Source organism: Cryobacterium sp. W22_MBD10_FK3, from assembly GCF_052113745.1.
Lineage (GTDB): Bacteria > Actinomycetota > Actinomycetes > Actinomycetales > Microbacteriaceae > Cryobacterium.
The window spans coordinates 115,344-172,155 of the sequence record NZ_JBGQOH010000003.1 but is presented as its reverse complement, the minus strand read 5'-3'; the positions used below and the strand labels follow the sequence as shown (position 1 = coordinate 172,155).

General features: G+C 67.6%; 52 protein-coding genes (2 of these 52 only partly in view). 32 read left to right on the top strand and 20 right to left on the bottom strand.

Annotation, left to right across the window (positions count from 1 at the left end; translation table 11 throughout):
- The 3 genes from mmsA to ACEN2M_RS05400 all read left to right on the top strand — a co-directional run.
- Positions 1-1,405, top strand: partial view of a multiple monosaccharide ABC transporter ATP-binding protein gene (gene mmsA, locus ACEN2M_RS05410; protein ID WP_441647113.1) — the 3' portion only. It extends 125 nt beyond the left edge of the window; 1,405 of the gene's 1,530 nt are visible here — the last part of the coding sequence; its start codon lies beyond the left edge, outside the window; the stop codon is at positions 1,403-1,405.
- 33 nt (positions 1,406-1,438) lie between these two features.
- Entirely contained in the window at positions 1,439-2,680 is a 1,242-nt protein-coding gene (gene mmsB / locus ACEN2M_RS05405) for a multiple monosaccharide ABC transporter permease (protein WP_441647112.1), read from the top strand.
- Positions 2,681-3,065: 385 nt separating this feature from the next.
- Positions 3,066-4,157: a type IV toxin-antitoxin system AbiEi family antitoxin domain-containing protein gene (locus ACEN2M_RS05400; RefSeq protein ID WP_441647111.1), complete on the top strand. Its 1,092-nt coding sequence runs from the start codon at positions 3,066-3,068 to the stop codon at positions 4,155-4,157.
- A 109-nt stretch (positions 4,158-4,266) separates the two neighbouring features.
- Here the strand turns inward: ACEN2M_RS05400 and ACEN2M_RS05395 are convergent, their stop codons facing one another.
- On the bottom strand, positions 4,267-5,280 hold the full coding sequence (locus ACEN2M_RS05395) for a LacI family DNA-binding transcriptional regulator (protein ID WP_441647110.1): 1,014 nt from the start codon (positions 5,278-5,280) through the stop codon (positions 4,267-4,269).
- Between the two features lie 145 nt (positions 5,281-5,425).
- A complete protein-coding gene (locus ACEN2M_RS05390) occupies positions 5,426-6,952 on the bottom strand; it encodes a sugar ABC transporter ATP-binding protein (protein ID WP_441647109.1) in 1,527 nt (508 codons plus the stop codon).
- A gap of 392 nt (positions 6,953-7,344) precedes the next feature.
- Here ACEN2M_RS05390 and ACEN2M_RS05385 point away from each other — a divergent pair, with 392 nt between their 5' ends.
- From ACEN2M_RS05385 to nrdF, 8 genes are all read left to right on the top strand, one after another.
- On the top strand, positions 7,345-8,337 hold the full coding sequence (locus tag ACEN2M_RS05385; protein ID WP_441647108.1) for an ABC transporter substrate-binding protein: 993 nt from the start codon (positions 7,345-7,347) through the stop codon (positions 8,335-8,337).
- Positions 8,338-8,453: 116 nt separating this feature from the next.
- A complete protein-coding gene (locus ACEN2M_RS05380) occupies positions 8,454-9,980 on the top strand; it encodes a sugar ABC transporter ATP-binding protein (RefSeq protein ID WP_441647107.1) in 1,527 nt (508 codons plus the stop codon).
- On the top strand, positions 9,977-11,053 hold the full coding sequence (locus ACEN2M_RS05375) for an ABC transporter permease (protein ID WP_441647106.1): 1,077 nt from the start codon (positions 9,977-9,979) through the stop codon (positions 11,051-11,053). Before ACEN2M_RS05380 ends, ACEN2M_RS05375 begins: the two co-directional genes overlap by 4 nt.
- Entirely contained in the window at positions 11,050-12,075 is a 1,026-nt protein-coding gene (locus ACEN2M_RS05370) for an ABC transporter permease subunit (protein ID WP_441647105.1), read from the top strand. Before ACEN2M_RS05375 ends, ACEN2M_RS05370 begins: the two co-directional genes overlap by 4 nt.
- A gap of 429 nt (positions 12,076-12,504) precedes the next feature.
- Positions 12,505-12,738 (top strand): glutaredoxin-like protein NrdH, encoded by a 234-nt coding sequence (gene nrdH, locus ACEN2M_RS05365; protein WP_066592430.1) that lies wholly within the window; start codon positions 12,505-12,507, stop codon positions 12,736-12,738.
- A gap of 78 nt (positions 12,739-12,816) precedes the next feature.
- The gene (gene nrdI, locus ACEN2M_RS05360) at positions 12,817-13,278 is read left to right on the top strand and encodes a class Ib ribonucleoside-diphosphate reductase assembly flavoprotein NrdI (protein ID WP_441647104.1); all 462 of its coding nucleotides are present in this window, start codon (positions 12,817-12,819) and stop codon (positions 13,276-13,278) included.
- 35 nt (positions 13,279-13,313) lie between these two features.
- Positions 13,314-15,419 carry a class 1b ribonucleoside-diphosphate reductase subunit alpha gene (nrdE, locus tag ACEN2M_RS05355; protein ID WP_441647197.1) on the top strand — a complete coding sequence of 702 codons (2,106 nt, stop codon included), beginning with the start codon at positions 13,314-13,316 and terminating at the stop codon, positions 15,417-15,419.
- Between the two features lie 113 nt (positions 15,420-15,532).
- Entirely contained in the window at positions 15,533-16,507 is a 975-nt protein-coding gene (gene nrdF, locus ACEN2M_RS05350) for a class 1b ribonucleoside-diphosphate reductase subunit beta (protein WP_441647103.1), read from the top strand.
- Positions 16,508-16,621: 114 nt separating this feature from the next.
- Here the strand turns inward: nrdF and ACEN2M_RS05345 are convergent, their stop codons facing one another.
- A complete protein-coding gene (locus ACEN2M_RS05345) occupies positions 16,622-17,659 on the bottom strand; it encodes a GTP-binding protein (protein WP_441647102.1) in 1,038 nt (345 codons plus the stop codon).
- 44 nt (positions 17,660-17,703) lie between these two features.
- On the opposite strand from ACEN2M_RS05345, the gene ykgO reads away from it, so the two are divergent.
- From ykgO to ACEN2M_RS05330, 3 genes are read left to right on the top strand one after another with little or no spacing between them, the layout of a single operon-like run.
- Positions 17,704-17,826 (top strand): type B 50S ribosomal protein L36, encoded by a 123-nt coding sequence (ykgO, locus tag ACEN2M_RS05340; RefSeq protein WP_441647101.1) that lies wholly within the window; start codon positions 17,704-17,706, stop codon positions 17,824-17,826.
- 49 nt (positions 17,827-17,875) lie between these two features.
- Positions 17,876-19,267, top strand: a complete 1,392-nt coding sequence (locus ACEN2M_RS05335) for an FAD-binding oxidoreductase (protein WP_441647100.1) — start codon at positions 17,876-17,878, stop codon at positions 19,265-19,267.
- A complete protein-coding gene (locus ACEN2M_RS05330) occupies positions 19,264-20,607 on the top strand; it encodes a class I SAM-dependent methyltransferase (RefSeq protein WP_441647099.1) in 1,344 nt (447 codons plus the stop codon). Before ACEN2M_RS05335 ends, ACEN2M_RS05330 begins: the two co-directional genes overlap by 4 nt.
- A 15-nt stretch (positions 20,608-20,622) precedes the next feature.
- Here ACEN2M_RS05330 and ACEN2M_RS05325 read toward each other — a convergent pair whose 3' ends face one another.
- Both ACEN2M_RS05325 and ACEN2M_RS05320 read right to left on the bottom strand, forming a co-directional pair.
- Positions 20,623-22,647, bottom strand: coding sequence for an ABC transporter ATP-binding protein (locus ACEN2M_RS05325; RefSeq protein ID WP_441647098.1), 2,025 nt, complete (start codon positions 22,645-22,647; stop codon positions 20,623-20,625).
- 3 nt (positions 22,648-22,650) lie between these two features.
- On the bottom strand, positions 22,651-24,381 hold the full coding sequence (locus tag ACEN2M_RS05320) for an ABC transporter ATP-binding protein (RefSeq protein ID WP_441647196.1): 1,731 nt from the start codon (positions 24,379-24,381) through the stop codon (positions 22,651-22,653).
- Positions 24,382-24,550: 169 nt separating this feature from the next.
- Here ACEN2M_RS05320 and ACEN2M_RS05315 point away from each other — a divergent pair, with 169 nt between their 5' ends.
- Positions 24,551-24,850, top strand: coding sequence for a hypothetical protein (locus ACEN2M_RS05315; protein WP_441647097.1), 300 nt, complete (start codon positions 24,551-24,553; stop codon positions 24,848-24,850).
- Positions 24,851-24,881: 31 nt separating this feature from the next.
- Here the strand turns inward: ACEN2M_RS05315 and budA are convergent, their stop codons facing one another.
- Both budA and ACEN2M_RS05305 read right to left on the bottom strand, forming a co-directional pair.
- Complete coding sequence (gene budA / locus ACEN2M_RS05310; RefSeq protein ID WP_441647096.1) at positions 24,882-25,610, bottom strand: acetolactate decarboxylase; 729 nt, start codon at positions 25,608-25,610, stop codon at positions 24,882-24,884.
- 29 nt (positions 25,611-25,639) lie between these two features.
- Complete coding sequence (locus ACEN2M_RS05305) at positions 25,640-26,560, bottom strand: hypothetical protein (protein ID WP_441647095.1); 921 nt, start codon at positions 26,558-26,560, stop codon at positions 25,640-25,642.
- Positions 26,561-26,738: 178 nt separating this feature from the next.
- Between ACEN2M_RS05305 and ACEN2M_RS05300 the strand changes: the two genes are divergently transcribed.
- On the top strand, positions 26,739-28,178 hold the full coding sequence (locus ACEN2M_RS05300) for a protein kinase domain-containing protein (protein WP_441647094.1): 1,440 nt from the start codon (positions 26,739-26,741) through the stop codon (positions 28,176-28,178).
- Between the two features lie 138 nt (positions 28,179-28,316).
- A complete protein-coding gene (locus tag ACEN2M_RS05295) occupies positions 28,317-28,856 on the top strand; it encodes a universal stress protein (RefSeq protein WP_441647093.1) in 540 nt (179 codons plus the stop codon).
- Between the two features lie 51 nt (positions 28,857-28,907).
- On the opposite strand, the gene ACEN2M_RS05290 is transcribed toward ACEN2M_RS05295, so the two are convergent.
- Positions 28,908-29,195, bottom strand: a complete 288-nt coding sequence (locus ACEN2M_RS05290; RefSeq protein ID WP_441647092.1) for a PLDc N-terminal domain-containing protein — start codon at positions 29,193-29,195, stop codon at positions 28,908-28,910.
- 217 nt (positions 29,196-29,412) lie between these two features.
- On the opposite strand from ACEN2M_RS05290, the gene ACEN2M_RS05285 reads away from it, so the two are divergent.
- Positions 29,413-30,054: a ScbR family autoregulator-binding transcription factor gene (locus ACEN2M_RS05285; RefSeq protein ID WP_441647091.1), complete on the top strand. Its 642-nt coding sequence runs from the start codon at positions 29,413-29,415 to the stop codon at positions 30,052-30,054.
- A 99-nt stretch (positions 30,055-30,153) separates the two neighbouring features.
- Here the strand turns inward: ACEN2M_RS05285 and ACEN2M_RS05280 are convergent, their stop codons facing one another.
- Positions 30,154-30,585, bottom strand: a complete 432-nt coding sequence (locus ACEN2M_RS05280; RefSeq protein ID WP_441647090.1) for an organic hydroperoxide resistance protein — start codon at positions 30,583-30,585, stop codon at positions 30,154-30,156.
- 111 nt (positions 30,586-30,696) lie between these two features.
- On the opposite strand from ACEN2M_RS05280, the gene ACEN2M_RS05275 reads away from it, so the two are divergent.
- The 5 genes from ACEN2M_RS05275 (at position 30,697) to ACEN2M_RS05255 (ending at position 33,671) form a co-directional block, all read left to right on the top strand.
- Positions 30,697-31,287, top strand: coding sequence for a MarR family winged helix-turn-helix transcriptional regulator (locus tag ACEN2M_RS05275; protein WP_441647089.1), 591 nt, complete (start codon positions 30,697-30,699; stop codon positions 31,285-31,287).
- 55 nt (positions 31,288-31,342) lie between these two features.
- A complete protein-coding gene (locus tag ACEN2M_RS05270) occupies positions 31,343-31,720 on the top strand; it encodes a GNAT family N-acetyltransferase (RefSeq protein ID WP_441647088.1) in 378 nt (125 codons plus the stop codon).
- A gap of 76 nt (positions 31,721-31,796) precedes the next feature.
- Complete coding sequence (locus ACEN2M_RS05265; protein WP_441647087.1) at positions 31,797-32,210, top strand: Hsp20/alpha crystallin family protein; 414 nt, start codon at positions 31,797-31,799, stop codon at positions 32,208-32,210.
- Between the two features lie 143 nt (positions 32,211-32,353).
- Positions 32,354-32,542 (top strand): hypothetical protein, encoded by a 189-nt coding sequence (locus ACEN2M_RS05260; RefSeq protein WP_441647086.1) that lies wholly within the window; start codon positions 32,354-32,356, stop codon positions 32,540-32,542.
- Positions 32,543-32,894: 352 nt separating this feature from the next.
- Positions 32,895-33,671 (top strand): M23 family metallopeptidase, encoded by a 777-nt coding sequence (locus ACEN2M_RS05255; RefSeq protein ID WP_441647085.1) that lies wholly within the window; start codon positions 32,895-32,897, stop codon positions 33,669-33,671.
- Between the two features lie 42 nt (positions 33,672-33,713).
- Here ACEN2M_RS05255 and ACEN2M_RS05250 read toward each other — a convergent pair whose 3' ends face one another.
- The 3 genes from ACEN2M_RS05250 to ACEN2M_RS05240 form a co-directional block, all read right to left on the bottom strand.
- Entirely contained in the window at positions 33,714-34,079 is a 366-nt protein-coding gene (locus ACEN2M_RS05250; protein WP_441647084.1) for a CHY zinc finger protein, read from the bottom strand.
- A 185-nt stretch (positions 34,080-34,264) separates the two neighbouring features.
- Positions 34,265-35,179 (bottom strand): DsbA family protein, encoded by a 915-nt coding sequence (locus ACEN2M_RS05245; protein WP_441647083.1) that lies wholly within the window; start codon positions 35,177-35,179, stop codon positions 34,265-34,267.
- A gap of 159 nt (positions 35,180-35,338) precedes the next feature.
- The gene (locus ACEN2M_RS05240) at positions 35,339-36,661 is read right to left on the bottom strand and encodes a GNAT family N-acetyltransferase (RefSeq protein ID WP_441647082.1); all 1,323 of its coding nucleotides are present in this window, start codon (positions 36,659-36,661) and stop codon (positions 35,339-35,341) included.
- A 216-nt stretch (positions 36,662-36,877) separates the two neighbouring features.
- Here ACEN2M_RS05240 and ACEN2M_RS05235 point away from each other — a divergent pair, with 216 nt between their 5' ends.
- The 8 genes from ACEN2M_RS05235 to ACEN2M_RS05200 all read left to right on the top strand — a co-directional run bounded on the left by ACEN2M_RS05235 (position 36,878) and on the right by ACEN2M_RS05200 (position 46,223).
- On the top strand, positions 36,878-37,891 hold the full coding sequence (locus tag ACEN2M_RS05235) for a LacI family DNA-binding transcriptional regulator (protein ID WP_441647081.1): 1,014 nt from the start codon (positions 36,878-36,880) through the stop codon (positions 37,889-37,891).
- Between the two features lie 293 nt (positions 37,892-38,184).
- Complete coding sequence (locus ACEN2M_RS05230; RefSeq protein WP_441647080.1) at positions 38,185-39,480, top strand: ABC transporter substrate-binding protein; 1,296 nt, start codon at positions 38,185-38,187, stop codon at positions 39,478-39,480.
- A gap of 108 nt (positions 39,481-39,588) precedes the next feature.
- Positions 39,589-40,503 carry a carbohydrate ABC transporter permease gene (locus ACEN2M_RS05225; RefSeq protein WP_441647079.1) on the top strand — a complete coding sequence of 305 codons (915 nt, stop codon included), beginning with the start codon at positions 39,589-39,591 and terminating at the stop codon, positions 40,501-40,503.
- An 11-nt stretch (positions 40,504-40,514) separates the two neighbouring features.
- Entirely contained in the window at positions 40,515-41,492 is a 978-nt protein-coding gene (locus tag ACEN2M_RS05220) for a carbohydrate ABC transporter permease (protein ID WP_441647078.1), read from the top strand.
- 2 nt (positions 41,493-41,494) lie between these two features.
- Positions 41,495-42,913 carry an arabinan endo-1,5-alpha-L-arabinosidase gene (locus ACEN2M_RS05215; RefSeq protein ID WP_441647077.1) on the top strand — a complete coding sequence of 473 codons (1,419 nt, stop codon included), beginning with the start codon at positions 41,495-41,497 and terminating at the stop codon, positions 42,911-42,913.
- A 1-nt stretch (position 42,914) separates the two neighbouring features.
- Positions 42,915-43,619, top strand: coding sequence for a YesL family protein (locus ACEN2M_RS05210; protein WP_441647076.1), 705 nt, complete (start codon positions 42,915-42,917; stop codon positions 43,617-43,619).
- 79 nt (positions 43,620-43,698) lie between these two features.
- Positions 43,699-45,204, top strand: a complete 1,506-nt coding sequence (arfA, locus tag ACEN2M_RS05205) for an arabinosylfuranosidase ArfA (RefSeq protein WP_441647075.1) — start codon at positions 43,699-43,701, stop codon at positions 45,202-45,204.
- Between the two features lie 56 nt (positions 45,205-45,260).
- Positions 45,261-46,223: an arabinan endo-1,5-alpha-L-arabinosidase gene (locus tag ACEN2M_RS05200; RefSeq protein WP_441647074.1), complete on the top strand. Its 963-nt coding sequence runs from the start codon at positions 45,261-45,263 to the stop codon at positions 46,221-46,223.
- 163 nt (positions 46,224-46,386) lie between these two features.
- Here ACEN2M_RS05200 and xylB read toward each other — a convergent pair whose 3' ends face one another.
- Positions 46,387-47,808 carry a xylulokinase gene (gene xylB / locus ACEN2M_RS05195; RefSeq protein WP_441647073.1) on the bottom strand — a complete coding sequence of 474 codons (1,422 nt, stop codon included), beginning with the start codon at positions 47,806-47,808 and terminating at the stop codon, positions 46,387-46,389.
- Between the two features lie 401 nt (positions 47,809-48,209).
- On the opposite strand from xylB, the gene ACEN2M_RS05190 reads away from it, so the two are divergent.
- Positions 48,210-49,229, top strand: coding sequence for an ice-binding family protein (locus tag ACEN2M_RS05190; RefSeq protein WP_441647072.1), 1,020 nt, complete (start codon positions 48,210-48,212; stop codon positions 49,227-49,229).
- A gap of 87 nt (positions 49,230-49,316) precedes the next feature.
- On the opposite strand, the gene ACEN2M_RS05185 is transcribed toward ACEN2M_RS05190, so the two are convergent.
- From ACEN2M_RS05185 to dapA, 7 genes are all read right to left on the bottom strand, one after another.
- Positions 49,317-50,051 carry a FadR/GntR family transcriptional regulator gene (locus ACEN2M_RS05185; protein WP_441647071.1) on the bottom strand — a complete coding sequence of 245 codons (735 nt, stop codon included), beginning with the start codon at positions 50,049-50,051 and terminating at the stop codon, positions 49,317-49,319.
- A 42-nt stretch (positions 50,052-50,093) separates the two neighbouring features.
- Positions 50,094-51,311, bottom strand: a complete 1,218-nt coding sequence (locus ACEN2M_RS05180; protein ID WP_441647070.1) for an L-talarate/galactarate dehydratase — start codon at positions 51,309-51,311, stop codon at positions 50,094-50,096.
- A 105-nt stretch (positions 51,312-51,416) separates the two neighbouring features.
- Complete coding sequence (locus tag ACEN2M_RS05175; protein WP_441647069.1) at positions 51,417-52,547, bottom strand: glycerate kinase; 1,131 nt, start codon at positions 52,545-52,547, stop codon at positions 51,417-51,419.
- Positions 52,548-52,628: 81 nt separating this feature from the next.
- Positions 52,629-53,957, bottom strand: coding sequence for an enolase C-terminal domain-like protein (locus tag ACEN2M_RS05170; protein WP_441647068.1), 1,329 nt, complete (start codon positions 53,955-53,957; stop codon positions 52,629-52,631).
- Positions 53,954-54,853, bottom strand: a complete 900-nt coding sequence (gene garR / locus ACEN2M_RS05165; RefSeq protein WP_441647067.1) for a 2-hydroxy-3-oxopropionate reductase — start codon at positions 54,851-54,853, stop codon at positions 53,954-53,956. Before garR ends, ACEN2M_RS05170 begins: the two co-directional genes overlap by 4 nt.
- Positions 54,854-54,904: 51 nt before the next feature.
- The gene (locus tag ACEN2M_RS05160) at positions 54,905-56,230 is read right to left on the bottom strand and encodes a gluconate:H+ symporter (protein ID WP_441647066.1); all 1,326 of its coding nucleotides are present in this window, start codon (positions 56,228-56,230) and stop codon (positions 54,905-54,907) included.
- Between the two features lie 6 nt (positions 56,231-56,236).
- A protein-coding gene (gene dapA, locus ACEN2M_RS05155; protein ID WP_441647065.1) for a 4-hydroxy-tetrahydrodipicolinate synthase crosses the window boundary here: on the bottom strand, positions 56,237-56,812 show its 3' portion. It continues 336 nt past the right edge of the window; only the last 576 of its 912 coding nucleotides appear in the window; the start codon falls outside the window, past its right edge; its stop codon occupies positions 56,237-56,239.

Sequence of the window (56,812 nt, the reverse complement as noted above, 5' to 3'; positions counted from 1 at the left end):
GGGCAAGTCCACCCTGATGAAGGTGCTCAGCGGGGTCTACCCCCACGGCACCTACACCGGCGACATCGTCTTCGAAGACGAAGTCGTTGAGTTCAAGGACATCAGGGACAGCGAGGCCAAGGGCATCGTCATCATCCACCAGGAGCTCGCCCTGAGCCCCTACCTCTCAATTGCAGAGAACATCTTCCTCAACAACGAACAGCGTGGCGCCCTCGGCCTCATCGACTGGAACAAGACCAACAGCGAGGCCGTCAAGCTCCTCGCCCGCGTGGGCCTCCGTGAAAACCCGACCACCAAGATCATGGACATCGGCGTCGGAAAGCAGCAGCTGGTGGAGATCGCCAAGGCCCTCTCCAAGCGCGTGAAGCTCCTCATCCTGGACGAGCCGACGGCCGCCCTCAACGATGAGGACTCCGACCACCTGCTCAACCTGATGCTGCACCTCAAGGGTCAGGGCATCACGTCGATCATCATCAGCCACAAGCTGAACGAGATCAAGAAGGTCTCCGACGCCGTCACGGTGATCCGCGACGGTAAGGCCATCGAGACGATCGCCAAGCAGGAGGTCACCGAAGACCGCATCATCAAGGACATGGTCGGCCGTGACCTCGAGCACCGCTACCCGGATCACACCCCGAATATCGGTGAGGAGATCCTGCGGGTCGAGGACTGGACCGCCCACCACCCCCAGGACCCCACCCGCGTGATGGTGGACAACGTGAACCTGAACGTTCGCCGTGGCGAGATCGTGGGCATCGCGGGCCTCATGGGCGCCGGGCGTACCGAATTCGCGATGAGCCTCTTCGGCCGCACCTATGGCAGCCGGATCAGCGGCAAGGTGTTCAAGGCGGGCAAGGAGATCAAGACCCGCACGGTGACCGAGGCGATCGACAACGGCATCGCCTATGCCACCGAAGACCGCAAGACCTACGGCCTCAACCTGATCGAAGACATCAAGCGCAACATCTCGATGGCGGCTCTGGGCAAGCTCGTCAAGGGTGGTCTGGTCGACGACAACGAAGAGTTCAAGGTCGCCAACGAGTACCGCACGAGCATGAACATCAAGGCACCGACCGTGCTGGCCAAGACCGGGAAGCTCTCCGGCGGCAACCAGCAGAAGGTCGTGCTGTCGAAGTGGATCTACTCGAACCCCGACGTGCTGATCCTCGATGAACCCACTCGTGGCATCGACGTCGGCGCCAAGTACGAGATCTACGCGATCATCAACGCCCTCGCCGCACAGGGCAAGGGCGTCATCGTGATCTCGTCGGAGCTGCCCGAGCTGATCGGCATCTGCGACCGCATCTACACCCTTTCCGAGGGCCGCATCACGGGAGAATTCCCGATCGATGATGCCACCCCGGAGACCCTTATCAAGCACATGACCATGGAAAAGGCCCGTTAGCGTCGGCGCTATCGGAATAGGAGAAACGTCAAAATGAGTGATCTCGAAACCAAGCCGGCGAGCAACACGGCCGCAGGTGCACAAGTCAACCCCAGCAACTCCAAGGCGGGCCAGTGGCTCAGCCACGTCATCGCCGACCTCGGCAAGAACGGCATCTTCGTCGCCCTGATCGTGGTGGTCGTGCTGTTCAGCTTCCTGACCGACGGCATCCTGCTGCGGCCGCAGAACATCTCCAATCTGATCGTGCAGAACGGCTACATCCTCGTTCTCGCGGTCGGCATGGTGATGGTCATCATCGCCGGCCACATCGACCTGTCGGTCGGCTCCGTCGCCGCCTTCGTCGGTGCCGTGTCCGGTGTGTTCGCGGTGACCTGGGGCCTGCCCTGGTGGCTGTCGATCATCCTGTCGCTCCTGGTCGGCGCCCTCGTGGGTGTCTGGCAGGGCTTCTGGATCGCCTACGTGGGCATCCCGGCGTTCATCGTGACGCTGGCCGGCATGCTGATCTTCCGTGGGCTTGCGCTCGCGGTTCTCGGCAACGCCAACATCGGTTCGTTCCCGGGCGAATACCGCGCCCTGGGTAACGGCTTCCTCACGGATGTCTTCGGCGAGTTCGAGCTGGACCCGCTCACCCTCGGCGTCGCAGCCCTGGCGATCATCGCCCTGATCGTGCAGCAGGTGCGCACCCGTCGTGGCCGTGCCTCGTACGGCCAGGAAGTCGAGCCGCTCGTCTGGTTCGTCGGCAAGCTCGTGCTCATCACCGCCGGCATCGGCCTGTTCGCCTACGCCCTCGCCTCCTACAAGGGCATCCCGGTCACCCTGATCGTGCTCGCTGTGCTGGTGCTCGTCTACGGCGTCATCATGAACCGCAGCGTCTTCGGTCGCCACATCTACGCCATCGGTGGCAACCTGCACGCCGCTGAGCTCTCCGGCGTGAAGACCCGCAACGTGACGTTCTGGCTGTTCGTGAACATGGGTGTGCTCGCAGCGCTCGCCGGCCTGATCTTCACCGCCCGCCTCAACCTGGCCGGCCCGAAGGCCGGTGACGGCTTCGAGCTCGAGGCCATCTCCGCCGCCTTCATCGGTGGCGCGGCAGTGCAGGGTGGTGTGGGCACCATCGGTGGCGCCATCATCGGTGGTCTGATCATCGGTGTGCTGAACAACGGCATGTCGATCATGGGCATCGGCATCGAGTGGCAGCAGGCCGTGAAGGGCCTCGTGCTGCTTCTCGCCGTGGCCTTCGACGTGTACAACAAGCGTCGCGCCGGCGGTCGCTAGCCCGACCCGCACCATCCGGCCGCTGGCCCCGCTCCTCTCTACGGATGCGGGGTCAGCGGTCTTTGGCGTGCCCGCCCCGCCGTTCGGGTGGCACCCCGCCCCCTCGCGGCGCACCTTCCGTCTCGCGGCGCAGGTTGATGCTCGTGGCGCAGGATAAGTGGCGCATTAACGTGCGCCGCGAGGACCAACGTGCGCCGCGAGCACTAGCGTGCGCCGCGAGGGCGTACCTGGGCTTGGGAGGCGGCGCGGTCGTTGCTGTGCAGGCGCTGCTCGTGCGCGACGACCAGGGGCGACGGGCGTCCCTCCACTGACCGCCCAGGCCCCGGATAGTGCACCAGACCCGCAATCGGGACCGTGGCGCCCGTCGCATGGAGGACGCTGCGACATGGTCACTTCCCAGTTCTCGTCCAACCCATCCTTCGTGCGGGAGCCCTCGAGCGCCGCCGGCCCGCACTCCGTCCATCCTGCCGCCCGACTGGCCGATGTCGTTGCCGTGCGTTTTGGCGGGCTACTCCCGGCCGAATCGCTGCGGGAGGCCGGAGTGTTGCCGCATAGCGTCCAGAGGCTGTGCCGCGAGGGCGTGTTGCACGGCATCCGCCGCGGCGTTTATGTCACCGGGGAGCGCTGGCGCGCTGCGGATGCGGATGAGCGATACAGCCTCCTGGTTCGGGCGACAGCGCTGGCGGCGAGGAAGCCACCCGTGCTGTCGCACCACTCCGCGGCCGTTCTGCGCGGCCTCCCCATCATCGGCGGCTGGCCCCCCACTGTGCACACCATCGTTCCGGGTGCCAGCGGAGGCAGTAACGCTCGATTCACCACCAGCCACAGAGGAGTGGCTCCGGACGTGCTGGAGGACGTTGACGGGTGTCGGGTGACGTCGCTGGCTCGCACTCTGGTGGATGTGGCCGCGTCGTCGCCATTTCTGGTGGGGGTGGTCATGGTGGACCATGCCCTGCGGGTCGAGCAGGAACGTGCCGAGCGGGAAGACGGGCGGGTCCGACGCGGGGGTGGGATCACCGGTCCGGGCCGGCCGGCGCTGACGAAAGCGGATCTCTACCGGGAATTGGAGCTGGTGAACCCGCGCACCGGGCGGCGCGCCGCAGAGCGGGCGATCGCCTTCGCGAACCCTCTGTCGGCGAATCCCGGCGAGACGCTGAGTCGGGTGCGCATCTTCCAGCTCGGGTTCGCGGCGCCGGAGTTGCAGGTCTGCTTTCCCGACGTTCTCGGCAGGAACGCCTACGTGGACTTCTGGTGGCGCCGGGTGCGCAAGATTGGCGAATTCGACGGGTTTCTCAAGTACGGGGCGGGGCCGGTGCTGGGCGCGCGTGACCCGAGTTCGGTGGTGTGGCAGGAGAAACAGCGTGAGGATGCGCTGCGGGCCCGGGTGAACAGCTTCGACCGGTGGGGCTGGGAGCTCGCGCTTTCACCGGCCCGGTTTCACACGTTCCTCACCGAGCGGGGCGTTCCCCGCGCCTGAGGAGGCGGCCGAGGCCTGGCCTGGACCGCGGGTCGGCCCGGTGGGGCCGGCGTCTGGTGTCGCGGGGTGGTGCGGGTCGGCCCGGTGGGGCCGGCGGCCGGCGCGGCGGTCAGCCGGCGGCGGGGTGTCGGCCGGTGGACGCGCGCTCGATCAGCTCGGGGACGGATTGCTCGATGGCTGAATCCTCGCCGTTGATCCGCGCGAGCAGGGCGCTGAGCAGGTCGCGGCCGATGCGCTCGAAGTCCTGCCGCACCGTGGTGAGCGGGGGCGAGAGATGCTCCGCCTCCGGCACATCGTCGAAACCGACGACGCTGATGTCCCCGGGCACCGAGCGGCCCCGAGCGGTCAGGGCGTGCATCAGCCCCACGGCCATCTGGTCGTTGGCCACGAACACCGCGCTCAGGCGTTCAAGGTCGCATTCCATGCCGAACCTGTAGCCCGCTGACGGTGACCAGTCACCCGTGCCGATGACCCTGGCCTCGAACCCGCGAGCGTTGAGCTCGTCGCGCCAGCCGCGTTCGCGTTCACGCGCATCCCCCGAATCACGGGGACCGGCCAGGTGCGCGATGTGCCGGTGGCCGAGGCTCGCCAGGTGCCGAACGGCGCTGCGCGCCCCGTTGTACTGGTCCGCCCCGACCGTGGTGATGCCGGTGCGCGGCGTCGCCTCGAGGGCGGCAACCGGGATGGCCAGCTCCATGCCCGCCACGACATCGACGATGCCCTGGTGGCTCGTGATGACGGCGATCCCCTCGACGTTCTGGCGGAGGAATGCCTCGACGACGGCCCGGATCGACGCGGGTTCGCTGTCGATCATGCTCGCCGTGAAGACCGACCAGGTGGCGTCCCTGGCCGCCGCATTGAAGTACAGCTGGGCGGATGAGGGGCCGAACTCCGGCGCACCCGTGGCGATGAGCCCGATGGTGCGCGAGCGCCGGGTGACCAGAGCGCGTGCGGCGGGCGATGGCACGTACCGAAGCTTCTTGATCGCCTCTTCGACCCGCACCCGGGTGGAGGCGCGCACATTGGGCAGGTCGTTGAGCACCCGGGACACCGTCTGGTGCGAGACGCCGGCGAGCCGGGCGACATCGAAAATCGTCGCCTGGCGCGGCGTGTCCTCTCTCACGGGGTCCCCTCTGTCGGCGGTTTGTGGTGTCCCGCGTCGCCGGGGGCGGTCATCCCGGGCGCGGCGTGAACGGCCCGCGCGAGGTTATGCCATAAAACGAACTTTAGTCGAGTGCCCCGGTGGACACCTGCCAGGAGCAGGGCGGTCAGCGTGCCACCCCCGGATCTTCGGAGGGCTCGCCATCGGCGATCGCGGCGAGCAACCGGCCGACGGACAGGTCGTTGTTCGCCAGGTCGCCGACCTTCCGGCGGTCGCGCAGAATGGCGACCCGGTGGCTGATGCGCAGCACCTCTTCGAGCTCCGCCGAGATGAACACCACCGCCAGCCCGTTCTCGGCCAGGTCGGAGACGAGCTTCTGGATCTCCGCTTTGGCCCCGACATCGATGCCCCTGGTCGGCTCGTCCAGGATCAGCAGCCGGGGGGCGATCGCCAGCCAGCGCGCCAGCAGCACCTTCTGCTGATTGCCGCCGGACAGGGTCCCGACCACCGCCTCGGGGTCACTGGGCCGGATGTTCAGCGCCTGGATGTAGCTGGCCGCGAGTTCGTCCTGCCGGCGGCGGGGGATCCGCCGGAACCAGCCGAGGTCGGCCTGCAGGGCCAGCGCGATGTTCTCGCGAACCGTCAGGTCCGCCAGGATGCCCTCGGTGCGGCGATCCTCCGACGCGTAGGCGATCCGTCGGCGCAGCGCACCGCGCGGAGTCCGGAACCGCGCCGGCTTGCCGTCGACGAAGATCTGGCCCTCATCCGGCCGGTCGATGCCGGCCAGCAGTCGCGCCAACTCGGTGCGCCCCGAGCCCAACAGGCCGGCCACTCCGACGATCTCGCCCTCGTGCACCGACAGGTCGAGGGGAGTGATCGCGCCGTCGCGGCCCAGCCCGATCGCCGAGATCAGCGGCGGATCCGCCGCGAGATGCTCCTCCACCTCGCTCTCGCGGGTGTGCGCCTGCAGGTCGACGAGGACCGAGAGATCCTTGCCGACCATCTTGTGCACCAGGTCGATGCGGAGCAGCTCGTCGGTGAGGTATTCGCCGACCAGACGGCCATCCCGCAGTACGGTGAGCCGGTCCGAGATCTCGTAGACCTGCTCGAGGAAGTGGGAGATGAAGAGGATGGCGACGCCGGCCTTCTTCAGGCCGGCGATCACCCTGAACAGTTCGGTGACCTCGTCGTTGTCCAGGCTCGACGTGGGCTCGTCGAGGATCAGCACCTTGGGCCGCACGGCTATCGCCCGGGCGATCGCCACGAGTTGCTGCACGGCGGGGGAGTGCTCGGACAAGCGCGACGACGGGTCGATGGTGAGGTTCATCGTCCGCAGTAGCCGGGCCGTGGTCCGGTGCGCGGCCCGCCAGTCGATCCCGCCCCATCGCCGCCGTGGTTCCCGGCCCAGCATCACGTTCTCGGTCACGCTGAGGTTCGGCAGGAGGTTGACCTCCTGGTACACGGTGCTCACCCCGGCCCGCTGGGCGTCGGCGGGACCTGCGAAGTGCACCGTCACGCCGTCGATCTCGATCAGCCCGCGGTCGATTCCCTGCACGCCGGTGAGCGCCTTGATCAGGGTGCTCTTGCCCGCGCCGTTCTCACCCATGAGCGAGTGCACCTCACCGGGGAACATCCGGAAGTCCACGTCATCCAGTGCCCTGGCGCCGGGGAACTCGACCGTGATGCCGGTCATGCTGACGATGGGGGACGGCGCGATCACAGCTGCCGCCCGGGCACGCCGAGGCCGGGGCAGGCAGAAACGTCACTGCGCGGGTGCACCTGGGCGAACCTCCTCGTTCTCCTGAATGTTAGGGTTCACAACCCGGCGCCGCAACTTGTTGTTTCACGGCCTGAATCTGCCGGGTAGGGCCTTGACAACGAAGATGAGCCAGCTATAGCCTCCGTGTGAAGCAATTGTGAAGGCTAACAATTGGGGTTGACGACGAAGTCAGGGATGACCGAGAAGCAGTCCTGGCTTGCGTTGTTAGCGATCACAGGATGCTGACGCACCACAGTTTGTCCAATCGGACGCATTCACTCTGCAGGCACGATAACCGTGTCTGCAGGTCTCAAGGAGGAGATCACATGGCACGCACAACACGGTTCCGGGCGTTCACGGGCTTGGCCCTCGCCGGAGCACTGACCCTCAGCCTCGCCGCCTGCTCGTCGGGCTCAAGCGATTCCCCGGCCGCCGAGGGTGACGAACTGGTCACCGTCGGTTTCGTCGCCGTCGGCCCCGAGGGCGGCTGGCGCACCGCGAACGAGCAGAACATCCAGGACTCGTTCTCCAAGGAGAACGGCTTCGACCTCAAGTACGCCCCGGCCACCAACGGTGACCAGAACTCGCAGATCACCGCGTTCACGTCGTTCATCGACGAGGGTGTCGACGCGATCCTGCTCTCGGCCACCGAGGCCACCGGCTGGGAGGACGTGCTGTCCCGCGCCCAAGAGGCCGAGATCCCGGTGGTGCTGCTCGACCGCGGCATCGAGCCGAACGACGAGAGCCTCTACACCAGCCGCATCGCACCCGACAACGTGGGCATCAGCGCCTCCGCCGCCGAGTGGGCGAACGAGCAGTTCCCGGATGGCGCCAAGTACGTCGTTCTCGAAGGCCCGCCCGGGCTGTCGGTCGTCAACGACCGCAACAAGGGCTGGGACGAGGCCGTCGCCGACAACCTGACCAAGCTGGAGAGCCAGTCGGCGAACTGGTCGACCGAAGAGGCCAAGAGCGTCTTCGAGACCATGCTCAAGGCCAACGGCAACGACATCCAGCTGGTCTTCGCACAGAACGACGAGATGGGCCTTGGCGCGGCCCTCGCCGTTGAGGAAGCCGGCCTCACGCTGGGCACCGACGTGAAGATCATCACCATCGACGGCACCAAGGCCGCCCTGGAGGCCCTCGCCGCCGGACGCCTGAGCTTCGTCGCCGAGTACAACCCGCTGTTCGGTGACGACGCGATCGACGTCGTCAAGGCCGCCCTCGCCGGTGACAGCGTCGAGTCGAGCATCGTCGTGCCGAGCACGACGTTCGATTCGCCCGAGGCCGCCACCACGGCGCTGCCCGACCGCCAGTACTAGCACCAACCCGTGTCCGTTCCCGTGGCCCCTGCCGCGGGAACGGACACGCCCACCCGTGGCAGGTGCCACGTGACCGTACGACGAGGCCGGTATATCGGCAGAACGACCAGGCAGACATGGCAGCGACAGAGCCGATCGTCGAGATGGAGAACATCTCGATCGAATTCCCGGGGGTCAAGGCTCTCCAGGACGTGAATTTCCGCCTCTTCCCCGGCGAAGTGCACACCCTGATGGGTGAAAACGGGGCGGGCAAATCCACCCTCATCAAGGCCCTCACCGGTGTCTACAAGATCGACTCCGGCACCATCAAGGTGGCCGGCGGACCCCGACGGTTCACGGGAACCGCCGATGCGCAAAGCGCGGGCATCTCCACCGTCTATCAAGAGGTCAACCTCTGCGACAACCTCACGGTCGGCGAGAACGTCATGCTCGGCCATGAGGTGCACGGACCGCTCGGCATCAGCTGGCGGAAGACCCACGAGGCCGCCCACGACGCCCTGGTGCGGCTCGGGCTCGGTGACCTCGACCCCCGGCAGCCGCTCTCCAGCATCTCCCTGGCGCTGCAGCAGCTCGTGGCCATCAGCCGGGCGATGGTCACCGATTCCAAGGTGCTGATCCTCGACGAACCCACCTCGAGCCTGGACGCGAACGAGGTCGAGGGCCTGTTCACCGTGATCCGGCGCCTCCGCGACGAAGGCGTCGCCATCCTCTTCGTCTCGCACTTCCTCGACCAGGTCTACGCGATCAGCGACCGGCTCACTGTGCTGCGGAACGGCGAATTCGTCGGCGAGCACATGACGGCCGAACTCACCCGAAGCCAGCTCATCTCCAAGATGATCGGCAAGGACGCCGACTCGCTCAACTCCCTCGGCTCCAACCGGGGCCGCGCCGCGCACGCCGCCGGCACCCCCTACTACAGCGCGAAGAACCTCGGCCGGAAGGGCTCGATCGAACCCGTCGACATCGACGTGCACGCCGGCGAAGTGGTCGGCCTGGCCGGGCTGCTCGGCTCCGGACGCACCGAACTCGGCCGGCTGATCTACGGCGCCGACCGGCCCGACACCGGCGAGGTGTCGATCGACGGCAGCACAACAGAGGTGCACAGCCCGGTGGCCGCCCTGGCCCGCAAGATCGCCTTCTCCACCGAGAACCGCCGCGATGAGGGCATCATCGGTGACCTCACGGTGCGGGAGAACCTCATCCTGGCCGTGCAGGCCCGGCGCGGATGGGCGCGGCCGCTGTCCCGCCGCGAACAGAACGAGATCTGCAACAAATACCTCGTCGAGCTCAATGTGCGCCCGGCCGACCCCGAGCGCGCCATCCGGAACCTGTCCGGAGGCAACCAGCAGAAGGTCCTGCTGGGCCGCTGGCTGGCCACCAATCCCGAACTGCTCATTCTGGACGAGCCCACCCGAGGAATCGACGTCGGTGCCAAGGCCGAAATCCAGGAGACCATCGCCTCCCTCGCCGAGAACGGCATGTCCGTGGTCTTCATCTCCTCGGAGCTCGAAGAGGTCGTGCGCCTCAGCGAGCGCATCATCGTACTCAAGGACCACCGCAAGATCGGCGAGATCACCAACGGTCCCCTCGTCACCGCCGATACCATCGTCGATATCATCGCCTCAGAAGGGAGCAGCGAATGAGCGCCTCCGGGACCCGTCAGCCGGCCGCCGTGCAGTTCGTCACCAGGCTCTTCCACCAGCCGTACGTGTGGGCGATCGTGGCCCTGGTGCTGCTGCTCATCGTGAACCTCACCAAGAACCCCGGCTACCTCGGGGTGTCGGTCAACGCCGCCACCGGCAACCTGTCCGGCAACGTCATCGACATCCTGCGCGCCAGCGCCCCGATCATGATGATCGCGGTGGGCATGACCCTGGTGATCGCCACCCGCGGCATCGACCTGTCGGTGGGGTCCGTGATGGCTGTCGCCGGCGCCGTCTCGATGGAGTTCATGCGCAACACCGGAACCGGCTCGTTCGGCACCGCGGTCACCGCGGTGCTCCTGGCCCTCGGCATCAGCGCCCTCCTCGGCACCCTCAACGGCATCCTCGTCTCGATCGTCGGCCTGCAGCCCTTCATCACCACCCTGGTCATGATGCTGGCGGGCCGCGGCCTGGCCAAGGTGATCACCTCGGGTCAGAACACCTCGGCGACCAACGAATCGTTCAGGTGGCTGGCCAACGGCACCGTCTTCGGTTTCCCCGTGGTCTTCGTGATCGCCGTGGCGATCGTGGCGATCCTCGCGGCCCTGGTTCGGCGCACCGCGCTGGGGCTGATGATCGAGTCGATCGGTATCAACCCCAAGGCGGCACGGATGGCCGGCATCCGCCCGGTAGGCATCCTGATCTCCGTCTATATAGTGAGCGCCGTGCTCGCGGGCGTCGCCGGCATCTTCAGCACCGCCAGCGTCATGACGGTGGAGGTCGCCAAAACGGGCATGACCGCCGAAATGGACGCGATCCTCGCGGTGGTGATCGGCGGCACCTCCCTGGCCGGGGGCAAGTTCTCGCTCACCGGCAGCATCATCGGGGCGCTGCTCATCGCCACCCTCGACAAGACCATCGTCTACATGTCCATTCCCTCGTCGGCCACACCGGCGTTCAAGGCGATCGTCATCGTCATCATCTGCCTCCTGCAGTCACCGAGGGTGCGAGCGCTGTTCAACCAGCGGAAATCCAGTACCACCCGCGCCCGGAAGGAAGCAGTGCCGGCATGACCACAACGCTGATCGAAAAGCCGGCCAAACCCACGCTGCGCTCCCGGATGAAACCGAACCTGGAGACCCTGCCGACGCTCGCCGCGGTGGCGATCTTCATCGGCATGGTGATCTACGGTGAGATCGCCTACGGCAGGATCGTGCAGTTCAGCACGATCTCCAATCTGCTGATCAACAACGCCTACCTGATCATCCTGGCCGTGGGACTGACCTTCGTGATCCTCACCGGTGGCATCGACCTGTCGGTGGGCGCGGTGATCGCGATCAGCAGCCTGGTCGGCGTCATGCTGGCCAACGCCGGCTGGAATCCGCTCGTGGTGATCGTGCTGATGATCCTGATCGGCTCGGCCTTCGGTGTCGCCTCCGGGGTGCTGATCCAGTACTTCAATGTGCAACCGTTCATCGCGACGCTCGCGATGATGTTCCTCGCCCGCGGCCTGGCCTCGATCCTCAGCACCACCCCGCAGCGGCTCGAGGACGATTCGGTGATCCGCACCCTCGCCACCGAGTGGAAGGTCTTCGACGGGCCCAAGATCAATGACCTCGTCACGACGCCCAACGTCCTGATCGCCGCAGCCGTCGTCATCGTGGCGTTCTACCTGCTGCACCGCACCCGCTTCGGCCGCACGGTCTACGCGATCGGCGGCTCGGAGCAGTCGGCGCTACTGATGGGCCTACCGGTGGTGCGGACGAAGCTGATGATCTACGTGATCAGCGGCACCCTGGCGGGCCTCGCGGCCGTGGTCTACACGTCGAAGCTGGGCATCGCGCAGAACATCACCGGGGTGGGCTGGGAGTTGGACGCCATCGCGGCGGTCATCATCGGCGGCACCCTGCTGACCGGTGGCGCCGGCTTCGTGCTCGGCTCCGTGATCGGCGCACTCGTGCTCGGACTGATGAACGTGCTCATCACCCGGGACGGCAGCATCCCGCCCGAGGCGACCACCATCATCACCGGCGGCATCCTGCTGGCCTTCGTGCTCCTGCAGAGATTCGTCGTCTCACGCAAACGCAAGACCTGAGCCGGGGCCCCGACCGGGCCCGCCGAGACCGAGTGCCTGTTCGCCGTCGCGAGCGGGCACTCTGTCGTTGGCGACGCGCCCGACGCGCCCGGCGCCGGTTTCCACAGGGCGAAATCGGCGCATCCCGCAACCTGTGGATAACTTCGTGCCGGACCGCGTGATTCTGCGGGGTCGGGCACCGACGCCCTGTTGACAACCGGTGGAATGTCGGTGGATAAGTACATAATTGTAATTCCCGCATGTAGTGGCTGTTCCTATCTGCAATCACTAGATGTAGTATTGAAGTCCAAGCAATCGCACAACGCTTAAAACTGAACTTCGCACTTCACGGGTGCATTTCCACCACATTTCCATTACGTCTTCAGCACGGATGTCGCGCAGCTTTGCAACGGTCCGAACCCGACGAGAACGATACGAGAGGCCTCATCGATGGCAATCACCGTCTACACCAAGCCGTCCTGTGTGCAGTGCACCGCCACCTACCGCGCCCTGGACAACAAGGGCATCGAGTACAACATCCTCGACCTGTCGGCCGACGAGAACGCACTCGAGGCCGTCAAGGCGCTCGGCTACCTGCAGGCACCCGTCGTCATCACCGACGAGGACCACTGGTCGGGCTTCCGCCCCGACAAGATCAACGAGCTCGCCGCGCGCCTGGCCTAACCACCGCTGCGCCTGGGGGGCGCCGACCGCTCGACCGCAGTGCGCCCAGCGCGCACTACTCGCACAAAAAGGGGACCCATGCTGCTTCAGGCTGATTCCACTCGCGAGTCCTCCGCCGGCCTGACGGCCGCCGGAGACGTCGACATCATCTACTTCTCGAGCATCTCGGGCAACACGGCCCGGTTCGTCGAGAAGCTCGGCCGACCGGCCGCCCGTATCCCGCTTTATCCCAAGGATGCGCCGCTTGTGGCGGAGCATCCGTTCGTGCTCGTCGTGCCCACCTATGGCGGCGGCAACCTGGGGCCGGCCGTGCCGCGCCAGGTCATTCGTTTTCTGAACGACGAACGCAACCGCTCACTCATCCGCGGCGTCATCGGCGCCGGGAACACGAATTTCGGTGAGGCCTTCTGCCTCGCCGGGGACATCGTCGCGCAGAAGTGCGGCGTGCCCCACCTGTATCGCTTTGAAGTATTCGGCACCCCGGACGACGTCGCCACCGTCCACGAAGGATTGGAAGAATTTTGGAAGCAACAGCCGTGAAGGTCACCCCGATCAGCCCGCCGTCGGGTCTGGACATGGACTATCACTCCCTGAACGCCATGCTCAACCTGTATGGCCCCAGCGGAGAGATCCAGTTCGACAAGGACCGCGAAGCTGCCCGGGAGTTCTTCCTGCAGCACGTGAACCAGAACACTGTGTTCTTCCACTCGCTGCGCGAACGGCTCGACTACCTGGTGGAGAAGGAGTACTACGAGCAGGCCGTGCTCGATCTGTACAGCTTCGAGTTCATCACCAAGCTCAACGACCTCGCCTACTCGAAGAAGTTCCGCTTCCAGACCTTCCTCGGCGCGTTCAAGTACTACACCTCCTACACGCTGAAGACCTTCGACGGCAAGCGTTACCTCGAGCGCTTCGAGGACCGCGTCGTGATGAGCGCCCTCGGCCTGGCCCAGGGCGACGAAGAGCTCGCGATCGCCCTCGTCGAGGAGATCATCGCCGGCCGCTTCCAGCCCGCCACCCCCACCTTCCTCAACTCCGGCAAGGCCCAGCGCGGCGAGCTCGTCTCCTGCTTCCTGCTCCGCATCGAAGACAACATGGAGTCCATCTCCCGCGGCATCAACTCCTCGCTGCAGCTGTCCAAGCGCGGCGGCGGCGTGGCCCTGCTGCTCTCCAACATCCGTGAGTCCGGCGCGCCGATCAAGCAGATCGAGAACCAGTCCAGCGGCATCATCCCCGTGATGAAGCTGCTCGAAGACTCCTTCAGCTACGCCAACCAGCTCGGCGCCCGCCAGGGTGCCGGCGCGGTGTACCTGCAGGCGCACCACCCCGACATCATGCGCTTCCTCGACACCAAGCGGGAGAACGCCGACGAGAAGATCCGCATCAAGACCCTCTCCCTCGGTGTCGTCATCCCCGACATCACCTTCGAGCTGGCCAAGAACAACGAGGACATGTACCTGTTCTCCCCGTACGACGTCGAGCGCGTCTACGGCGTGCCGTTCGCCGACATCTCGGTCTCCGAGAAGTACCACGAGATGGTCGACGACCCGCGCATCAAGAAGTCCAAGATGAAGGCCCGCGACTTCTTCCAGACGCTCGCCGAGATCCAGTTCGAGTCCGGCTACCCGTACATCATGTTCGAAGACACCGTGAACAAGGCGAACCCGATCCAGGGCCGCATCAACATGTCGAACCTCTGCTCGGAGATCCTCCAGGTCAACACCCCGACCACGTACAACGAGGACCTCTCCTACGACACCATCGGCAAGGACATCTCCTGCAACCTCGGCTCGATGAACATCGCGCTGGCCATGGATGCGCCCGACTTCGGCCGGGTCGTCGACACCGCCATCCGCGGACTGAGCGCCGTCTCCGACCAGAGCCACATCGCGTCGGTGCGTTCGATCGAGAGCGGCAACGACAAGTCGCACGCCATCGGCCTGGGCCAGATGAACCTGCACGGTTACCTCGCCCGTGAGCGGATCTACTACGGCAGCGAAGAGGGCATCGACTTCACCAACATCTACTTCTACACGGTGCTGTTCCACGCTCTGCGCGCCTCGAACAAGATCGCCATCGAACGCGGCATCACCTTCGAGGGCTTCGAGAACTCCACCTACGCCTCCGGTGCGTTCTTCGACAAGTACACCGACCAGGTGTGGGCACCGGCCACCGCCCGCGGCGCCGAGCTGTTCGCGAACTCCAACGTGGAGATCCCCACGCAGGCCGACTGGGCCGAGCTCAAGGCATCCGTCATGGCGCACGGCATCTACAACCAGAACCTGCAGGCCGTGCCGCCGACCGGGTCGATCTCGTACATCAACAACTCGACCGCGTCGATCCACCCGATCGCCTCGAAGATCGAGATCCGCAAGGAAGGCAAGCTCGGCCGCGTGTACTACCCGGCGCCGTTCATGACGAACGACAACACCGAGTTCTACCAGGATGCCTACGAAATCGGCTACGAGAAGGTCATCGACACCTACGCCGCGGCCACCCAGCACGTGGACCAGGGCCTCTCGCTGACCCTGTTCTTCAAGGACACCGCCACCACCCGCGACATCAACCGCGCCCAGATTTACGCGTGGAAAAAGGGCATCAAGACGATCTACTACATCCGTCTGCGCCAGATGGCCCTCGAGGGGACCGAGGTGGAGGGCTGCGTTTCCTGTGCGTTATGAGTAAATAGCGACATAATCGGTGGTCGAGCTTGTCGAGACCACGCACGTAGATCTCGAGATCTCGAGGTCTCGACAAGCTCGACCAACGGTGCACCACCACAAAGGACTAAGAAATGATTGACAAGCTCAAGCTCGTCTCCCACGTTGACGCGATCAACTGGAACAAGATCGAAGACGAGAAAGACGTGGAGGTCTGGAACCGCCTCACGAACAACTTCTGGCTGCCCGAGAAGATCCCGCTCTCCAACGACGTGCAGTCCTGGAACCAGCTCACCCCGGTGGAGCAGCAGCTCACCATGCGCGTGTTCACCGGCCTGACCCTGCTGGACACCATCCAGGGCACCGTCGGCGCGGTCTCGCTGATCCCCGATGCGATCACCCCGCACGAGGAAGCCGTCTACACGAACATCGCGTTCATGGAGTCCGTGCACGCCAAGAGCTACTCCTCGATCTTCTCGACCCTCGCGTCGACGAAGGAGATCGACGAGGCGTTCCGCTGGTCGACCGAGAACGTCAACCTGCAGAAGAAGGCGTCCATCGTGATGGACTACTACCAGGGCGACGACCCTCTGAAGCGCAAGGTCGCTTCGGTGCTGCTCGAGTCGTTCCTGTTCTACTCCGGCTTCTACCTGCCGATGTACTTCTCCAGCCGCGCTCGCCTCACCAACACGGCCGACCTCATCCGCCTGATCATCCGGGATGAAGCGGTGCACGGGTACTACATCGGCTACAAGTTCCAGAAGGGTCTCGAGGGCGCCACGCAGGAGCGCAAGGACGAGATCAAGGACTACACCTTCAACCTCATGTTCGAGCTGTACGAGAACGAGGTGCAGTACACGCAGGACCTCTACGACCAGGTCGGCCTGACCGAAGACGTGAAGAAGTTCCTGCACTACAACGCCAACAAGGCGCTGATGAACCTGGGCTATGAGGCCATGTTCCCGAAGACCGTCACCGACGTGAACCCGGCGATCCTGTCGGCCCTCTCGCCGAACGCCGACGAGAACCACGACTTCTTCTCCGGGTCGGGTTCCTCGTACGTGATCGGCAAGGCCGTGAACACCGAAGACGACGACTGGGACTTCTAGGTCCCGCTGGCCAGTCATCCGGCCGCTCGTTGAGTGCCGGACAAAGCACCCTCGTTCTCGCGAACGAGGGTGCTTTTTTCGAAAAAACGAACGACATCCAACCCGTCCCGGGGTCTAAGCGTCGTCCCGGTCGAGGTCCCAGGCCGGGAACGGGTCGGCCAGGCCCTTCCACTCGATCGGGCCGCCGACGAATTCGCGGTCGTCGAGCAGGCAGGCGTCGAGGTCCGCCGTGAGACGGGCCCCATCGAGGTTGCGGCCGAAGAAGGCGATCTCCTGGCCCCACGGCGACTCGGGATCGTGGCTGCCCATGGTGGTCGGTTCGAACTCGATGGTCGGCCCGGCACTGTTCCACGAGCCGACGACGAACGGGCGGGACGCCAGGCGGAACAGCCCGCGCGAGCGGAGGATCTCACCCGAAGCGCTCGACCTGTCGCTGAGGAACTCGGCCAGGCGGCCCGGGTGGAATGGCCGCGGATCCCGGTAGACCACGCAGCCGAGGCCCGCCCGGCTTGAGTTGAGCAGGCCCTCGCCGTTCAGCTGACGGATCCAGCCGGGGCTCTGCTGCAACCAGTGCAGCATGTCCTCCCGCGGTGGCAGCCACGGGTTGACCGAGCTGTGCCCGTGCTGGGCGAAGACGACGGGGCTGGACGGGTTGAGCAGCCGCACGAAATCGCGCAGGTCCGCGGAGTCGTTGGCGGTGGACAGGTCGGTCTTGTTGATCACCACCACGCTGGCCCACTCGATCTGTTGCACCAGGGCGTCGGCCACCGTGCGGTCGTGCTCGCCGTGCGTGCTGCAGGGCACCGGGGGCTCTGGTGCGAGCCGGTCGCTGCGGATGTCCCGCCAGAAGCTGGACGCGTCGATCACGCTCACAAAATTGCCCAAGCGGATGGCGGCCGTGTCTGGCCAGAGAGCCGGGTCGCCGCCGGCGGCCATGACCGAGATGGCCACCTCGAGCGGAACGATGGAGGGGTGCACCTCGAGCATGAGCTCGGACGGGGAGCGGTTGGCGGCGATGGCCCGGCTCACGGCATCCGGATCGGCGCCGGTCAAGCGGATGCTGGCGCGGCCGCTGGCGCGGGTGATGGAGGACTTGCCAGCACCCGTGAGTCCACTGACCAGGTTCACGGTGAGGTAGGGAGACGATGTCATGCCTGTTACTCTAATTGATATTCATTCTCAATAAGGAGTCGGCTATGAAAGTTCGCAATTCGCTCAGGGCACTCAAGAAGCTTCCCGGCGCTCAAATCGTGCACCGACGGGGCCGGGTGTTCGTGATCAACAAGAAGAACCCGCGCCTGAAGGCCCGACAGGGTTAACAGCCTGCCAGGCGTCGCCTCGAGCGCGGTTGCGGGCTACCGTGGGGGCGTGTCCGTTGCTGCAGCCGCTACCCAGGTCGCCCACGCCGAGGGCGTGCGGCGGCTTCTCGCGAGCTACCGGGCGGTGCCGGCCACGGAGTCGGTGCGGCTGGCCAAACCGACCTCCAACCTCTTTCGAACTCGCACCAAGAACCAGGGCAGGGGCCTCGACACCTCCGGGCTGACCGGTGTCATCGCCGTCGACGCCCAGGCGCGGACGGCGGAGGTGGCCGGCATGTGCACCTACGACGACCTCGTCACCGCGACCCTTCCCGCCGGGCTGGCACCGCTGGTGGTGCCGCAGCTGAAGACCATCACCCTCGGCGGCGCGGTCACCGGACTCGGCATCGAGTCGACCTCGTTCCGCAACGGACTGCCGCACGAGTCGGTCCGCGAGATGGACATCCTCACCGGCGCCGGGGAGGTGATCACAGTGTCGCCCACCGAGCACGCGGATCTGTACCGGGCCTTCCCCAACTCCTACGGCACGCTCGGGTACGCCGTGCGCCTCTGCATCGACCTGGAGCCCGTCAAGCCGTTCGTCGCCCTCCGGCACCTGCGCTTCCACTCGCTGGGCGACCTGGTCACGTCGATGGGCCGCATCACTGAGACCGGCCGGTTCGATGGCGTGACGGTCGATTACCTCGACGGCGTGGTGTTCAGCGCCGGGGAGAGCTACCTCTCTGTCGGCGTGCAGACCGACACCCCCGGTGCGGTCAGCGACTACACCGGGCAGCGGATCTACTACCGCTCGATCCAGCACGATGACGGTGTGACGGATGACCGCCTCACCGTTCACGACTACCTGTGGCGGTGGGACACCGATTGGTTCTGGTGCTCCGAGCCGTTCGGCGCGCAGGACCGGCGCCTCCGCCAGATCTGGCCGAAGCGCTATCGGAGCAGCCGCTTCTACTCGAGGCTGATGAAATACGAACAACGGTTTGGGATCGGCGACCGCATCGAAAAGTTGGCCGGCCGGCCGCCGCGGGAACGTGTCGTGCAAGATATCGAGGTTCCGCTCGCGCACTGCGCGGAGTACCTGGACTGGTTCCTGGCGACAGTGCCGATCCAGCCGATCTGGCTGTGCCCACTGCGCCTGCGTGAAGCCGGCATTGCCGGCGGCGGCTGGCCCCTGTACCCGATCAAGGCCAACCAGACCTACGTCAACGTGGGCTTCTGGGGCACCGTGCCCATCGGGCAGCAGGGTGGCGAGACGAACCGGCTAATCGAGCGCAAGGTCGGCGAACTCGACGGGCACAAATCGCTGTACTCCGACTCCTATTATTCCCGTCAGGAATTCGACGAACTCTACGGCGGCGCCAGCCACCGAGCGGTGAAGAAAATATACGACCCCGATTCACGTTTCCTCGACCTCTATGCCAAGGCGGTGCAACGACGATGACCACGTTCAAGGACCACTCGACGAAGTCGGCAGCTCTGAACGATGCGACAGAGAACACTGAAGCCGCAGCGAAGTACACTCTCGCCGAGGTGCTGGAGATTCTGGCCGGCGGTCGGCTTCCGCTCTACTTCACTGCCTACGACGGGAGTTCGGCCGGACCTCCCGACGCCCCGTTCGCACTGGATCTGAAGACTCCGCGCGGCACGACCTACCTTGCCACCGGTCGCGGGGACCTCGGTCTTGCCCGCGCCTACATCGCCGGCGACCTCGAGATCCGTGGGGTGCACCCTGGAGACCCCTATGAACTGCTCAAAGCGCTCGCCGACAGCCTCGTCTTCGAGCGCCCGCCGATGCGGATGATGGTCGACATCATCCGCTCCATCGGCGCCCGGCACCTGCGCCCGATAGCGCCGCCGCCCGAGGAAGCCGAGCCCAGATGGCGCCGGGTCACCGCTGGGCTCCGGCACAGCAAGACCCGGGATTCAGACGCTGTGCACCACCACTACGACGTGTCGAACACCTTCTACGAGTTTGTGCTCGGGCCGTCGATGACCTACACCTGCGCGTGCTACCCGCACGGGAGCGCATCCCTCGAACAGGCGCAGGAAAACAAGTACCGGCTGGTCTTCGAGAAACTGCGCCTGACACCGGGCGACCGGTTGCTCGATGTCGGCTGCGGCTGGGGCGGCATGGTGCGCTACGCCGCGCGCCGCGGCGTGCGGGCCACCGGGGTGACGCTGTCGGGCGAGCAGTCCGGGTGGGCGCAGCGGGCCATCGCAGACGAGGGCCTGAGCGGCTTGGCCGAGGTGCGTCACGCCGACTATCGCGATGTCACCGAATCCGGCTTCGACGCGGTGTCGTCGATCGGGCTGCTCGAGCACATCGGGGTGCGCAACTATCCGTCGTACTTCGGCTTTCTGCAGTCCCGGCTGCGACCAGGCGGGCTGCTGCTCAATCACAGCATCACCTGGCCCGAGAACAAAAAACGGCCCGAGGCGGGCGGATTCATCGACCGCTACGTCTTCCCCGACGGGGAGCTCGCGGGATCGGGCCGGATCATCGGCGACGCGCAGGACACCGGTCTGGAGGTGCTGCACGAGGAGAACCTGAGGCAGCACTACGCGATGACGCTGCGCGACTGGTGCGCCAATCTCGTCGAGCACTGGGACGAGGCCGTCGCCGAGGTCGGACTCGCCACCGCGAAGGTGTGGGGGCTGTATATGGCCGGATCGCGGCTCGGGTTCGAGAGCAACGGCATCCAGTTGCACCAGATACTGATGCAGAGGCCCGGCACGGGTGTTGCCGCCGAGCTGCCGCTGCGACCGTGGTGGACGCCCTAGCCGGGATGCACGGGACTACTCGACGGGCACCGGCTCGTCGGCGGGGTCGCCGCCCATGAACTGGGACATGTAGAGCGCGTAGTAGGCGCCGTGGCGGGCCAGCAAGTCGTCGTGGTTGCCCTGCTCCACGATGCGTCCCTCCTCCATGACCAGGATGGTGTGGGCGTCGCGGATCGTGGAGAGCCGGTGCGCGATCACGAACGAGGTGCGGTCGGCGCGGAGCGCGGCCATGGCGTGCTGCACCATCAGCTCGGTGCGGGTGTCGACCGACGAGGTGGCCTCGTCGAGGATCAACAGCGACGGGTTCGCCAGGAACGCCCTGGCGATGGTGAGCAGCTGGCGCTCGCCGGCCGAGACGCTGCCGCCGTCGGCGTCGAGCACGGTGTCGTACCCGTCGGGCAGCTGACGCACGAACCTGTCGACCATGGTCGCCTCGGCGGCGGCCACAACCTCCTCGTCGGTGGCGTCCAGCCGGCCGTAGCGGATGTTTTCCCGGATGCTGCCGCCGAACAGCCAGGCATCCTGCAGCACCATGCCCACCTGCGAGCGCAGTTCACCGCGGGAGAGCGCCGTGATGTCGACGCCGTCGAGCAGGATGCGGCCGCCGGTGAGCTCGTAGAAGCGCATCACCAGGTTCACCAGGGTTGTCTTGCCCGCCCCGGTGGGCCCCACGATCGCGACAGTGTGGCCGGGTTCGGCGGAGAACGACAGGTCTTCGATCAGGGGCTTGTCGGCGCTGTACGCGAACGACACCTGCTCGAATTCGACGTGCCCGTTGGTGCGCGCGGGCAGCTCGGCGGTCTGGGTGTCCGGTTCCTGCTCGTCGGCATCCAGCAGTTCGAAGGTGCGCTCAGCCGAGGCGACACCGGACTGCAGCATGTTCGCCATGCCCGCCATCTGCCCGATCGGCTGGGAGAACTCCCGGGAGTACTGGATGAACGCTGTCGCGTCGCCGAGGGTCATCTGCCCGGAGGCGACCCGCAGGCCGCCGACCACGGCGATCATCACGTAGGAGAGGTAGGAGACGAAGGTCATCGCGGGCATGATCATGCCGGAGACGAACTGCGCGCCGAACGAAGCGGTGTACAGCTCCTCGTTGCGCTTGTCGAACTCCTCGAGCATCTCCTTGTCGCGGCCGAACGCGCGCACGATCTCCTGGCCGGAGAAGGTCTCCTCGATATGCCCGTTCAGGGCGCCGGTGTTCTTCCACTGCGCGGTGAACAACTTCTGCGACCGCACGCCGATGACACCGGCGATGATGGCCGAAAGCGGCAGCGAGATCAGGGCGATGAGCGCCAGCTGCCACGACACTATGAACATCATCGCCGCGATGCCCAGCACAGTGAGCACCGATTGGATCAGTTGGGAGAACGCCTGCTGCAGCGACTGCTGGATGTTGTCGACGTCGTTGGTGACCCTGGACATCAGGTCGCCGCGCTGGCGGGTGTCGAAGTAGCTCAGCGGCAGCCGGTTGAGCTTTTCTTCGATGTCCTGGCGCAGCCGGAACACGACCCGCATCACCAGGCCGTTCAGGATGAAGCCCTGCGCCCAGGTCAGCACCGACGCGATCGTGTACATGGCGAGCACCACGATGATCAGGCGGCTGAGCACCGTGAAGTCGACGCCCGCGCCGGGCACGACGGTGGTGCCCTGCAGCATGTCGGCGAACTGGTCATTGCCGTCGGCGCGCGCCTGGGCCACCACCTCGGCGAGCGGCACGCCGGCCGGAAGTTGCATGCCGATGACCCCGTTGAAGATGGCGTCCATCGCCTGGCCGAGGATCTTCGGCGCCAGCACGGTGAGCACCACCGACAGCACGACGAGGGCGATGACGAGGATCATCTTCATGCGCTCGGGCCGCATCAGGCCGATCAGGCGCTTGGCCGAGGGCAGGAAGTTCTCCGCCTTGCGTGCCGGGGTGCCGCCGAACATGTCGCCGTCGGCCTCGGTGGGCACGAAATCCGCGGTGAGGTCGTCGGAGACCGTGGCGGTGCCGGCATCGGCGGCTGCCGCGGCGCGCTTGCTGATTCGCTTGGCCATGGTCTACGCCACCTCAACGCTCAACTGGGATTCGACGATTTCACGGTAGGTGGCATTGCTTTCCAGCAGCTCCGCGTGGCTGCCGCTGCCGGTGATCACACCGTTGTCCACCACGAGGATCTGATCTGCCTCGGTGATGGTCGACACCCGCTGCGCCACGATGATGACGGTGGCGTCCCTGGTCGCGTCGCCGAGTGCGGCCCGCAGGCGCGCGTCCGTGGCCACGTCGAGGGCGGAGAACGAGTCGTCGAAGAGGTACACCCTGGGTTTCGCCACCAGCGCCCTGGCGATGCACAGACGCTGCCGTTGGCCGCCGGACACGTTGGTGCCGCCCTGGGCGATGTGCTCGTCCAAACCGAGCGGCATGGCACGCACGAAGTCCTCGCCCTGCGCGATGCGCAGCGCCTCCCACAGCTCGGCGTCCGTCGCATCCGCCCGGCCGAAGCGCAGGTTGGAGCCGATGGTGCCGGAGAACAGGTACGGCTTCTGCGGGATCAACCCGACGACCGTCGCGAGCTGCCCGCGGGTGAGGTTCGAGACCGGCACTCCGTCGATGGTGACCGCGCCCTGCTGGGCATCGTAGAGGCGGGCGATGAGGTTGATCAGGGTGCTCTTGCCGGCGCCGGTGGAGCCCACGATGGCGGTGGTCTGGCCGGGTGCCGCGATGAAGCTCACGTTGTCGAGCACCGGACGCTCGGCGCCCGGGTAGCCGAAGCTGACGCCGCTGAAGTCGACCACACCGGTGGTGGGCGCGGCCACCTGCGCGTCGGACGCGATGGTCTGGCTGCTGACCGTGTTGAAGACCTCGGTGATCCGTTCGGCGCAGACGATGGCGCGGGGGATCATCATCACCATGAAGACGCCCATCATCACGGCCATCAGGATCTGCAGCAGGTACTGCAGGAACGCGGTGAGCGACCCGATCTGCATGTCACCGGCATCCACCCGCTGGCCGCCGAACCAGAGCACGGCGGCGGTGGCCAGGTGCAGCACCATCATGATCACCGGGAACATCAGCACGAAGATGTTGCCGACCTTCACCGACACGTCGGTGATGGCCTCGTTGGCCTTGCGGTACCGCTCGGATTCGAAGGGCTCCCGCACGAAGGCGCGCACGACGCGGATGCCCACGATCTGTTCGCGCAGCACGCTGTTGATGCCGTCGAGGCGGTCTTGCATCAGCCGGAACAGCGGCAGCAGCAGGAAGACCAGGAAGCCGACAATGAGGAACAGCACCGGCACCGACACCCACACCAGCCAGGACAGCCCGACGTCTTCGCGGAGTGCCATGATGATGCCGCCCACGCACATGATCGGGGTGGACACCATGAAGTTCAGGGTCATCAGCACGAGCATCTGCACCTGCTGCACGTCGTTGGTGCCGCGGGTGATCAGGGTGGCGGTGCCGAAGCCGCCGAGCTCGAGCGCGCTGAGCGAGTCGACCTTGCGGTACACCTCACGGCGCAGGTCGCGGCCGATGGCCATGGCGGTGCGGGCGCCGAAGTACACCCCGCCGATCGCGGTGACGACCTGAACGAGGCAGACGATCAGCATGGTCATGCCGGTGGACCAGATGAAGTCGGTATCGCCGCGGGTGACGCCCTCGTCGATGATCTGCGCGTTCAGGCTGGGCAGGTAGAGCGCGGCGATGGTGGAGACCAGCTGGAGCAGGAAGACCCAGACGATCCACGAGCGGTACGGCCGGGCGTGGCTGAGAATCAGGGAAGTCAGTATCAACGGGGTCCTCACGGTCACGAGCCACGGCTGCCGGGGCACGGCGACGCCTCGCCCGTGAGCCTCGTGAATAATACCAGTCGGCAGGCGGATGGGGTGCGGGATTTGCGAGGGGAACTCGCGTCGTTCCGGCCACCTGTTCGGTCGCGGGCGGGCCTACGCTGGGGCAATGTCCCGCACCATGCGCCTGAAGCCCAATGAACTGGTCGCGGCGTGGCCGGATGGCCCAGCCAGCGACCCGATCGGGGAAGTCGCGCGGGTGTTCGCCGGCAACCTGCGCCGGGCCATGGGGCAGAGGAGCATCCGTGGCACTGCGGAGGCCTGCGGCATGAACCACGCCACCCTGATCGGCATCCTGGAGGGCCGGGCCTGGCCGGACATGGAGACCATCGCCAAGCTCGAACGTGGGCTGGATGCCGCGCTCTGGCCGGGTCACGCGTCGGGCGGGGCGGGCGCGCTCCGGCGTTGATCGAGCCCGTCGAGATCCCGTGGCCGAGCGGTCAGCGGTGGTTCTCGGTCTGCTCGATCTGGTCGGCGAGGTTGTCGGGGCTGAGGTCGGCGTTCTTGAACTCGGATGTCAGCGGCAGCTCGAGGTGCAGGTCGGTGCCGATGCAGATCTCGATGATTCCGGAGCTGAGCTTGAAGTCGAGCACGTGCCCGCCATGCCCGCGGGCGGCGTCGATGTAGTGCACGTGCCCGCCGGGAACGCCGATGCCCTGACCGTAGAGCGGGGTGCGGAAACCCGCCACGACGCCGGTGGAGCGGCCGAATTCCAGGGTCTTCTCGCCGCGGATGGCCTCGGACATGGGCTGGTACGGCTTCTCCTGCCGCTGCACCGCCCGCACCCGCACCCACTCGAACTTGCCGGTCAGACGCACCGCGTAGAGGTAGTTCGCGCTCTGCAGACGCTCGTTGATCAGCGCCACCGCCTGATCGCGGGTGGCGGGCCCGTCGACGGGGATGGTCACCGTCGGCACGAACTCGGTGACCACGGCGAACGGGCTCAGGTCGGCGCCCGCGGCGGGCGTCACCGTGCCGTCCACCCGCATCCGGTAGCAGACGCCGTCGAGGATCAGCATCTCCCCGTCGAGGGCGTTGAAGGTGCCCAGGCCGAAATCGCCGTGCTCGAGCAGGGTCGCCACGGTGGTGTCGCCGTCGTAGATGCCGTCGAGGAGGGCGCTCATCAGGCTGGTCTGGTACACGAGATGGCGGCCGGCGGGGACGTCCACGATGGTTCCTCCTGAGCGTGCGGTGGGGGTCAGAGAGACGGGATCAGTTCGGGCACCCGGCAGGGCTGGCCGCGGTCGAAGTTGAGGCAGGCGCCCAGGGCATCCGGGTACGGGGCGGTGTCACCCGAACCGAACCAGGCCGTGTAGAACAGCCAGAAGTTGAGGTTGCCGTGGGTGGAGCATCCGTCGCCGTCACTGTCGGGCTGGGCGAGGGCGGCCTCGTTGGGCTGGTACGGCGTGTAGTTGTACAGGTTGGCGGTGGCCTGGTTCTGGATGTCGACGGTACTGGCGCCGCACTCCGCGTCGGGGTTGTAGCCCACCTCCACGTCGCCGATCTTGTAGGTGCGCTCGGGCTCCTGGGTGTACTGCCGGAACTGCCAGGCGGCGTTGTAGACCTGGTTGAAGAACCCGAAGTACTCGGTCTCGCAATCGGCGGTGTCCGGGCAGCCGTAGCCGGTGGCGCGCAGGTAACCGGACTCGGTGGGCCGGCTGAGCAGAGACTGCTCCTTCTGCAACAGCACCAGCAGAACGCGGGGGCTGATGCCGCAGGCCTCGGCGACCTTGCTGATGATGGTGCTGGCGTGTTCGTGCTCGGCGCCGGGGTACGCGGCGCAGTGGCCCGCGCCTGCGGCGGGCTGGTCCACGGTGCTCTCGCGGTACTCCCAGAGACAGGGGGAGCTGTCGGTGCGGATGCAGCTGCGCGAGGTCAGGAACGACTGCACCTGCTGCTCGGTCATGGCGTCGGCGTTGAAGAAGGTGTAGTCGCTGATGATGCGGCCGGGCTCGAAGCCGGCCAGGTCGATCTGGTTGGTCGCGATCGGCGCGGTGCGGGTGGCCGTGGCCGGTTCTGCGTTCACCGCGGCGCCGACAAGGACGGCCCCGCCCAGGGCCACGACGAGAACGGCTGCCGTCGCGAGCGCGGAGAGGCGGTGGCGCTCGAAGAAGCTCATCCCGCCAGACTATCGAAGGCGTTCGGATGCCGGGTGGGAGGGGCCTGCGAGGTGCCGGCCGACCGGCCGCCGATTGATGTATTACGGGCGTCTAACGATGCGCGAACCGGGGCTCGGCCGGACGGCGGCGGCAGCGTGGGCTCGGATAGAATTGCAGGCCAGGAAAGGCGGGAAAAACGTGCCGAACGGTGCATCGACAGGTCTCCTGCGCGGGCGTTACAGGTTGCTGGAATTGATCGGTCAGGGCGGCATGGGGGCCGTCTACAAGGCCACCGACGAGTTCCTCGGCCGCAACGTGGCCATCAAGATCTTCCTCGCCAACGCCACGGCAGCCGCCGACGTGCGCCGCCAGGAGGACGAGGTCAACATTCTGGCCTCCCTCAGCCACCACAGCCTCGTCACCCTGCTCGACGCGGCGGTCGACCGCAGCATTCCCGCGATGCCGCGCATCTACCTGGTGATGGAACTCGTGGAGGGCGCCGACCTGCAGCGGAAGCTCGCCCGCGGCCCCCTGCCGGTGCGTCAGATCGCCCAACTGGCCTACGACCTGGCCGAGGGCCTGGAGTACATCCACTCCCGGGGCGTGGTGCATCGCGACGTCAAACCGGCCAACGTGCTGCTGGTGGACTACAACGGCGATGACTCCCGCACCCGCGCCAAGCTCACCGACTTCGGCATCGCCCTGCTGGCCGAATCCGAACGTTTCACCGCGGATGGCGCCGCCACCGGCAGCGCCCACTACATGAGCCCCGAGCAGGCCTCCGGCGACCCGGTGGGGCCGGCCAGCGACGTCTACGCTCTCGGCCTGGTGGTACTGGAATGCTTCACCGGTGAGATCGCCTTCCCGGGTTCCGCCGTACCGTCGGCCCTGGCCCGGCTGCTGAACGACCCGGTCATCCCGGCCACAGTGCCCGCTGCCTGGGCCGGCCTGATCGGCGCGATGACCGCCCGCGACCCCCGGGACCGGCCGCTCGTGCACGACCTGGTGCTGGCCCTGCGTCAGCTGATCATCGGCTCCTCTGGGCGACACCGCGCCGGCGCTCCGGTGCTGGTGGCAGCGGCTCGGCCCGACGCCAGGCCCGGCACCCGGCCCGGGGCGCCCGAGGCTGCGGACGAGGAGGGCCGGATGACGGCCGTGCGGCGGTACGACCTGCTGGACACCCCGCCGGACGGCGCCTTCGACCGGATCACCGCGATGGCCGCCCGCATCTTCCAGGTGCCGATCGCGCTCGTGAGCGTGGTGGACTACGACCGGATCTGGTTCAAGTCGAAGCATGGGCTGAGCGTGGAGCAGATCGACCGCGACGAGGGGCTCTGCGCCTCGGCGATCCTGCACGACGAACCGTGGGTGGTGACGGATGCCCGCACCGACCCCCGAGCGCTCGCGAACCCGCTGGTCGCCGGCGAGATGGGCCTGCAGTTTTATGCCGGGGTGCCGCTGACCACCAGGGACGGGCACAACCTGGGCACCCTGTGCCTGATCGACTACGAGCCGCGGGAGTTCACCGCGGCCGAGATGGCGACCCTCGAAGACCTCGCCGCCGTGGTGATGAGCGAACTCGAACTGCGTCTGGACAGCCGGCAGGCCCTGCTCGACCAGCGCGCCCTGCACGGCTGAGACCGGGCTGCGGGGCTGGTCGGATCAGAAATCCGCGGCCCAAAACCTCGCGGCCTCTTCCGGCGGGAGGCCGGCGACGGTTGAATGGGAGGGAACCGTCGAAGTCGGATGCGCCGCCTTCCGCGGCAGGAGGTCACCATGGACGCTGACACGAACAGAGGCACGAACCCGCGGGCCGATGCCCAGGATGCGGCGGCGGTGCACGCCGAGGCGGCCGCCCAGCCCGCGCAGGAGCCCGGCCCCCGCACCGGCATCGTCGTCGGGCACGACGGGTCCGCCGACGCCAATCACGCCCTGACCGTGGCGCTCGATCTGGCCGCCGGCCTCGCGGTTCCCGTGACCATCGTGCGCGCCTGGACGATCGACACGGCTCCGCGCCCGGCGAACTGGGAATTCGGGTACGTCTCCTCGTACTCCGACTACGCGGGAGCCGTGCGGGACCGGCTCGCCAAAGACACCCAGGCCGTCGTGGCCCAGCATCCGAACCTCGACGTGGAGTACAGGGTGGCCCTCGGCGGGCCGGCCAAGACCCTCATCGAGGTGTCCAAGGGGTCCCGGATGCTCGTGGTCGGATCCCGGGGACGTGGCGGCCTGGCCGGCATGCTGCTCGGTTCGGTCAGCGAGCAGTGCGTGCGGCACGCGGATTGCCCGGTGCTGGTGGTGCCTCCTCGGACCTGATCGCACCGGCGGGCTCGGACCGCGCCGCGGCGCGAACGATGCCGCGCGTGGTCAGCCGGCCTGCAGGCGGTTGCCCACCGCGAACCAGGCCAGCGCGCCGAACACCGGAGCGAAGACCACCGTGAGCACCCAGCGGGTGCGGGAGGACTCGCTCAGGTGCACAGCCTGGGCCACCTGCACGAGCGCGGCCACGATGAGCACGATGGCGCCCAGGAGAGCCAGGACGATGAGCGCCAGACCGATCAGCCCCCCGAGCTCAGCCCCGCTGAGCGCACCACCGTCCAGAACGTCGGTGTGCTCGTTGGTCCCCTGTAAGGCGGCGCTGAGTGTGCTGTTCATTCGTCGGATTCCCCTCGATCCCGGCAGATGGTGCCCGGCAGCGATGCCGGGCGGGTGATGCGGTGGTGCGGTTGTCGTCGGCCGGGAAAACAGGTTCCCCCCGGAATGTTCGCCCGGCCTCCGCAAAGCATACCAAACGGTATGATTAGTTTCGAGACGAAGTCGATATTGGTCTCGGTGCCGCGCCACCAGGCGCCGTGTCGACTCGAGGAGCAGCATGACCCAGCAGGCCCGAGCCGTTGAAACCCGCGCGGCCATCATTCGCGCCGCCGCCGACGTCTTCGGCAACCTGGGCTACGGCGGCGCCTCGATGGCCGACATCTGCGTCGCGGCCGGCCTCACCAAGGGGGCGCTGTACTTTCACTTCGACTCGAAGGACGCCCTGGCGCTGGCCGTCATCGACGCCCAGCACGAGCGGGCCCTCGCCCTGGGCGACGAGCTGCTGCACAGCGACCAGCCCGGCCTGCACGTCTTGCTGCGGATGGCCTTCGAGCTGGGCAAGCAGGTGCGGGATGACTCGGTGTCGCGGGCGGGCATCCGCCTGACCATGGAATCGAGCAACCTCTCGGTGCCGGTCGTCACGCCATACCGGGACTGGATCGCGGCGTGCGAGCTGCTGCTGCGCCGCGCCATCCTGGACGGCGACGTGCGCGAAGACGTGGATGTCGCGGCCGCGGCCCACTTCATCAGTCCGGCGTTCACCGGGGTGCAGGTGGTCTCCGGCGTGCTCACCGGCCGGGCCGACCTGATGCAACGCCTCATCGAGATGTGGTCGTTCGTGCTGCCGAGCCTTGTGGTGCCCGAGCGGTGGGAGACGCTGTCGACCCTGCCGCGGGAGATGGCCGACGTCTGGGGCTGATCCCGGCGCAACTGTGCCCCGTTCGGACAAATGGTGCCGGCGTACCGGCACCAATCGTCCGCACGGGGCACAGTTAGGCGGGCGGGCAGAGGGTGGAGGTTAGTCCTCGTCGGTGACGACGGAGAGCACCACGTTGATGTTGCCGCGAGTGGCGCGCGAGTACGGGCAGACCGCGTGTGCGGCCTCCATGGCCGCCTGGGCGGTGGCCGGGTCGGCGCCGGGAATCTGGGCTTCGATGGTGACCTCGAAGTCGAGGCCGGCGGCCATGCTACCGACCAGGTTGACGGTGAGGGTCACGGCGGACTCGGACACGTCGATCTTGTTCTGGCGGGCGGTGGCCTTGAGCGCGTTGTGGAAGCAGGCTGCCCAGCCGCTGGCGAAGAGCTGCTCGGGATTGGTGCCGGGGCCGTCGTCGCCGCCCATGTCCTTGGGGATGGACAGGTCGAGGTCGAGCTTGTTGTCGCTGGTGACGACCTTGCCGGTGCGTCCGCCCCAGGAGGTGGCGGAGGCTGTGTAAATGGCGTTGGTCATGATTGTCTTCTTTCGGGTAGAGCGGAGCACACTGGACTCAGTGTTCGACACGGAGCACGCATATGCTTCGTATTCGAAACAACTTGTTTTCAGCCTAACGGAGGACTGACCATGGGAATTCCCGAACCATCCATCTCTGCGGATGAGATGCGTGCCTGGGCGGCCCTCTTCGAGACATCGAACATCGTGCAGTACGCGGCCGACCGCAATCTGCGCGACACGGTGGGGCTCACCCTGGCGCAGTTCGAGATTCTGCTGCGCATCGGGGAGGCCGGCGCCGACGGCCGCCGCATGACCGACATCGCCGACGCCCTCACGGTCTCCCGCAGCGGGCTCACCTACCAGGTGGGCCAGCTCGAGCGGAAGGGCCTGGTGCTGCGGCAGCCGGCCCCCGACGACGACAGGTCGGTGATCGCCCGCATCACGCCGACCGGCCTGGACCTGCTGCGCGCGGGCATCCCCGGCTACGTGGACCTGGTGCGGGAGATGCTCTTCGACAGGCTCAGTCACGCCGACCTGATGACTGTCACCGAGATCCTCGACGACGTGCGGCGCCAACTCAAGGAGCAACCCAAGCGCTCGACGTTCAGGCGGGCGCGGCGCAGCGTCGCCCAGACCGGTGCGGATGCCGGTACGGATGCGACGGCGGCCGCGACGGTGGCCGCGACGGTGGAGTCCGCTGGGGTGCCCGCCGGCGAGTAGTCGCCAGGGCTCCCGCGGGGGTTGCATCCGTCGGTGTGGTGGGCAGACTGGAAAGATGAGCACCCCCACACACGACGACAGCCAGCACGGCGGCACCGAGCAGGGCGAGCAGCGCACCGTCGAACTCGTCGAGGACGAGCGGCGTTACGTGCTGCTGCTGAGCGGCAAGCGGGTGGGCTACACCGTGTACGCCGACCACGGTGAGCAACGGGTGTTCGTGCACACCGAGATCAACATGGACCAGTCGGGCAAGGGCCTGGCGTCGACCCTGGTGGCCGCCGCCCTCGACGATGTGCGGGCGCGGGGCCTGCGGCTCGTGGCGCTCTGCCCGTTCACGGCGGCGTACGTGCGCGGGCACCGGGAGTACGACGATCTCGTGGACCCGCTGACCCCGCGGCTGAAGGCCGACCTGCGTGCGGCCCAGCTGATCTAGAGCGCCTGCGCGGCGGTGCCCGCGGGGGTACTGTGTGCCGTGAAAACACACACACCGAACCCCGAGGAGTTGCATTATGGCTGGTGGAGTAGCGCGCCGCGATCGATTCGAACTGCCCGACTCCGTGCGACGCTTTTTCGAGGGCGACTGGGATTCCCCCGCCCTGCGGGTGGAGGAATACCAGGAGGGCAGCACCCTGGTCGTGAAGGCGGAGATGCCCGGCATCGACCCCGACAGGGACGTGGACATCTCGGTGTCCGATGGGGTGCTGCACATCCAGGCCGAACGCCAAGAGAGAACCGAGCACAAGGAGAAGGGCGGCTACCGCACCGAGTTCCGCTACGGCTCGTTCGCCCGCGACATTCCGCTGCCCAGCGGCAGCAAAGACGCGGATGTCTCGGCGAGCTACCGGGACGGCGTGCTCGAGGTGCGGGTGCCCGTCGCGGAGCGCTCCGAGACGACATCGAAGATTCGGGTGACCCGCGGCTGATTCGGCGGCTGCCGGGGCACGGTCACGGCGCCACGTCCACCCGGGGCGACGGGATCGAGGCGGATGAGACGCAACGGGCCTATCACGGTCTGTCCAGCCGGCGTTCCTGGACCTGCCCGGCGGTCGTTCCGTAGAGTGAAGGCATGACTGTCGACCGCACCGCCGTTCCCGGCCGCCGCACCACGGTGTTCGGCTGGGTGTGGAGCGTTCTGGTTCTCGGCATCGGGTTGTGGGTGAGCCTCGCCACCGGAGAGTGGATCGCCCTGCTGTGCGCGGCCGGCCTGGTGATCCTGCCCGTCGGCGGCCTTGCCCTCCGGGCCCGGCGACCGTAGCCACTCCGCCCCGGCCGCTGCCGCCGGACTCGCGTTGATGTGTGCATATGCATGGATGCACACGGTTTACCCAGCAACGTGACGTAATGTCACTTTCTTGCGCCCGGAGCCGACGATGTCGCCGCGGTGCTGGATTCCCATTCGACGGTGCCTTTCTCGGCGCCGTCCGCTCCACGCCCTACCTGGCCGGCCGCGTTCGATAACGAACGTGCCGTCGGCGAGGAACCCTTCCGAGGTCTGGTGGATCCGCGTCCTGATCCCGCTCCGACAGAAAGCTTCGCCATGCCCAGTTGCCCCGCCGCGCTCACCCGCGCCCAGACCACCCTTGCCCGCCGACCGGCCGGGGAGGCTCATGCGTAGGCGGACCGGATACATCGCGCCGCCCTCCCGTCACCGCCAGACCTACGCGGCGACCGCCATGACCTTCGTGGCCCTGCTCACGGCCGCTGGCGCACTGCCCGCCCAGGCCGCCTACCTGGATGCCGACGGTGTCGCGGCCGGATCGGTGACACGTTCGGGAATCGACCGGGCCCAGCCCGCCGCCGAGCCCGAGCAGAGTCTCACCGTGACCGCGGAATCGGCCATCGCCGTGCAGGTGGACACCTACGCGGCCAACGAGGCGGCACCGCCGCCACCCGTGGTCGTCGCTCCCGCCGCCAGCGAGCCCGCCCCCGCCACCGCTGCCGCGCCGGTTCGGGCGAGTGTGCAGTGGCCCTTCGCCGGTGTCACCCGTATTTCGGATGGCTACGGTCCCCGCTCGGCGCCCTGCGCCGGCTGCTCCACCTTCCACGACGGCCTCGACATGAACCCCGGCGAGGGAACCCCGATCGGTTCCATCGCCGACGGTGTCGTGAGCTCGGTCACCGCGTTCGACAACGGCGGCCTCGGCGTGCACGTCATGATCGACCACGTTGTGGCCGGCCAGAACGTCACCAGCACCTACGGGCACATGCTCGCCGGGTCCGCCGCCGTGAGCGTGGGCCAGTCGGTGACGGCCGGGCAGATCATCGGCAACGTGGGCAGCACGGGCCAGAGCACCGGGCCGCACATGCACCTGGAACTGCACCTCGACGGCGTCACCGCCATCGACCCGTACGGCTGGCTGACCGAGCACGCGGGGCCGATGTAGCCCAGCGTGCAACCCGACGACCTGACCGGCCCGCGTGGCCGGTCAGGTCGTCTGCGGTGGCACCTGGAAGTACAGGTGGGCGTGCAGGCGGCAGCCGTCGTTGAACGCCGACCCGCAAGCCGGACAGGCCTCGACCGACCGGTACTCGTCGATCGAGAGGGTGTGCCCGCACGCGCCGCAGAGGATGGCCCGCTCGGCCCACTCCGCGGGTGCCCAGCGCCCGGCCGGATGCGTCTCGGCGTCGGCGTGGCACTGGAAGCACGGGTAGAACCTGTCGCAGCAGCGGAACCGGATCGCGATGATGTCGGTGGGCCCGTTGTAGTGCTCGCAGCGGGTGTGCGCATCCACCGTGGCGCCGTACACGCGCGGGCGGGCGGCCGGTGGGTGAGCCTCGTCGTCGTGCCGCATGCCTCCTCCTCCCACTGTCCAGTCGCACTGTCCAGTCGCCGCGGCTCCGCTCGCACACGCACCGCTCGGGCACGCGTTTTGCACGCATCCGCAGACAAATGTGGCCGGTGCGGACTTCTGCGCCCGGCGTACCGGGTGCACTTGTCCGCACCGGCCACAGTAGCCGAGCTGGATGCGGCGGGCGGCTACTCGCCGGTGTCGGTGCCGGTGTCGGCGCCGGTGTCGGTCGTCGCGGTGGCCTGCTCCATGACGAAGGCCTCGAAGGCCGCGGCGTCGGCGAGGTCGCCCTCGTACTTCACGCCCTGCACGAGCACGGTCGGGGTGCCGACGAGCGGGCCGATGTCGGTGTTGGGCAGTGCGTTGTCGAGGGCGCGGTCGGTGGCGTCGCCCACCCAGTCGCTGAACTCGCCGTCGGTGATGCAGCTGGCCACGGCTTCGTCGGTGACGCCGGCCTCTTCCACCAGGCTGACCAGCTCGGCGTTGCTGAGGCCGGTCGTGCCCTCGGTGGGCTGGTTCGCGAACAGGGCGCTGTTCACGTCGAGGAAGCTGTCCGGCTGGTAGTTGGCCACGCAGGCGGCGGCGTTGGCCGACCGGGTGGAGTACTTGCTGCCGCTGGAGGACTGGTCGAGGATCGAGATCGGGTGCGTCTCGAGGGTGATGTTGCCCGCGGTGAGCCAGCTCGCGAGCTGGGCGCCGTTCGTGGTCTCGAACTGGCCGCAGTACGGGCACAGGTAGTCCACGTAGACCGCGATGTTCACGGTGCTGGTCAGCGCGCTCAGGTCGGTGGGCACGGGCTCGGCGTCGACCGCGGTGGCGGCTGTCGGCACGGCGCTGATCGCGGTGCCGTCGCCCTGCATCAGGATGCCGTCGCTGGCCATGTTGAGCGGCCCGGGCGACGGCGGCTTCACACTGCCGATGATCAACACGGCGACGATGGCGGCGACGGCCACCAGAGCCAGGCCGATGCCGCCGCGCAGGAACCAGCGGTTGCGCGTCTCGCGCTTCTTCTGTTCCTCCCGCTGGATGCGGGCGGTTTCGCGGGCCACCTCACGGCGGTCCTTCTTCGGGGGGAGCGGCTGGCCGGGGGTTTTAGCGTTCATGGACTATCTGTGCCGTTTCGTCGGGACTGGTTCTGGTCGACGCTACCGACCGCGCCTATGAGGTCGATTGCCGAGTGCTGTGAGCCAGCTGGGAGGGCAGCCCTGGCCGGGCGCCCAGGACGAGCCTAGGACCTGGATCGGGCCGGCTGGGACGGGTGCCTAGAACCAGGTGCTCAGGTGCGGCGCGTAGGCGGAGTGCAGCGCCGTGTCCAGCCGGATGGCGGCATCCGGGGACTTCTCGGTGATGCGGCCCGCGCGGGCGAGATCGACGGCGCTGGTACCGCCGAGGTACAACGACGCCAGGTCGGCGGCCGAGAGCGCCACCTCGACGGCGCCGGCCGGTGCCGCGCCGGTGAGCGGATGCGCCCGACCGGCCCCGTCGGCGGCCACGGTGAGCAGGAACCGGCCCGCGGCGAAGCCGAGGTCATCGCTCACGTCGAGCACGTAGTCGCCGGCGGCCGCGTAGCTGCGGGCGCCGAGCGCCGCCGGAACGTCGAGGATGCGCAGCCACAGGTGGTCGCGTTCGCTGGTCTTCCGCACCGCCCGGTGGTCGGACACCTGCCAGGCCACCGGTTCGGAGACGCTGCGCAGCCCTGCCTCGATCTCGTTGACCATGTCCATCTCGATCACGAACCGCCAGAGGGCGGCGTAGGCGTCGTCGGTCGCCGCGACGAGGTCGACGAGCTTGAGCCGACCGGGGTGGCTCACGTTCTGCAACGCGATCTCGTAGAGCGCGAAGCCGGCGATGGCGCCGTCGGCGTCGTCGTAGCGAACCACGCGGATGCCGCGCTTGTGGGCTTCCGGTTCGTTCGGCAGGAGGCCCAGGGTGCGCTTCCACCAGATCTCCCGTCGGTCGACCTCCCCGGGGGAGCGGTCCCTGGTGCGTTCGAAGACGGCGGGGCCGTCGGCCAGGAGCGACTCCGGGCTCACGAACTGCACCCGGCCGGCCGGGGTGGGGCCGGTCCAGCGGGCCCGCTGGGTGTCGACGAGGTAGGAGGACTGCCGCACCGCCGGGCCGAAGCCGTACCGGCCGTAGATGGTGGCCTCTGAGACCGTGAGCATGGCGATCGGCAGGCCCAGGCCGACAGCGGTGCGGAGCTCCGCGGTGAGCATGGCCCTGGCGATGCCCTGCCGGCGGTGGGTGGGCGAGACGGTGACCGAGCTGATCGCCCAGGTGCCCAGGGCGGTGCCGCCGGGAACCGTGAGGGCCATCTCCCAGGAGCGCACTGTGGCCACCGGGGTCTGCGGGTCTGACTGCGAGGCGTCCCAGACGCCGGTGACCCTGTCGGTGGCGATGTCCTCCACCTGCACCTCGAGGGTGCCCTCGGTGGGGGTCACCTCGTGGAAGCCGCGGGCATCCGCCAGCAGCCAGCGCTTGAGGCCCGCCTCGTCGGCGGCGTCGACAACGGCCAGTCTCAGGCCGCGCTCGGTGAGGTTTGCGGCGGATTCGGGGTCGACGGGTGCGGAGGCGTAGGCATTCACCCGTCCAGCCTACCCACGCGCTTTTCGGAGCGTTTCGGGGTGCGCCGCCGCAGATTGGGTGCGCTCCGACCCCCCGAAAGGCTGCAACGTTGTAATCGACCGGGTAAGTTCGGAAGCGAACAGAACTGCACCGGTGAACACCGCGGTTACGGGCCAGATCCGCGCCGGCATCCTGGCGCATCGGCTGTTCGCGTCGATGACCAACCAGGGAGCGAAATGGCAGCAACACTGCGCGATGTGGCGGCGCTCGCCGGGGTGTCCATCAAGACGGTCTCCAACGTCGTCCACGACTTCCAGCACATTCGGCCGGCCACCAGGGAGCGCGTGCGCTCGGCCATCGACGAACTCGGCTACAAGCCCAACATCTCGGCCCGCAGCCTGCGCTCTGGCCGCACCGGCGTGATCGGGCTGGCCCTGCCGGAGCTCAGCCTGAGCTACTTCGCCGAGCTGGCGGATGCGATCATCCAGGCCGCCGAGCGCCGTCACCTCGTCGTGCTCCTGGAGCAGACCGGCGGCGGTGACCGGGACCGCGAGATCGCCATGCTCTCCAGCCCGCGCCTGCAACTCACCGACGGCCTGATCTTCAGCCCGCTGGGCATGAGCACCCCGGATGCCGCGCTGCTCAACGTGGGCTACCCGCTGGTGCTGCTCGGCGAGCGGGTGTTCGGCAGCCCGGTCGACCACGTCACCATGCACAACGTGGAGGCCGCCAAGGCCGCCACCCTGCACCTGATCAGCCGCGGCCGGCGGCGCATCGCGATCATCGGCGCACACGAGGGTGAGGTGGTGGGATCGGCCGTTCTGCGCCTGCAGGGCTACCGCGAGGCCCTCGCCGAGGCCGGCATCCAGTTCGACCCGGCCCTGATCGGCAACGTGGGCCAGTGGCACCGCCGGGACGGCGCCGAGGCGATGCGCGCCCTGATCGACTCCGGCGTGAGCTTCGACGCCGTCTTCGGGCTCAACGACGCGCTCGCGCTCGGCGCCATGCGGGTGGCCCAGGTGGCCGGCCTGCGGGTGCCTGAAGACGTCATGTTCATCGGTTTCGACGGCCTGGACGAGACCAAGTACTCGCTGCCGACCCTGTCGACCATCGACCCCGGCCGCGACGAGATCGCCGACACCGCGGTGCGCCTGCTCGTGCAGCGCATCGAAGAGGGCGTGACCCCGCCGGTGCCCGAGATCTACCTGGCCGACTACACGGTGATCGAGCGGGAGTCGACGGTCGGCTGAGCGCACCTGCCGTGCAGGTCAGCACGGCTTTCCCCGGCCGCCGGGAGCGGCAGCGCCGGTCGGGTTGCCGCAGCCAACCTCGATAACGGAACGGTAACGATATTACAACGTTGGAATTATTGTCATCGATTGTGTTGCGCCCCAGCCGGGGCTGACATACTGTTACAACGTTGTAAAAACCAAGGACAAAGGATGTCCGACCCCATGGGCCGTGGCATCCACACTCACAGCACAGCCAATCGGGAAGGAACTACGTGATGAAGAGGTCACGTTTTATCGCCGCCTCCGTAGCAATGATCGCTACGACCGGCCTTCTGCTCAGCGGATGCTCGGCAGGAGCAGCAGACACCGGTGAGAAGCAGCTCACATTCATGTTCCGCGGCGGCGAAGACGAGAAGGCCGCGTACACGACGGCCATCAAGGCCTTCGAAAAAGCCAACGACGTCAAGGTCAAGATCATCAGCACCACCGCCGATGACTACTCCACCAAGCTCAAGGCGGCCATCGCCGGCAAGCAGATCCCCGACGTGTTCTACATCGCCCAGGGCGACATCCAGGCCTACGTGAACAACGGCGTGGTCCTCGACATCACCGAGTACGTCGAAGACTCCGACACCCTCGACCTCGACAACATCTGGGAATACGGCGTCGACAGCTACCGCTTCGACGGCAGCCTGGTCGGCGAGGGCGCGATCTACGCGCTGCCCAAGGACGTGGGCCCGTTCTCGTTCGGGTACAACAAGAGCATGTTCGAGGCGGCCGGGATCCCGCTGCCCGACGTGGACGTGCCCCTGACCCTCGAGGAATTCGTCGACATCTCCAAGCAGCTCACCAAGGACCTCGACGGCGACGGCGAGCTGGACCAGTGGGGCACCGGCCTCAACGTGAAATGGAGCCTGCAGTCCTTCGCCTGGTCGAACGGCGCCGACTTCCTCAACGAAGACCGCACTAAAGTCACCGTGGACACCCCCGAATTCGCCGAGGCTCTGCAGTGGTTCGCCGACCTGTCCAACGTGGAAGGCGTCACCCCCTCGACCGCTCAGGCGCAGACCCTCGACACCTACCAGCGCTGGATGAGCGGCCAGATCGCGTTCTTCCCGGTGGGCCCGTGGGACGTCTCCACCTACGCCGAGCTGGACTTCGACTGGGACCTGATTCCCTACCCGGCCGGCAAGACCGGTGAGTCCGCCACCTGGGTCGGCTCGCTCGGCATCGCCGTGGGCAGCACCACCGAGGACCCTGAGCTCTCCGCCAAGCTCGTCGAGTACCTCTCGGCCGACGTCACGGCGCAGCAGACCCTGGTCGACGCCGGTGTGCAGATTCCGAACCTCAAGGACATGGCCGACACCTGGGTGGCCGACTCGACCACCAAGCCGGCCAACAAGCAGGAGTTCCTCGACATCGTCAACGACTACGGTCGCGCGCTGCCGGCGAACAACACCTACAACGCCGAGTGGTACGACGAGCTGTTCACGAACATCCAGCCGGTGCTCGACGGCACGCAGACCGCCGCGGACTACCTCAAGGAGGCCCAGCCCAAGATGCAGGCCTTCCTGGACGACGCCAACGCCCAGGCCGGTATCGGCTAACACCCCGCCGGATGCCGCGACCTGTGTTCTCTACCCGCGGTCGCGGCATCCGCCCCCGGCCGGACGGCCGGACCCCTGTCATTGGAATCAAGTCAAGGAAGATCGCTGATGTCCACAGAAGTTCTTCGCACCAAGCCTCGCCGCTCCCGTCTGCATCGGCGTGAGCACCAGGTTGCGCTCGCGTTCATCGCGATCCCCCTGATCGGCTTCCTGCTCTTCACGCTCTACCCGCTGCTGTACTCCGTCTATGCCTCGTTCACGAGCTGGAACGGCCTGGCGGCCCCCAAGTTCAACGGGTTCGACAACTACATCAAGATGTGGAACGACCCGTACTTCCTCAAGTCGATGTGGAACACGCTGTTCCTGATGATCGGCATCCCGATCGGCCTCGTGCTCTCGATGGCCCTGGCCCTCGGGCTCAACCGCAGGATGCGCGGCATCACGTTCTTCCGCACCGTCTATTACATCCCGGTGATCTCCTCGATCGCCGCGATCGCCATCATGTGGCAGTGGGCCTACAACGGCGACTTCGGCCTGATCAACCAGGTCCTCGACCTCGTCGGTATTCAGGGCCCGAACTGGCTCGCCGACAAGGACACCGTCAAGCCCGCGCTGATCATCATGGCCACCTGGAAGGGCCTGGGCTACTCCATGCTGCTCTACCTGGCCGCGCTGCAATCGGTGCCCCGCTACCTCTACGAGGCCGCGGCGCTGGACGGCGCAGGCACCTGGCAGCAGTTCCGCAACATCACCCTGCCGATGGTGCGCCCGGTCACCTTCTTCCTCGTCGTGACGAGCATCATCGGCGGCTCGCAGATCTTCATCGAGATCAACATCATGACCCCGCTCGGCGGCCCGGAGTTCAGCTCGGCCTCGATCGTCTGGTACATCTGGCGCCAGGCCTTCAACAACCTGCACATGGGCTACGCCTCGGCCATGTCCATCGTGCTCGGGCTGATCATCTTCATCGTCACCGTCATCCAATTCCGGCTCAACCGCCGCAACCAGTTCTCGATTGACTGAAGGCCGCCACCGTGAGTACATCAACCTCCCTTCCCGGACCGGTCCAGGCCGGCGCCCCGCTGCTCGACCCGCAGGGCGGCCTGCCCGGCTCTCCCGCCGACCGCCGCCGCCGCGCCAACCGCACCCCGGATGCGTCCGGTCACCCCCTGACCCGCACCACCCGTTACAAGCTCGGCAACGTGCTCGTGACGATCATCCTGTCGCTCGGCGCGATTGTGATGCTCGGCCCGCTGCTCTGGACCTTCTCCACGTCGCTGAAGACCCACGACGCCATCTTCGCGCTGCCGCCGCAGTGGATCCCCGACCCGGTGGTGTGGGAGAACTACCTGCGCGTCTGGTCGGCAGGGCCGCTGCTCAGCGGTATCCGGAACAGCCTGATCGTTGCCGGCACCGTCACGGTGGTCGGCTCGATCACCTCGTCGGTCGCCGCGTTCGCGTTCGCGAAAATGCGGATGCCGTTCAAGAACGCCGTGTTCCTGATGCTGCTGGCCGGCCTGATGATCCCGTTCCCGACCATCATGATCCCGCAGTTCATGGTCTTCGCCGAGATCGGCTGGGTCGACACCCTGCTGCCGCTGATCGTGCCCGGCCTGTTCGGCAACATCATCATGATCTTCTTCCTCAAGCAGTACCTCGAGAACGTGCCGGACTCCATCATCGAGGCCGCCAAGCTCGACGGCGCCTCCTATCTGCAGATCTTCTTCAGGCTGATCTTCCCGGCCATCCGGCCGGCCATGGCCGCCCAGTTCATCCTCTGGTTCATGGCGGTCTGGAACGACTACCTGGCCCCGATCATCTACCTGAACACGCCGGAGAAGCAGACCCTGCAGCTCGTGATCGCGAGCTTCAACGCCCAGTACGCCAGCCAGACCGACTACCCGCTGATCATGGCGGCGTCGTTCATCGCGCTGCTGCCCGTGCTGATCGTGTTCATCATCTTCCAGCGCCAGATCATCGAATCGGTCGCCCTCACCGGCGGTAAGGGCTGACCATGTCACTTCTCGATCAGACCGTGCCCGGCGCGGCGCTGCAGAGCCTCGCGCCGGCACCGGCCGGCGACCCGGCCGGCTGGGGTACCCGCAACGCCCACGACCCCACCGTCGTGCGCGACACCGACGGCTCCTGGTACATGTTCTCCACGGATGCCGCCGCCGGCGCCGATTCGGTGGCCGCCGGTGTGCACGTGCGCCGCTCCGCCGACCTCGTGCACTGGAGCTTCGCGGGCACCGCGCTGCCCGGCGTGCCCGAGGCGGCCTTCGCATGGAGCCAGGCACCCGGCCTCTGGGCGCCCGAGGTGGTGCGCTGGTCGGCCGACGGCGACACCGCCGTGCGCTGGCACATGTACTACTCGGCATCCACCTTCGGCTCGAACACCTCGGCCATCGGCCTCGCCGTGGCGAGCAGCCTGGCCGGTCCCTGGGCAGACCAGGGCATCGTCGTGGGCACGACGGCCGGCGTCGACAGCCAGAACGCCATCGACGCCGCCGTGACGTTCGACCGCACCGGCACCCCGTGGCTGACCTACGGATCGTTCTTCTCCGGCATCTACACGCTGCCGCTCGACCGTGAGACCGGCCGCCCGGTGACGCCGGGCGACCTCGGCACCCTCATCGCCGCCCGCGCGCTGTCGGTGGAGCGGGCGATCGAGGGCGCGTACATCCTCTACCGCCGCGAGGAAGACCGGTACGTTCTGTTCGCCTCCTACGACTCTCTGTTCGACAGCTACAACGTGCGCGTGGCCGTGGCCGAGGAGATCACCGGTCCGTACACCGACCTGCTGCACCGGTCGATGACCGACCTCGACGCCGCTCCGTCGTCGATCGGCACCAAGCTGCTCGGCAGTCACCGCTTCGGCGCCGACACCGGCTGGTTGGCCCCCGGGCACAACTCGATCCTCGTCGAGCCGGGCCTGCCCGGCGCCGCCGGCGACGGGGCCGACGAGTACTTCATGGTGCACCACGTACGGTTCGCCGACGACCCCAGCCAGCACGTCGTGCAGCTGCGTCGCACCTTCTTCACCGCGGCCGGCTGGCCCGTGGTCTCGCCGCAGCCGTTCGCCGGTGCCGCCGTGGAGGCCTTGCCCGAACCGGTGTCGCTGGCCGGGCCCTGGAGCGCGGTGCGCCTGGCCCCCGATTCGACGGCCCTGGTCGACGCCGCCCCGGTGCGGGTCGACCTCGCGGTGCTCGAGGCGGATGCGCCCGCCCGGCTCTTCGACGGCCGCACCGAACTGGTGCGCATCGTGGTCGCCGGCACCGGGGCATCCGACGCGGCACCCGGCACCGAGCTCGTCGGCACCGAGCTCGACGCCGTGCTCTTCGCCAGCTGGGACTGGGCGAACGCCCGGCCCGCCCTCTCGTTCAGCGGTCTCGCCGCGGACGGCGTGGCCTGGTTCGGAACGAGAGGGGCCTGACATGGACGACTACGCCATCGGCTGGGCCGGCAAGGTCATGCAGTGGCTGCGGTTCGCGATCGCCCTGGTCGTGATCAACCTGCTCTTCGTCGCGGGCAGCATCGCCGGCCTGCTCGTGCTCGGCGTGTTCCCGGCGGCCACCGCCGCCGCGATCCTGCTCGGCCGGCTTCGTGCCGGCCAGCCCAGCGACCGCCTGGTGCGGGACTTCATCACCGCGTACAGGGCCCAGTTCTGGCACCTGGCGGTCGTGGCGATCCCGTTCTGGGCGGCCGGCGTGCTGATCTTCCTCGACCTGGTGGCCTTCCAGACCGTGGCGTTGGCCGGCAGCCCGGTGAGCGCCGTGCTACTCGTGCTGCTCGTCGTGGTGTCGGTCGGCACGCTGCTCGCGGCGCTCTCGGCAATCACCATCTGCACCCGCTACCGCGACTCGGCCCGGTCCATCTGGCGGTACGCATTCGTGCTGCCGTTCGTGTCGCCGGTGCTGAGCCTCACCCTGATCCTCAGCCTGGGTGTCCTCACCGTCGCCCTGTTCCAGTTCGGCGGGCTGATCCCCCTGATCGGAGCCTCCGCGCCGCTGTTCCTGGCCGGCTGGCTCATCGACCGCCGCCTCGCCGCCCTCGACACCACGCATCCAGCGCACGGCGCCGCGCGGAACGCCGACGGCGCCCTGCCGCTCGCGCCGCTCCGCCCGGCGGCGACGGCCTGACCGGCATCCCTTAGTTCCGACCTTTTTCCCCTATTCCTCCGCACCACCTCACACCTTGTACAGACAGGACAGGATCCCCGTGACCACCGCACGAATCACCATCGACCGCAGCAATGTGGTCGCCCCGCTCAACCGGCGCATCTTCGGCTCCTTCGTGGAGCACCTCGGCCGCTGCGTCTATGACGGCATCTACGAGCCCGGCCACCCCACTGCCAACGCCGACGGCTTCCGCCTCGACGTGGTCGACCTGGTGAAGGAACTCGGCACCACCACCATCCGCTACCCCGGCGGCAACTTCGTCTCCGGCTACAAGTGGGAAGACGGCGTGGGCCCCCGCGCCGACCGGCCGGTGCGCCGCGACCTGGCCTGGCACTCCCTGGAGAGCAACCAGGTGGGCCTGGAGGAATTCGGCCGCTGGTGTGAACTCACCGGCTCCGAACTGATGATGGCCGTCAACCTCGGCACCCGCGGCATCGAGAACGCCCTCGACCTGCTCGAATACGCCAACGGCGAGGCCGGCACCGCCCTGGCCGACCAGCGCATCGCCAACGGCAAGACCGAACCGTACGACATCCGCATGTGGTGCCTGGGCAACGAAATGGACGGCCCGTGGCAGATCGGCCACATGTCCTCCGCCGACTACGGCAAGATCGCCGCGCGCACCGCGTCGGCCATGAAGACCGCCGACAAGAACCTCGAACTCGTCGTCTGCGGCTCCTCCGGCTCGGCCATGCCCACCTTCGGCGAGTGGGAGCGGGTCGTGCTCGAGGAGAGCTACGACTACGTCGACTACATCTCCTGCCACGCCTACTACCAGGAGCGCAAGGGCGACCTGGACTCCTACCTCGCCTCGTCGATGGAGATGAAGTACTTCATCGACACCGTCGTCGCCACCGCCGACCACGTCAAGCACAAACTGCGCAGCCAGAAGACCATCCAGCTCTCCTTCGACGAGTGGAACATCTGGTACCTCGACGAGCACCAGGCCTCAGAGGAGGTCAACGAGGAGTGGCGCATCGCGCCGCGTCAGCTCGAAGACGTCTACTCCGTGGCGGATGCCGTGGTGCTGGGCAACCTGATGATCACCCTGCTGCAGAACCACGACAGGGTCACCTCGGCGTCGCTCGCCCAGCTGGTGAACGTGATCGCGCCCATCATGACCGAACCGGGCGGAGCATCCTGGCGCCAGACCACGTTCTTCCCGTTCTCGGTGACGTCACGGCTCGCCCGCGGCGAGGTGCTGCGGCCGCGGATCGACGTGGGCACCTACGACACCGCGCTCTACGGCGCGGCTCCGCTGGTCGACTCCGTCGTCACCGCGGATGCCGAAACCGGCAACTCGGCGGTGTTCCTGGTCAACCGCAGCCAGACCGAGTCGATCGAGGTGACGATCGACGTCTCCGGGCTCGGCGCATCCGCCATCGCCGAGGCCGTCACCCTGCACGACGCCGACCCGTACGCGAAGAACACCTTCGCCGAGCAGACCAGGGTGGGCCTGGCGCCGCTGACCGGCGCCGTGCTGACCGACGGTCAGCTCACCGTCACGCTGCCCCCGGTCTCATGGTCGGCGCTCGCGCTCAACTAGGTCGGACGGGTCGGGCGGGTACGCTCGCGGGCCTCTCCGTCCTGACCCTGGCCGCGGTGCTCCTGTTCGTGCTGAGCGGATGCTCGGCGCTGCCGGGGGCCCGCGTGCTCACCGGCGACCTCGCCACCCACGACCCGGCCTTCGTGGCGGGTGCCGACGGGGAGCCGTCGTACGTGTACTCCACCGGCAACGGCCAGATCGCCGACGGTAACATCCAGATCCGCCGGTCGAGCGACGGCGTGGACTGGGAGTACGTGGGCGAGGTCTGGCAGGAGAAGCCGGTCTGGCTGGTGGAGGCGGTGCCCGGGGTCGACAACCTCTGGGCACCCGAGCTCTACGAGCACGACGGCACCTGGTACCTCTATTACTCGGCGTCGCTGTTCGGCACGAACACCTCGGTGATCGCGCTGGCCACCAACAGCACCCTCGACCCGGATGCTGCCGACTACGAGTGGGTCGACCAGGGTGAGGTCATCACCTCCGTCGGCACCGACTACAACTCGATCGACCCCGGCGTGGTCGAGGATGCCGACGGCACGCCCTGGCTGAGCTTCGGGTCGTTCTCGACGGGCCTGCAGCTCGTGCAGCTCGAGTGGCCGAGCGGACTGCGCACCGACGACACCGACCCGGTGACCATCGCCGACCGCAACCTGGCCGTGAACGCGCTCGAGGCGCCGTACCTGCTGGCGCACGACGGGTTCTTCTACCTGTTCTTCTCCAGGGACTTCTGCTGCCGGGGCGTGGACAGTACCTACAACATCGCCGTGGGCCGGTCGGAGTCGGTGGCGGGGCCGTACCTCGACGCCAACGGGGCGGCGCTGCTCGAGGACGGCGGCACACCCGTGCTGGAGTCCGACGGCACCCGCATCGGGCCCGGCGGCCAGTCGGTGTCCGGGGGAGTGCTCGCGTTCCACTACTACGACGAGACGTTGGACGGAGCCTTCCAGCTCGGGCTCATCGAGTTGCAGTGGACGGACGGCTGGCCCGTGGCGGCCTGGGGCGAAGCCGCCGCGGAGTAGGCGGGTCCTCCGCGGGGCGCGTTGTGTCCCGTGGCGCAGGTTAGTTCCCGTGGCGCAGGTTAGGTCCCGTGGCGCAGGTTAGGTCGGTACCTAACCTGCGCCGCGGTGCTGAACCTGCGCCGCGACGCTCAACCTGCGCCGCGACGCCGGCGCCCGGGTGCGCTCAGGCGCGCTGCGCGTGCGCGGCGTACTGGGCGCGGATGACGGGACGGAAGTCCGGGGTGGGGTGCGCCCCGAGCGCCACCGACCAGGCCGGGCGGGTGCCGGTGAGCGACCAGGCAGCCTGGGCGGCGCCGCCGTCGGCCACGTACTCGCCGGGGGTGGGCACGGCCACCGGGGCATCGAACACCTGGGCGGCGATGAACTGCACGGCCGGGTTCTGCGCCGCGCCGCCGATCAACAGGATGCGTTCGACGGTCACTCCCTGCGCGCGCACGGCATCCAGCCCGTCGGCGAGCCCGCAGAGCAGCCCCTCGATCGCGGCCCTGGCCAGGTTCGGCCGGGTGGTCGAGGCCAGGGTCAGGCCGAACAGCGAGGCGGTGGCGTCGGGCAGGTTGGGCGTGCGTTCGCCCTCGAAGTACGGCTGCAGCACCAGGCCCTGAGCGCCGGGATCGGCCTGGAGCGCGAGACGGCCGAGCTCGTCGTGGTCGACGCCGAGCAGGCCGGCGACCGAGTCGAGGATGCGCGCGGCATTGAGGGTGGCGATCAGCGGCAGGTGCAGCCCGCTGGCGTCGGCGAACCCGGCGACGGTGCCGGAGGCATCCTCGCTGGGCACCGCGGTGACGGCGAAGACGGTGCCGCTGGTGCCGATGGAGACGATGACGTCGCCGGCCGCGGCGCCGAGGCCGAGCGCGGCTCCGGCGTTGTCGCCGGCGCCCACTCCCACGACCAGTCCAGCGGGCACGCCGGGCAGGGCCACCGTGGTGCCGGCGGTGTCGCCGGGGCCGAGCACCCGGGGCAGCACGGCGTCGTGGCCGAGCCCCAGCACGAGCAGCTCGCGGTCGTAGTCACCCAGGGCGGCCGAGTAGTAGCCGGTGCCGCTGGCATCCGAGCGGTCGGTGCTGAGTTCGGTGAGCACCGGGCCGAGCTCGCTCTCGCCGGCCGGGCCGTAGCCGCGCAGGCGCCAGCTGAGCCAGTCGTGCGGCAGGGCGACGGCGGCGACCCTGGCCGCGTTGGCCGGTTCGGCATCGCGCAACCAGCGCAGCTTGGTGACGGTGAACGACGCCACCGGCACGACGCCGGTGCGGCGGGCGTATTCGGCGGCGCCGACCTCGTTGATCAGGGCGGCGGCGGCCGGCGCACTGCGGGTGTCGTTCCAGAGCAGCGCCGGGCGGATGACCCGGCCGTCTTCATCGAGCACGACCATGCCGTGCTGCTGCGCGGCCACCGAAACGGCGGCGACGTCGTCGAGACCGCCGGCGGTCTGCACCGCGGCGAGCAGCGCATCCCACCAGGCGGCCGGATCGACCTCGGTGCCCACGGGGTGGGAGGCCTTGCCTGAGCGAACGAGCGCTCCGGTCGCGGCATCCCGCACCACTACCTTGCAACTCTGTGTCGACGAGTCGACTCCGGCAACCAGCGTCATGACGCACTCCAAACTGATGAAAAGCAGCGGTGGGTGAGCACAACACCTGCAATCCTCAGCCGGGCCGGACGTCGTCCCCACAATGCCGGGGCAGTCATCCACTGGGTCAAGAAATAGCAGGAGGTGTGCCACCACCCGGGGCGCCGACGGCGTCCTCGCCGTCGTCGTCCCGAGTGGTTCACGTAAATTGTTCTGGGTCTAAACATATTCGGTCCGGGGTGGATGTTCAAACTTCGCCGGTGCCGAGTGCCCGCGCGCGGGGCCGGGCTCGGCCGATTGCCCGATTCGGTAAAACTGCACGCTGGAAGCCCCCTTAGTGGGGTAACCTCAAGTACCGGGGGTCGCGGGGGCGTCGTATACGTTCCAGTCTGTGTCTCTCGCGCGCAGACAGGCCATGCTCCATGATCCGCATCCCCACCCGCCGGTCGATGACAATGGCTGTCGCCGGTGTCGGCCTCGTCGGCGCACTCATCGTCGCTTCAGTGTCCGCGGCCTCTGCTGCCGTCACGACGGATGGCCCGATTGACCTGGGCACCGCCGCCGGCTACGGCGTCCTCGCCAGCAGCACCGTCACCAACACCGGTCCCACGGTGCTCACCGGCGACCTGGGGCTCTCGCCCGGAACTTCGATCACCGGCTTCGGGGGTGCCCCCGACGGCGAGGTCAACGGCACCACCCATCAGACCGATGCCGCGGCGCTGCAGGCGCAGATCGACACCACCACGGCCTACAACGTCGCAGCGTCACTCACGCCCACCACCAGCGGAATCAGCGAGCTCGCCGGCCGCTCGTTGGACCCCGGGATCTACAACGGCGACGCGCTCGCGCTGTCCGATAACGGCGAGCTCACGCTGGCCGGCGACGCCAACTCGGTCTGGGTCTTCCAGGCGGCCTCGAGCCTGACCATCGGGTCCGGCACCAGGATCACCATCACCGGCGACGCCAACGCGTGCAACGTGTTCTGGCAGGTCGGCAGCTCCGCCACGATCGGCACGTCCGCGCAGTTCGAGGGCACCATCCTGGCTCACACCTCGATCACCGCCACCACGACCGCGAGCATCACCGGCCGGCTGCTGGCCAACACCGGTGCCGTGACCCTGGACACCAACGTGATCACCGCACCCACCAATTGCCCGCCTCCTGGCACGACGACCGTGACTCCGACGGACACGTCGACGCCGATCGCCACCGACACCGGCACCTCGACAGGCACGCCGTCGCCGTCGCCGTCGGCCAGCACGCCGCCGCTCGGCGGTGGCGGCGTCGGCGACGGTAGCGGCCCCGCCTCCGAGCTGGCCGAGACCGGCAGCAATGCCACTCCGATTCTGCTGATCGGCGGCGTGGTCCTCCTGGCCGGAATCGCACTGGTCACCGTCGTCGCAATCCGTCGTCGTCGTCAGGCGCACCCGCACGACCAGTAGGTCAAGCGGTCCGCCGCGCGCGGGGTCGTGGGATGCACCCGAGCCGGGTGGGCACCTCGGCGGGCGGGCGGCCGGCCCGAGGCCGGCTCAGCGCATCCAGCCCGAGGGCGGTCGGTTCGCCAGGCGATCGCGTGAGTTGGCGAGGTGCACGCGGGCGGCGGCATTCGCTCCGGCGGCATCGCGCCGTTCGATCGCGGTGAAGATCGCCTCGTGCTCGAAGGTCACCCTCGAGAAGTGCTCGTCGCGCCCCGGCTCGTCGGCGGCGTGCAGCCGGGTCTGCGGCATGGCGATCATGGTGGGGCCCAGCGACGACATCAGCTCGGCGTAGTAGTGGTTGTTGGAGGCGACGGCGATCAGCAGATGGAACCTGAAGTCGGCCTCCACCGCGCCGCTGGGTTTCGCCCGGCTGGCGCGGAAGGCGTCCAGAGCCGTGGCGATGTCATCCAGCTGCGCGGGGGTGTGCCGCAGGGCCGCGAGGCTCGCGGCCTCCACCTCGACCCCGAGCCGAAAGTCGATGAGCTCGATCCGGTTCGCCACGGTGTGGATCTCCTCGGGGTGCACCCTGAAGGCTTCCTCGCTCGGGCGGGTGAGCACGAAGGTGCCCTTGCCGCGGTAGGTCTCGACGAGACCGGCGGCCTGCAGCCTGGAGACGGCCTCGCGAACCACGGTGCGGCTGACCCCGAACTGCTCCATCAGGCCGCTTTCCGAAGGGAGCTTGTCGCCGGGGCCGACACCGCCGCCCACGATCTGTGCCCGCAGCAACCGCTCGACCTTCTCGGCGAGGCTGCCCGCCCCGTTCCGCACGCTCGGCTCTACGTTCATGGCAAACCTCCGAGGTGCAAGACGGCGCGGGCTATCCGCTGACTATTTCGTGCCGAACTCTACAGTGTCGCTGACCCAGGCCAGGGCCTGGTCGCTCAGCGTGATGCCGAGGCCGGGCCGGTTGGGGATCAGCATGCGACCGTTCGAGGTCTCCAGGCGCTCGTTGAACAGCGGGTTCAGCCACTCGAAGTGCTCCACCCAGGGCTCCCGCGGGTACGCGGCCGCGAGGTGCACGTGGATCTCCATGGCGAAGTGCGGGGCCAGCTGCAGCCCGGCCTGGTCTGCCATCGCCGCGAGGCGCAGGAACGGGGTGATGCCGCCGATCCGCGGTGCGTCCGGCTGGATGATGTCGGCCGACCGGTGCTCGATCAGGTTGATGTGCTCGGCCACGCTGGAGAGCATCTCTCCGGTCGCGATCGACGTGTCCAGGGCGCTGGCCAGCTGGGCGTGGCCTTCGGCGTCGTAGGCGTCGAGCGGTTCCTCGATCCAGACCAGGTTGAACTTCTCCATGATCCGGCCCATCCGCATGGCCGTCGGCCGGTCCCACTGCTGGTTCGCGTCGACCATCAGGGGCACATCGTCACCGAGGTGTTCGCGCACGGCGGTGAGCCGGGCGATGTCCACCTTGGAGTCGGGGTGGCCGACCTTGATTTTGATGCCGCCGATGCCGTCGGCCAGTGACTGGCTCGCGCGCTCCTTCACCTGGTCGATCGGCGCCTGCAGGAAGCCGCCGGAGGTGTTGTAGGTCTGCACGGAGTCGCGGTAGGCGCCGAGGAGTTTGGCCAGGGGCAGGTCGGCCCGCTTGGCCTTGAGGTCGTAGAGGGCGATGTCGATGGCGGCGATCGCCTGGGTGGCGACGCCACTGCGGCCCACGGAGGCTCCGGCCCAGAGCAGCTTGGTGTAGATGCGACCGATGTCGCTGGGGTCCTCACCGATGATGTTGTCGGCGATCTCCTTGGCGTGCGCGTACTGCGCCGGGCCGCCGGCACGCTTGGAGTAACTGAAGCCGATGCCGGAGTGGCCGTTCTCGGTGAGGATCTCCACAAAGAGGAACGCGATCTCGGTCATCGGCTTCTGGCGGCCGGTGAGCACCTTCGCGTCGCTGATCGGGGTGTCCAGCGGCAGGGTCAGTGCCGAGAGCTTCACGTGACGGATGCGGTCGGTCGTCGCGACGCCGCCGGAGAGCGCGGAGAGCGGGTTGTAGAAGCTGTTGAGGCCGTCGGGAGCGGTGTCCTTGGCCGGGGTGTCGGTGATTGTCATGTGCGAACTCCTTTGTCGGGCTTATCGAATCGTCTGGTCGACAGCTTATCGTACAAGTGAGCAACTTGTACGATAAGTGGGTCGATCGACCCGGCGGATGCCCGCTCAGGCCAGGGTGAGCAGCCGGCAGGTGGTGGCCACCGCGCGTTCGAGGTTCGCCGCACCGTCGGCCAGGGCGCCGGGCAGGTCGGTGACACCCTGCACGATGGGCACCAGGGCAGCGAAGCCGTGCTCGTAGAGAACCTCGGCGCCGGCACCGATCCGGCCGGCGAACGCGACGACGGGTACGCCGTGCAGGGCGGCCGCCTCCGCGACCCCCAGTGGGGTCTTCCCGTTCAGGGTCTGGGAGTCGATGCTGCCCTCTCCGGTGAAGACGTAGTCTGCCCCGGCGATCTTGTCGGCCAGGCGCACGGCGTCCATGACGACATCCACGCCCCGCCGCATCTCGGTCGGCAGGAAGGCGAGGAAGGCGGCGCCGAGACCGCCGGCGGCCCCCGCGCCGGGGCGCGAGGCGATGTCGGTGCCGGTTAGCGCCGCGATCACCGCGGCGTACACGCCCAGGGCGGCGTCGAGCTCGAGAACCGTCGCGGGGTCGGCGCCCTTCTGCGGGCCGAACACGGCGCTGGCACCGGTGCTGCCCAGCAGCGGGTTGGTCACGTCGCTGGCGATCTGGAACGTGCTGCCGGCCAGGCGCTCATCGAACGCGGACAGGTCGACCCGGTGCAGCCGGGCCAGCGCCGCACCGCCCGGGGGCAACTCGGCCCCCGACTCGTCGAGGAGGCGGGCGCCGAGGGCCTGGAGCATGCCGGCGCCGCCGTCGTTGGTCACCGATCCGCCCAGGCCCACTATGAAGCGCGTGGCGCCCCGGTCCAGTGCGTGGCTGATCAGCTCGCCGACCCCGGCGGAGCCGGCGGTCTTCGGGTCCCGGTCGGCGACGGCGACCAGGTCGATCCCGGCGGCGGCGGCGATTTCGATGATGGCCAGGTGCTCGTGCTCGACGTAGCCGTATGCGGCCTGCACAGGGCGACCGACGGCGTCGTGCACCGCCGCGCGAACGACGGCGCCGCCGAGGGCGGCCGCCAGGGCCTCCGTGGTGCCCTCGCCGCCGTCCGCCATCGGTGCGCCCACGCACTCGGCGTCGGGGAACACCGCCAACACGCCGCGTTGCATGGCGGCGACGGCCTCTGCGGCGGTCATCGATTCCTTGAACGAGTCGGGGGCCAGAACGAATTTCATCGGATGAGTCCTCTAGTGAAGATGGTTAACGCAAGGCGGGAAGAGGGCGAACCCTCTTCCCGCCTCACACGACGAGCTCGCTCAGCGAACCAGGGCGGGCCGCTTGGCGTCGAACGCCCAGTCCTCGACAAGGTACTGCATGCCGATGGCGTCGTCCCTGGCGTCCAGCGCCTTCTCCTTGTACAGCTCGTGCGCTTCGAGAACCCGGTTCAGGTCGATCTCCACGCCCAGACCTGGCACGTCGGGGATGGCGATTTCGCCGCCCGTGATCTTCAGGGGGTTCTCGGTCAACTGCTCCACACCCTCCTGCCAGATCCAGTGTGTGTCCAGCGCGTTGTATTCGCCGGGCGCCGCTGCGCCGCACTGGGCGATCATCGCGAGCGAGACGTCGAAGTGGTTGTTGGAGTGGCAGCCCCAGGTGAGGCCGAATTCGTTGCACATCTGGGCGACGCGCACGGAGCCCTGCATGGTCCAGAAGTGCGGGTCGGCCAGCGGGATGCTGACGCTCTGCAGGGTGAGGGCGTGAGCCATCTGGCGCCAGTCGGTGGCGATCATGTTCGTCGCGGTGGGCAGCCCGGTGGCCCGGCGGAATTCGGCCAGGATCTCGCGGCCGGAGAAGCCTTCCTCGGCGCCGCACGGGTCCTCGGCGTAGGCCATGATGCCGTTCATGTCGGTGCACAGCTCGATGGCCTCGTTCAGCGACCAGGCGCCGTTCGGGTCCAGGGTGATCCGGGCGTCGGGGAAGCGCGCCTTGAGGGCCTTGACGGCCTTGATCTCCTCGGAGCCGGCGAACACTCCGCCCTTGAGCTTGAAGTCCTTGAAGCCGTAGAGGTCGAAGGTCGCTTCGGCCTGACGCACGATGGCCTCGGGGGTGACCGCTTCTTCGTGGCGGATGCGGTACCAGTCGACGTCGGAGTCGAGGTCGTGGCGGTAGTCCAGCTCGGTCTTGTTCGGGTCTCCCACGTAGAACAGGTAGCCGAGGGCGCGCACGGATTCCCGCTGCTGCCCATCGCCGAGCAGCGCCGCCACGGGCACGCCGAGGTGCTTGCCGAGCAGGTCGAGCAGGCAGGATTCCACCGCGGTGACGGCGTGCACCGTCGTGCGCAGGTCGAAAGTCTGGAGTCCGCGTCCGCCGGAGTCTCGGCCGCTGAACGTGGTGGCGATGGCCTTGAGCACGTTCTTGTAGTTGCCCAGCGACGACCCGACCACGAGGTCCTTGGCGTCTTCGAGGGTCTGGGTGATCTTCTGGCCGCCGGGAACCTCGCCGACGCCGCGGTTGCCCGCGGAGTCCTCGAGGATCACGATGTTGCGGGTGAAGAACGGGCCGTGCGCTCCGGAGAGGTTCAGCTCCATGCAGTCCCGCCCGGCGACCGGGTAGACCATCATCTTGGTGATTGTGGGGGTGCTCATGCGACGACCTCCGAGCGGCTCAGTTCAAGATTGGCAAGTTTTTCGTAGTACTGCACCAGCCCACTGTGGTCTTCGAGTTCGTGACCGTCGGCCTTGAGCGCTGTCATCATCTCGAGCATCGAGGTCGTCAGCGGCACCGGGGCACCCACCGAGAGGCCGGTCTCCAGGGCGTTCTTGAGGTCCTTGATGTGCAGCATGATGCGGAAGCCGGGGGTGAAGTTGTGGTCGAGCATCATCGGGGCCTTGGCCTCCATGACGGTCGAACCGGCCAGGCCGCCGCGGATCGCGGCGAAGACGGCATCCGGGTCGACACCCGCCTTCTGGGCGAACACCAGTGCCTCAGAGACGGCGGCGATGTTGACCGCCACCACGATCTGGTTGGCGAGCTTGGCGATGTTTCCGGCGCCGATCTCACCGACACGAACGACGGATGCTCCCATCACGCCGAGCACGTCGGCGTACCTGTCGAACAGGTCCTGCGGGCCGCCGACCATGATCGACAGGGTGCCGTCGATGGCCTTGGGTTCGCCGCCGGAGACCGGGGCGTCGAGCATCGGGATGCCGTTCGCGGCGAGAGCATCGGCGACCTCACGGGAGACGAGAGGGGCGATCGAGCTCATGTCGATGTAGGACAGCCCGGGGTGGGCGCCCTCGAGGATGCCGTCGGCACCGAGGACGACCTCGGTGACCTGGGGGGAGTTGGGCAGCATGGTGAGCACGAGCTCCACCTGCTCGGCGACGGCCTTGGCGGTGGGCGCCTCGACGGCTCCCAGGGCGGTGAGTTCGGCGAGGGTGCTGGGGTTGTTGTCGCGAACGACAAGCTCGTGTCCGGAGGCGAGGAGGTTCTTGGCCATGGGCTTGCCCATGATGCCGAGACCGATGAATCCGATTCGCATTGGATTTCCTTTTCTGTGCGTAGTGATGTGGAGCGAAGTGAGTAAGAGCGGTTAGCCGACGACGGCGTTGAGGATGAGCACGCCACCGAGGCCGAGGACCGAGAGAGCCGTGGTGTACGAGGTGCGCACCTTGATGGCATCCATCACGGTCAGGCCGAAGAATTCCTTGAACATCCAGAAGCCCGGGTCGTTGACGTGGGAGAAGGCGATCGAGCCGCAGGTCACGGCGAGAACCATGACCTCGGGGGTGGTCGTGCCCGCGGTGACGAACGGGAGCGCGATGCCGGCCGCGGCGACCACGGCGACGGTGGCCGAGCCGAGCGCGACCCGCATGATCACGGCGATCAGCCAGACCAGGATGATCGGGGAGATCGGCCAGTTGCCGGTGAGATCGGTGATGTAGTCGGTGATCCCGGCGTCCACCAGAACCTGCTTGAAGGCGCCACCGGCACCGATGACGACGATGATCATGGCCATCGACTTCATGGCACCGGAGCAGGAGCCCATGATCTCGCTGAGCGAACGACCCGCGCGCAGGCCGACGAGCCAGATGGCCAGCAGGAGGGAGATGAGCAGTGCGATCGGGGGCGATCCGATGAAGGCGACGATTTCCATGCCGGCGGTCTCGGCCGGAATCATCATCTCGGCGATGGCCGCGCTCGCGATCAGGACGACGGGGAACAGGGCGACGAGCAGCGACACACCGAAGCCGGGCATCTCCCGATCGGTGAACATCTTCTCGCTGACGAGACCCTCGGGGATCTGCGGGTTCATCTTTTTCACGAAGGGCAGTCGCGGCCACAGCATGGCCAGCGCGCCGCCGACGGGGATGGCGATGAACAGGCCGTACAGCAGGGTGAGGCCGACGGAGGCGTCGAACATGCCGGCGACCGCGGTCGGGCCGGGGTGCGGGGGCAGGAAGCTGTGCATCGTGGACAGGGTGATCGAGAGCGGCAGGCCGATCCAGAGCAGGTTCACCTTGGTCTGGCGCACCAGGACGAACACCAGCGGCACGAGGAGCACGAACGCGACCTCGAAGAACATGGTGATGCCCAGGGCCATCGCGGCGATGATCATCGCGAGCTGCACGTGCTTGATGCCGAACTTCTTCAGCATGGTGTCTGCGATGCGCTGCGCGGCGCCGGAGTCCGCCATCACCATGCCGAGCATGGCGCCGAAGCCGAGCACGAGGATCAGGTCGTCGAGTTGGCCGCCGATGCCCGCTGAGAGCGATTCGGAGATGGCCGGCAGCGGCATCCCCTGGGCGAGGCCGACCAGCACGGCGACGATGATGAGGGAGATGAAGCCGTTGAGTTTGAATTTCGTCATCAGGAGCAGCAGCAGTGCTACTCCGATACCAACGATTACGAGGGGCATGGTGGGCTACGCTTTCTGGGCTACGAGGCCCGGGATGTTCTCAATGTCGGCAATGACAGTGGCGAGGTTCGCGCGCAGGGCGGGCGAGAGTTCGTGGGCGGGGGCCAGGCAATAGCCCGCTTCGACGCCGGCCAGACGGAGGCCTTCCTTGAGCACCACCGGGAAGGTGGCGCTTTCCAGGGCCTTGCGGAGCGGGGCGAGGGCGAACTGGAGCTCGAGGGACCTGGCGAAGTCGCCGGCCACGTAGGAGTTGTAGATCTCCGACACCAGCCGCGGGGCGATGTTCGCCGTGCTGGCGATGGCGCCGACGGCTCCGTGGCAGAGGCCCGCGTAGATCAGGGTGTCGCGTCCGGCCACGACGGAGAAGTCATCCGGTGTGGTGCGGATGTAGTCGGCCATCAGGCTCATGTCACCGCTGGAGTCCTTGATGCCGATGATGTTGTCGATGGCGCTGAGCGTCACCGCGGTCTCCACGGCGATCTTCATGTGGGTGCGGCCTTCGTTGCCGTACAGCAGGATCGGCAGGTCGGTGGCGGCCGCGATGTTGGTGAAGTGCTCGGTGAGCTCGGACTGATTGGGCGT

What these genes read in the sequence shown, in the direction of transcription:
- ACEN2M_RS05190 (WP_441647072.1), top strand. Translation starts at nt 48,210, where the DNA reads ATGATCCGCATCCCCACCCGCCGGTCGATGACAATGGCTGTCGCCGGT.
- ACEN2M_RS05260 (WP_441647086.1), top strand. Translation starts at nt 32,354, where the DNA reads ATGACTGTCGACCGCACCGCCGTTCCCGGCCGCCGCACCACGGTGTTC.
- ACEN2M_RS05280 (WP_441647090.1), bottom strand. Translation starts at nt 30,585, where the DNA reads ATGACCAACGCCATTTACACAGCCTCCGCCACCTCCTGGGGCGGACGC.
- nrdI (WP_441647104.1), top strand. Translation starts at nt 12,817, where the DNA reads ATGCTGCTTCAGGCTGATTCCACTCGCGAGTCCTCCGCCGGCCTGACG.
- ACEN2M_RS05210 (WP_441647076.1), top strand. Translation starts at nt 42,915, where the DNA reads ATGGACGACTACGCCATCGGCTGGGCCGGCAAGGTCATGCAGTGGCTG.
- garR (WP_441647067.1), bottom strand. Translation starts at nt 54,853, where the DNA reads ATGCGAATCGGATTCATCGGTCTCGGCATCATGGGCAAGCCCATGGCC.
- ACEN2M_RS05315 (WP_441647097.1), top strand. Translation starts at nt 24,551, where the DNA reads ATGTCCCGCACCATGCGCCTGAAGCCCAATGAACTGGTCGCGGCGTGG.
- ACEN2M_RS05275 (WP_441647089.1), top strand. Translation starts at nt 30,697, where the DNA reads ATGGGAATTCCCGAACCATCCATCTCTGCGGATGAGATGCGTGCCTGG.
- ACEN2M_RS05265 (WP_441647087.1), top strand. Translation starts at nt 31,797, where the DNA reads ATGGCTGGTGGAGTAGCGCGCCGCGATCGATTCGAACTGCCCGACTCC.
- ACEN2M_RS05230 (WP_441647080.1), top strand. Translation starts at nt 38,185, where the DNA reads ATGATCGCTACGACCGGCCTTCTGCTCAGCGGATGCTCGGCAGGAGCA.
- ACEN2M_RS05175 (WP_441647069.1), bottom strand. Translation starts at nt 52,547, where the DNA reads ATGAAATTCGTTCTGGCCCCCGACTCGTTCAAGGAATCGATGACCGCC.
- ACEN2M_RS05160 (WP_441647066.1), bottom strand. Translation starts at nt 56,230, where the DNA reads ATGCCCCTCGTAATCGTTGGTATCGGAGTAGCACTGCTGCTGCTCCTG.
- ACEN2M_RS05385 (WP_441647108.1), top strand. Translation starts at nt 7,345, where the DNA reads ATGGCACGCACAACACGGTTCCGGGCGTTCACGGGCTTGGCCCTCGCC.
- mmsB (WP_441647112.1), top strand. Translation starts at nt 1,439, where the DNA reads ATGAGTGATCTCGAAACCAAGCCGGCGAGCAACACGGCCGCAGGTGCA.
- ACEN2M_RS05235 (WP_441647081.1), top strand. Translation starts at nt 36,878, where the DNA reads ATGGCAGCAACACTGCGCGATGTGGCGGCGCTCGCCGGGGTGTCCATC.
- ACEN2M_RS05250 (WP_441647084.1), bottom strand. Translation starts at nt 34,079, where the DNA reads ATGCGGCACGACGACGAGGCTCACCCACCGGCCGCCCGCCCGCGCGTG.
- ACEN2M_RS05185 (WP_441647071.1), bottom strand. Translation starts at nt 50,051, where the DNA reads ATGAACGTAGAGCCGAGCGTGCGGAACGGGGCGGGCAGCCTCGCCGAG.
- ACEN2M_RS05170 (WP_441647068.1), bottom strand. Translation starts at nt 53,957, where the DNA reads ATGAGCACCCCCACAATCACCAAGATGATGGTCTACCCGGTCGCCGGG.
- ACEN2M_RS05330 (WP_441647099.1), top strand. Translation starts at nt 19,264, where the DNA reads ATGACCACGTTCAAGGACCACTCGACGAAGTCGGCAGCTCTGAACGAT.
- ACEN2M_RS05290 (WP_441647092.1), bottom strand. Translation starts at nt 29,195, where the DNA reads ATGAACAGCACACTCAGCGCCGCCTTACAGGGGACCAACGAGCACACC.
- nrdF (WP_441647103.1), top strand. Translation starts at nt 15,533, where the DNA reads ATGATTGACAAGCTCAAGCTCGTCTCCCACGTTGACGCGATCAACTGG.
- ACEN2M_RS05305 (WP_441647095.1), bottom strand. Translation starts at nt 26,560, where the DNA reads ATGAGCTTCTTCGAGCGCCACCGCCTCTCCGCGCTCGCGACGGCAGCC.
- ACEN2M_RS05245 (WP_441647083.1), bottom strand. Translation starts at nt 35,179, where the DNA reads ATGAACGCTAAAACCCCCGGCCAGCCGCTCCCCCCGAAGAAGGACCGC.
- ACEN2M_RS05295 (WP_441647093.1), top strand. Translation starts at nt 28,317, where the DNA reads ATGGACGCTGACACGAACAGAGGCACGAACCCGCGGGCCGATGCCCAG.
- nrdE (WP_441647197.1), top strand. Translation starts at nt 13,314, where the DNA reads ATGGACTATCACTCCCTGAACGCCATGCTCAACCTGTATGGCCCCAGC.
- ACEN2M_RS05380 (WP_441647107.1), top strand. Translation starts at nt 8,454, where the DNA reads ATGGCAGCGACAGAGCCGATCGTCGAGATGGAGAACATCTCGATCGAA.
- ACEN2M_RS05270 (WP_441647088.1), top strand. Translation starts at nt 31,343, where the DNA reads ATGAGCACCCCCACACACGACGACAGCCAGCACGGCGGCACCGAGCAG.
- xylB (WP_441647073.1), bottom strand. Translation starts at nt 47,808, where the DNA reads ATGACGCTGGTTGCCGGAGTCGACTCGTCGACACAGAGTTGCAAGGTA.
- ACEN2M_RS05345 (WP_441647102.1), bottom strand. Translation starts at nt 17,659, where the DNA reads ATGACATCGTCTCCCTACCTCACCGTGAACCTGGTCAGTGGACTCACG.
- ACEN2M_RS05285 (WP_441647091.1), top strand. Translation starts at nt 29,413, where the DNA reads ATGACCCAGCAGGCCCGAGCCGTTGAAACCCGCGCGGCCATCATTCGC.
- ACEN2M_RS05225 (WP_441647079.1), top strand. Translation starts at nt 39,589, where the DNA reads ATGTCCACAGAAGTTCTTCGCACCAAGCCTCGCCGCTCCCGTCTGCAT.
- ACEN2M_RS05325 (WP_441647098.1), bottom strand. Translation starts at nt 22,647, where the DNA reads ATGGCCAAGCGAATCAGCAAGCGCGCCGCGGCAGCCGCCGATGCCGGC.
- ACEN2M_RS05370 (WP_441647105.1), top strand. Translation starts at nt 11,050, where the DNA reads ATGACCACAACGCTGATCGAAAAGCCGGCCAAACCCACGCTGCGCTCC.
- ACEN2M_RS05255 (WP_441647085.1), top strand. Translation starts at nt 32,895, where the DNA reads ATGCGTAGGCGGACCGGATACATCGCGCCGCCCTCCCGTCACCGCCAG.
- ACEN2M_RS05390 (WP_441647109.1), bottom strand. Translation starts at nt 6,952, where the DNA reads ATGACCGGCATCACGGTCGAGTTCCCCGGCGCCAGGGCACTGGATGAC.
- ACEN2M_RS05375 (WP_441647106.1), top strand. Translation starts at nt 9,977, where the DNA reads ATGAGCGCCTCCGGGACCCGTCAGCCGGCCGCCGTGCAGTTCGTCACC.
- ACEN2M_RS05180 (WP_441647070.1), bottom strand. Translation starts at nt 51,311, where the DNA reads ATGACAATCACCGACACCCCGGCCAAGGACACCGCTCCCGACGGCCTC.
- ACEN2M_RS05400 (WP_441647111.1), top strand. Translation starts at nt 3,066, where the DNA reads ATGGTCACTTCCCAGTTCTCGTCCAACCCATCCTTCGTGCGGGAGCCC.
- ykgO (WP_441647101.1), top strand. Translation starts at nt 17,704, where the DNA reads ATGAAAGTTCGCAATTCGCTCAGGGCACTCAAGAAGCTTCCCGGCGCT.
- nrdH (WP_066592430.1), top strand. Translation starts at nt 12,505, where the DNA reads ATGGCAATCACCGTCTACACCAAGCCGTCCTGTGTGCAGTGCACCGCC.
- ACEN2M_RS05215 (WP_441647077.1), top strand. Translation starts at nt 41,495, where the DNA reads ATGTCACTTCTCGATCAGACCGTGCCCGGCGCGGCGCTGCAGAGCCTC.